The 57671-nt window shown below is 59.4% G+C and carries 52 protein-coding genes and 1 pseudogene (1 of these 53 running past the window's edge); 26 read left to right on the top strand and 27 right to left on the bottom strand.

The features are described from left to right. From KGB06_RS11985 to choX, 3 genes are all read right to left on the bottom strand, one after another. Positions 1-546 carry the 5' portion of an L-carnitine dehydrogenase gene (locus KGB06_RS11985; RefSeq protein WP_223515853.1) on the bottom strand. The gene continues 420 nt to the left of window position 1, outside the view, so the window shows 546 of its 966 coding nt (coding positions 1-546); its start codon is at positions 544-546; the stop codon falls past the left edge of the window. Positions 547-683: 137 nt separating this feature from the next. After that, a complete protein-coding gene (locus KGB06_RS11980) occupies positions 684-1571 on the bottom strand; it encodes a 3-keto-5-aminohexanoate cleavage protein (protein WP_223515850.1) in 888 nt (295 codons plus the stop codon). 101 nt (positions 1572-1672) lie between these two features. Further along, positions 1673-2617, bottom strand: coding sequence for a choline ABC transporter substrate-binding protein (choX, locus tag KGB06_RS11975; RefSeq protein ID WP_223515847.1), 945 nt, complete (start codon positions 2615-2617; stop codon positions 1673-1675). Positions 2618-2841: 224 nt separating this feature from the next. On the opposite strand from choX, the gene KGB06_RS11970 reads away from it, so the two are divergent. After that, positions 2842-3801 carry a GlxA family transcriptional regulator gene (locus tag KGB06_RS11970; RefSeq protein ID WP_223515844.1) on the top strand — a complete coding sequence of 320 codons (960 nt, stop codon included), beginning with the start codon at positions 2842-2844 and terminating at the stop codon, positions 3799-3801. 138 nt (positions 3802-3939) lie between these two features. Here KGB06_RS11970 and KGB06_RS11965 read toward each other — a convergent pair whose 3' ends face one another. The 3 genes and pseudogenes from KGB06_RS11965 to KGB06_RS11955 all read right to left on the bottom strand — a co-directional run bounded on the left by KGB06_RS11965 (position 3940) and on the right by KGB06_RS11955 (position 5031). Continuing rightward, complete coding sequence (locus KGB06_RS11965; RefSeq protein ID WP_223515841.1) at positions 3940-4356, bottom strand: DUF3010 family protein; 417 nt, start codon at positions 4354-4356, stop codon at positions 3940-3942. A gap of 32 nt (positions 4357-4388) precedes the next feature. Next, positions 4389-4622, bottom strand: a pseudogene (locus KGB06_RS11960) (helix-turn-helix domain-containing protein); the annotation flags it as partial. A gap of 7 nt (positions 4623-4629) precedes the next feature. Further along, on the bottom strand, positions 4630-5031 hold the full coding sequence (locus KGB06_RS11955) for a lysozyme inhibitor LprI family protein (protein ID WP_223515839.1): 402 nt from the start codon (positions 5029-5031) through the stop codon (positions 4630-4632). Positions 5032-5265: 234 nt separating this feature from the next. Here KGB06_RS11955 and KGB06_RS11950 point away from each other — a divergent pair, with 234 nt between their 5' ends. The 8 genes from KGB06_RS11950 to KGB06_RS11915 all read left to right on the top strand — a co-directional run bounded on the left by KGB06_RS11950 (position 5266) and on the right by KGB06_RS11915 (position 15035). Beyond that, the gene (locus KGB06_RS11950) at positions 5266-6243 is read left to right on the top strand and encodes a dipeptidase (RefSeq protein ID WP_223515836.1); all 978 of its coding nucleotides are present in this window, start codon (positions 5266-5268) and stop codon (positions 6241-6243) included. 169 nt (positions 6244-6412) lie between these two features. Beyond that, positions 6413-6943 carry a DUF5943 domain-containing protein gene (locus tag KGB06_RS11945; protein WP_007947752.1) on the top strand — a complete coding sequence of 177 codons (531 nt, stop codon included), beginning with the start codon at positions 6413-6415 and terminating at the stop codon, positions 6941-6943. Positions 6944-6958: 15 nt separating this feature from the next. After that, positions 6959-9019, top strand: coding sequence for a dimethylglycine demethylation protein DgcA (gene dgcA / locus KGB06_RS11940; RefSeq protein ID WP_046052432.1), 2061 nt, complete (start codon positions 6959-6961; stop codon positions 9017-9019). 175 nt (positions 9020-9194) lie between these two features. Beyond that, on the top strand, positions 9195-11144 hold the full coding sequence (dgcB, locus tag KGB06_RS11935; RefSeq protein ID WP_223515833.1) for a dimethylglycine demethylation protein DgcB: 1950 nt from the start codon (positions 9195-9197) through the stop codon (positions 11142-11144). Then, a complete protein-coding gene (locus KGB06_RS11930) occupies positions 11144-12364 on the top strand; it encodes an electron transfer flavoprotein subunit alpha/FixB family protein (RefSeq protein WP_223515830.1) in 1221 nt (406 codons plus the stop codon). Before dgcB ends, KGB06_RS11930 begins: the two co-directional genes overlap by 1 nt. 15 nt (positions 12365-12379) lie before the next feature. Then, entirely contained in the window at positions 12380-13150 is a 771-nt protein-coding gene (locus KGB06_RS11925) for an electron transfer flavoprotein subunit beta (RefSeq protein ID WP_149416464.1), read from the top strand. 21 nt (positions 13151-13171) lie between these two features. Continuing rightward, a complete protein-coding gene (locus KGB06_RS11920) occupies positions 13172-13738 on the top strand; it encodes a GNAT family N-acetyltransferase (RefSeq protein ID WP_223515827.1) in 567 nt (188 codons plus the stop codon). 130 nt (positions 13739-13868) lie between these two features. After that, positions 13869-15035, top strand: coding sequence for a retropepsin-like aspartic protease (locus tag KGB06_RS11915; protein ID WP_223515824.1), 1167 nt, complete (start codon positions 13869-13871; stop codon positions 15033-15035). Between the two features lie 778 nt (positions 15036-15813). Here KGB06_RS11915 and gbcA read toward each other — a convergent pair. Continuing rightward, on the bottom strand, positions 15814-17109 hold the full coding sequence (gene gbcA / locus KGB06_RS11910; protein WP_223515821.1) for a glycine-betaine demethylase subunit GbcA: 1296 nt from the start codon (positions 17107-17109) through the stop codon (positions 15814-15816). A gap of 281 nt (positions 17110-17390) precedes the next feature. Here gbcA and gbcB point away from each other — a divergent pair, with 281 nt between their 5' ends. Continuing rightward, positions 17391-18491 carry a glycine-betaine demethylase subunit GbcB gene (gene gbcB / locus KGB06_RS11905; RefSeq protein WP_223515818.1) on the top strand — a complete coding sequence of 367 codons (1101 nt, stop codon included), beginning with the start codon at positions 17391-17393 and terminating at the stop codon, positions 18489-18491. 517 nt (positions 18492-19008) lie between these two features. Here gbcB and KGB06_RS11900 read toward each other — a convergent pair. The 6 genes from KGB06_RS11900 to KGB06_RS11875 all read right to left on the bottom strand — a co-directional run bounded on the left by KGB06_RS11900 (position 19009) and on the right by KGB06_RS11875 (position 24291). After that, entirely contained in the window at positions 19009-19395 is a 387-nt protein-coding gene (locus tag KGB06_RS11900; protein ID WP_223515801.1) for a hypothetical protein, read from the bottom strand. Further along, positions 19392-20861: a hypothetical protein gene (locus tag KGB06_RS11895; protein ID WP_223515798.1), complete on the bottom strand. Its 1470-nt coding sequence runs from the start codon at positions 20859-20861 to the stop codon at positions 19392-19394. Before KGB06_RS11895 ends, KGB06_RS11900 begins: the two co-directional genes overlap by 4 nt. After that, complete coding sequence (locus KGB06_RS11890; protein WP_223515795.1) at positions 20858-21343, bottom strand: Hcp family type VI secretion system effector; 486 nt, start codon at positions 21341-21343, stop codon at positions 20858-20860. The genes KGB06_RS11895 and KGB06_RS11890 overlap by 4 nt, the downstream gene beginning before the upstream one ends. 170 nt (positions 21344-21513) lie before the next feature. Beyond that, positions 21514-22338, bottom strand: coding sequence for an SDR family oxidoreductase (locus tag KGB06_RS11885; RefSeq protein ID WP_223515792.1), 825 nt, complete (start codon positions 22336-22338; stop codon positions 21514-21516). Between the two features lie 129 nt (positions 22339-22467). Continuing rightward, positions 22468-23001: an REP-associated tyrosine transposase gene (locus KGB06_RS11880; protein ID WP_223515788.1), complete on the bottom strand. Its 534-nt coding sequence runs from the start codon at positions 22999-23001 to the stop codon at positions 22468-22470. A gap of 249 nt (positions 23002-23250) precedes the next feature. Next, positions 23251-24291: a low specificity L-threonine aldolase gene (locus tag KGB06_RS11875; protein ID WP_223515786.1), complete on the bottom strand. Its 1041-nt coding sequence runs from the start codon at positions 24289-24291 to the stop codon at positions 23251-23253. 133 nt (positions 24292-24424) lie between these two features. Here KGB06_RS11875 and KGB06_RS11870 point away from each other — a divergent pair, with 133 nt between their 5' ends. From KGB06_RS11870 to fdhA, 8 genes are all read left to right on the top strand, one after another. Further along, positions 24425-25135 (top strand): TraX family protein, encoded by a 711-nt coding sequence (locus KGB06_RS11870; RefSeq protein ID WP_223515784.1) that lies wholly within the window; start codon positions 24425-24427, stop codon positions 25133-25135. Between the two features lie 282 nt (positions 25136-25417). Next, positions 25418-26671, top strand: coding sequence for a serine hydroxymethyltransferase (gene glyA, locus KGB06_RS11865; protein ID WP_223515781.1), 1254 nt, complete (start codon positions 25418-25420; stop codon positions 26669-26671). 23 nt (positions 26672-26694) lie between these two features. Next, positions 26695-27945, top strand: a complete 1251-nt coding sequence (locus KGB06_RS11860) for a sarcosine oxidase subunit beta (RefSeq protein ID WP_007947735.1) — start codon at positions 26695-26697, stop codon at positions 27943-27945. A 14-nt stretch (positions 27946-27959) separates the two neighbouring features. Beyond that, positions 27960-28289: a sarcosine oxidase subunit delta gene (locus KGB06_RS11855; protein WP_007947734.1), complete on the top strand. Its 330-nt coding sequence runs from the start codon at positions 27960-27962 to the stop codon at positions 28287-28289. Further along, positions 28286-31303, top strand: coding sequence for a sarcosine oxidase subunit alpha (locus KGB06_RS11850; protein WP_223515777.1), 3018 nt, complete (start codon positions 28286-28288; stop codon positions 31301-31303). The genes KGB06_RS11855 and KGB06_RS11850 overlap by 4 nt, the downstream gene beginning before the upstream one ends. Before the next feature lie 150 nt (positions 31304-31453). Continuing rightward, on the top strand, positions 31454-32086 hold the full coding sequence (locus KGB06_RS11845; RefSeq protein ID WP_223515774.1) for a sarcosine oxidase subunit gamma: 633 nt from the start codon (positions 31454-31456) through the stop codon (positions 32084-32086). Positions 32087-32181: 95 nt separating this feature from the next. Then, complete coding sequence (gene purU / locus KGB06_RS11840) at positions 32182-33039, top strand: formyltetrahydrofolate deformylase (RefSeq protein ID WP_007947730.1); 858 nt, start codon at positions 32182-32184, stop codon at positions 33037-33039. A 147-nt stretch (positions 33040-33186) separates the two neighbouring features. Continuing rightward, positions 33187-34386 carry a formaldehyde dehydrogenase, glutathione-independent gene (gene fdhA / locus KGB06_RS11835; protein ID WP_007947729.1) on the top strand — a complete coding sequence of 400 codons (1200 nt, stop codon included), beginning with the start codon at positions 33187-33189 and terminating at the stop codon, positions 34384-34386. 108 nt (positions 34387-34494) lie between these two features. Here the strand turns inward: fdhA and KGB06_RS11830 are convergent, their stop codons facing one another. The 3 genes from KGB06_RS11830 to KGB06_RS11820 are packed head-to-tail and all read right to left on the bottom strand — an operon-like array spanning position 34495 to position 36457. Then, entirely contained in the window at positions 34495-35169 is a 675-nt protein-coding gene (locus tag KGB06_RS11830; RefSeq protein WP_223515771.1) for an anti-sigma factor domain-containing protein, read from the bottom strand. Continuing rightward, complete coding sequence (locus KGB06_RS11825; protein ID WP_223515768.1) at positions 35166-35810, bottom strand: sigma-70 family RNA polymerase sigma factor; 645 nt, start codon at positions 35808-35810, stop codon at positions 35166-35168. The genes KGB06_RS11830 and KGB06_RS11825 overlap by 4 nt, the downstream gene beginning before the upstream one ends. Positions 35811-35866: 56 nt before the next feature. After that, entirely contained in the window at positions 35867-36457 is a 591-nt protein-coding gene (locus KGB06_RS11820) for a fasciclin domain-containing protein (RefSeq protein ID WP_223515765.1), read from the bottom strand. Between the two features lie 215 nt (positions 36458-36672). Between KGB06_RS11820 and KGB06_RS11815 the strand changes: the two genes are divergently transcribed. Beyond that, complete coding sequence (locus tag KGB06_RS11815; protein ID WP_223515762.1) at positions 36673-37227, top strand: DUF2780 domain-containing protein; 555 nt, start codon at positions 36673-36675, stop codon at positions 37225-37227. A 7-nt stretch (positions 37228-37234) separates the two neighbouring features. Here KGB06_RS11815 and KGB06_RS11810 read toward each other — a convergent pair whose 3' ends face one another. After that, positions 37235-38116: an acyltransferase gene (locus KGB06_RS11810; RefSeq protein ID WP_223515759.1), complete on the bottom strand. Its 882-nt coding sequence runs from the start codon at positions 38114-38116 to the stop codon at positions 37235-37237. A gap of 311 nt (positions 38117-38427) precedes the next feature. Between KGB06_RS11810 and KGB06_RS11805 the strand changes: the two genes are divergently transcribed. The 4 genes from KGB06_RS11805 to creD all read left to right on the top strand — a co-directional run bounded on the left by KGB06_RS11805 (position 38428) and on the right by creD (position 42612). Further along, on the top strand, positions 38428-38934 hold the full coding sequence (locus KGB06_RS11805) for an ATP-dependent zinc protease (RefSeq protein ID WP_223515756.1): 507 nt from the start codon (positions 38428-38430) through the stop codon (positions 38932-38934). Between the two features lie 59 nt (positions 38935-38993). Beyond that, complete coding sequence (gene creB / locus KGB06_RS11800) at positions 38994-39674, top strand: two-component system response regulator CreB (protein ID WP_223515754.1); 681 nt, start codon at positions 38994-38996, stop codon at positions 39672-39674. Beyond that, positions 39674-41092, top strand: coding sequence for a two-component system sensor histidine kinase CreC (gene creC / locus KGB06_RS11795; RefSeq protein WP_223515751.1), 1419 nt, complete (start codon positions 39674-39676; stop codon positions 41090-41092). The genes creB and creC overlap by 1 nt, the downstream gene beginning before the upstream one ends. Positions 41093-41241: 149 nt before the next feature. Next, positions 41242-42612 carry a cell envelope integrity protein CreD gene (creD, locus tag KGB06_RS11790; protein ID WP_223515748.1) on the top strand — a complete coding sequence of 457 codons (1371 nt, stop codon included), beginning with the start codon at positions 41242-41244 and terminating at the stop codon, positions 42610-42612. A 211-nt stretch (positions 42613-42823) separates the two neighbouring features. Here creD and KGB06_RS11785 read toward each other — a convergent pair whose 3' ends face one another. The 8 genes from KGB06_RS11785 to KGB06_RS11750 form a co-directional block, all read right to left on the bottom strand. Then, positions 42824-43453, bottom strand: coding sequence for a glutathione S-transferase (locus tag KGB06_RS11785; protein ID WP_223515745.1), 630 nt, complete (start codon positions 43451-43453; stop codon positions 42824-42826). Positions 43454-43621: 168 nt separating this feature from the next. Beyond that, positions 43622-43801: a hypothetical protein gene (locus KGB06_RS11780; RefSeq protein ID WP_007947719.1), complete on the bottom strand. Its 180-nt coding sequence runs from the start codon at positions 43799-43801 to the stop codon at positions 43622-43624. Next, on the bottom strand, positions 43798-44928 hold the full coding sequence (locus tag KGB06_RS11775) for a PepSY-associated TM helix domain-containing protein (RefSeq protein ID WP_223515743.1): 1131 nt from the start codon (positions 44926-44928) through the stop codon (positions 43798-43800). The genes KGB06_RS11780 and KGB06_RS11775 overlap by 4 nt, the downstream gene beginning before the upstream one ends. A 73-nt stretch (positions 44929-45001) precedes the next feature. Continuing rightward, complete coding sequence (locus tag KGB06_RS11770) at positions 45002-47428, bottom strand: TonB-dependent siderophore receptor (protein ID WP_223515740.1); 2427 nt, start codon at positions 47426-47428, stop codon at positions 45002-45004. A gap of 237 nt (positions 47429-47665) precedes the next feature. Further along, positions 47666-48637, bottom strand: coding sequence for a FecR domain-containing protein (locus tag KGB06_RS11765; protein ID WP_223515737.1), 972 nt, complete (start codon positions 48635-48637; stop codon positions 47666-47668). Further along, positions 48634-49152, bottom strand: coding sequence for an RNA polymerase sigma factor (locus KGB06_RS11760; protein ID WP_223515734.1), 519 nt, complete (start codon positions 49150-49152; stop codon positions 48634-48636). Before KGB06_RS11760 ends, KGB06_RS11765 begins: the two co-directional genes overlap by 4 nt. A 213-nt stretch (positions 49153-49365) precedes the next feature. Beyond that, positions 49366-50073, bottom strand: a complete 708-nt coding sequence (locus KGB06_RS11755) for a PolC-type DNA polymerase III (protein WP_223515731.1) — start codon at positions 50071-50073, stop codon at positions 49366-49368. Next, positions 50070-52010: a DUF294 nucleotidyltransferase-like domain-containing protein gene (locus KGB06_RS11750; protein ID WP_223515729.1), complete on the bottom strand. Its 1941-nt coding sequence runs from the start codon at positions 52008-52010 to the stop codon at positions 50070-50072. The genes KGB06_RS11755 and KGB06_RS11750 overlap by 4 nt, the downstream gene beginning before the upstream one ends. Positions 52011-52261: 251 nt before the next feature. Here KGB06_RS11750 and KGB06_RS11745 point away from each other — a divergent pair, with 251 nt between their 5' ends. After that, on the top strand, positions 52262-52723 hold the full coding sequence (locus tag KGB06_RS11745; protein WP_223515725.1) for a response regulator: 462 nt from the start codon (positions 52262-52264) through the stop codon (positions 52721-52723). 193 nt (positions 52724-52916) lie between these two features. On the opposite strand, the gene KGB06_RS11740 is transcribed toward KGB06_RS11745, so the two are convergent. Further along, positions 52917-55094: a malate synthase G gene (locus tag KGB06_RS11740; RefSeq protein ID WP_223515722.1), complete on the bottom strand. Its 2178-nt coding sequence runs from the start codon at positions 55092-55094 to the stop codon at positions 52917-52919. A gap of 537 nt (positions 55095-55631) precedes the next feature. Between KGB06_RS11740 and KGB06_RS11735 the strand changes: the two genes are divergently transcribed. Continuing rightward, entirely contained in the window at positions 55632-56150 is a 519-nt protein-coding gene (locus KGB06_RS11735; protein WP_027926687.1) for a glycine cleavage system protein R, read from the top strand. 215 nt (positions 56151-56365) lie between these two features. Here the strand turns inward: KGB06_RS11735 and rarD are convergent, their stop codons facing one another. Then, entirely contained in the window at positions 56366-57253 is an 888-nt protein-coding gene (gene rarD, locus KGB06_RS11730) for an EamA family transporter RarD (protein WP_223515718.1), read from the bottom strand. A 218-nt stretch (positions 57254-57471) separates the two neighbouring features. On the opposite strand from rarD, the gene KGB06_RS11725 reads away from it, so the two are divergent. After that, positions 57472-57671, top strand: a 200-nt coding sequence (locus KGB06_RS11725) for a transposase (RefSeq protein WP_317849395.1), incomplete at its 3' end; no start/stop codon positions are given.

Genomic DNA, 57671 nt, shown 5'->3' with positions numbered 1-57671 from the left:
CACATGCAGCGGACGCATGCCCAAGGATTCATACACTTTCATTGCTGCTTGAACGGCTTCAGGCGCGGTGTTTTTGCCGCCGACCACTTCCACCAGCGGCAGCAAATAAACCGGGTTGAACGGGTGGCCGACCACGCAGCGTTCCGGGTGCGTTGCACTCTCGTAGAACTCGCTCGGCAACAGGCCCGAGGTGCTGGAACCGATCAACGCATTCGGCTTGGCCGCTGCGCTGATTTTGCTGTGCAATTCCAGTTTCAGCTCCAGGCGTTCCGGGGCGCTTTCCTGAATAAAATCCGCATCGCGTACGCACTCTTCAATCGTCGCGACAAAGCGCAGGCGATCCTGAGAGGCGCCAGGCGCCAAGCCTTGTTTCTCCAATGCGCCCCACGCATTGGCGACACGTTTGCGCAGGGCAGCTTCGGCACCGGGTGCCGGGTCCCAGGCCACGACGTCGAGGCCGTGAGCGAGGGCGCGGGACACCCAACCGCTGCCGATGACACCGCTGCCCAGGGCTGCGAAGGTTTTGATTTCGGTGATAAAGCTCATGGCGACATCCTAAAGAGTTCGGTGATCCCCTGTAGGAGCCGGCCTGGCGAAGGCGATTTCAGCACCGCAGAAAATGCGGCGGATGTACCGGCCTCTTCGCCGGCAAGCCGGCTCCTACAGGGGTTGGGGATAACGGTTTAACCGCGCTTGGTCAGGCCCATTTTTTTGCGACCTTCAGCCGGGGTCAGCACCCGGGCGCCGAGGCGGCTGAGGATTTCGCTGGCACGCTCGACCAGTTGGCCGTTGGTCGCCAGCACACCTTTGTCCAGCCAGATGTTGTCCTCCAGACCGACCCGCACGTTGCCGCCGAGAAGCACCGCTTGCGCGGCCATCGGCATCTGCATGCGACCGATACCAAAGCCTGCCCACACCGCGTTGGCCGGCAGGTTGTCGACCATGGCTTTCATGGTGGTGGTGTCGGCCGGCGCGCCCCACGGGATACCCAGGCACAGCTGGAACAGCGGGTCGTCGAGCAGGCCTTCCTTGATCAACTGCTTGGCGAACCACAGGTGACCGGTGTCGAAAATTTCCAGCTCGGCTTTCACGCCCAGCTCTTGAATTCGCTTCGCGCCCGCTCGAAGTTGCGCCGGGGTGGACACGTAAATGGTGTCGCCATCGCCGAAGTTCAGGGTGCCGCAATCGAGTGTGCAGATTTCCGGCAGCAGTTCTTCGACGTGGGCCAGACGGGTCAGTGGGCCGACCAGGTCAGTGTTCGGGCCGAACTCCATCGGGTTCTCGCCGGCGCCGATTTCCAGATCGCCGCCCATCCCGGCGGTGAGGTTGACGATGATGTCGACATCGGCCTCGCGGATGCGCTCCATCACTTCACGGTACAGCGCTACGTCGCGGCTGAACTTGCCGGTTTCGGGGTTGCGTACGTGGCAGTGAACCACGGTGGCGCCGGCCTTGGCGGCTTCCACGGCGGCGGCGGCGATTTGTTTCGGGGTGACCGGCACGTGTGGACTCTTGCTGGTCGTGTCGCCAGCACCGGTGAGTGCGCAGGTGATGATGACGTCGTGGTTCATTGGGCGGTTCCTTACAGGCAAGTGCTTTTTAGGAGAAAGGCTAGGCGTAATAATCCCGTTCGCAGCCCGGTCGGGCTGCGAGTCGGTGGTTCGGTTCGGGTCTATTTACTGGTCAGTTTCAGGTTTTCAGCCGCGGGTTTACCATCGAAGGTGGTCACACCTTCGAGCCAGCGCTGCTGGTCTTTCGGGTGATCTTTCAGCCATTGCCTGGCCGATTCGAAGGCGTCCTTGTGATCCAGCAGCGGCTGCATCATCCGGCTCTCGTCTTCGGCGGTGTAGGTCAGGTTGCTCAGCAAGCGACCGATGTTCGGGCACTGCTCGGCGTATTTCGGTGCGGTGACGGTCCAGACTGTGGCCATGCCTTCGTTCGGGCCGAGGGCGTCGTCACTGCCGGTGAGGTAGGTCATCTTCACGTTGACGTTCATCGGGTGCGGCGCCCAGCCAAAGAACACCACGGCCTCATTGCGGCGCACGGCGCGATCCACCGCCGCGAGCATGCCGGCTTCGCTGGACTCGACCAGTTGGAACTTGCCGAGGCCGAACTGGTTCTTGGCGATCATCGCCTTGATCTGGGTATTGGCGCCTGAGCCTGGCTCGATGCCGTAAATCTTGCCGCCCAGCTCTTTCTCGAACTTGGCGATGTCGGCGAAGGTTTTCAGGCCCTTGTCGGCGAGGTAGGTCGGTACGGCGAGGGTGGCGCGGGCGTCTTTCAGGCTGGGGGCTTGCAGCACTTTGACCTGGTTGCCATCGACGAACGGAGTGATGGTCTGGGTCATCAGCGGGTTCCAGTAACCCAGGAACAGGTCCAGGCGCTGGTCGCGGATCCCGGCGAAGATGATTTGCTGGGAGGCGCTGGTTTGTTTGGTGTTGTAGCCGAGGCCATCGAGCAGGACCTGGGTCATGGCGCTGGTAGCGATTACGTCAGTCCAGTTCACTACGCCCATGCGTACGTTCTGGCACGACGCGGGTTCGGCGGCCATGACACTGGCGCTCAGCAAAGCGGTACCGCTGAGTGCAAGAACACAGCTGCTGATCAGTCGTTTCATCTCAGGTTCCTCGGCAGTTCGTTATTGTGGGTCCGGTCATCTATGTGCGCCGGTGATGCCAAGTTACGCAGCTCAAGGCCTATGAAAGCGCACTACGGCGACCAGCTCTTGCACTGCAGCGACCTGTGCTCTTGAATGCCGCTTGCAAGTGGCGTATCAACGTCCCTACGCTGCCCGCCCTCTCGTTACCTGGCCTCTTGTTACCTGCTAAGCGAGTGCGCTCCATGTCCCAGGATTTCTACTTCTTGTTGATGCCGGGTTTCTCGGCCATTGGATTTATCTCGGCCATCGAACCGCTGCGGGTCGCCAATCGGTTTCGCGGCGAGCTGTATCGCTGGCACGTATTGAGTGCCGATGGTGGGGCGGTATTGGCCAGCAACGGCATGTCGGTTAACGCCGACGCGGCGCTGGAGCCATTGAAGAAAGGTGCGATCCTGCTAGTCGTCGCGGGTTTCGAGCCGCTGAAATTTGCCACCCCGGCGCTGGAGCACTGGCTGCGCCGGCTGGACATCGAAGGCGTGACTTTGGGCGGCATCGACACCGGCAGTTTTATCCTCGCCGACGCCGGCCTGCTCGACGGCCACCGCCTGACCTTGCACTGGGAAGCCATCGACGCGTTCAAGGAATCTTATCCACAGCTCAGCGTCACCCAGGAGCTGTTTGAGATCGACCGCCGACGCATCACCTCGGCTGGCGGCACCGCCTCCATCGACCTGATGCTCGACCTCATCGCCCAGGCCCACGGCCCGGAACTGGCGATCCAGGTCAGCGAACAATTCGTACTCGGCCGTATCCGTCCGCGCAAAGACCACCAGCGCATGGAAGTCGCCACGCGGTATGGCATCAACAACAAGAAGCTTGTCCACGTTATCGGCGAGATGGAACAGCACAGCGAACCGCCGCTGAGCACGCTGGAACTGGCGGAATCGATCAAAGTGACGCGGCGGCAGCTGGAACGATTGTTTCGCCTGCACCTGAATGACACACCGAGCAATTTCTACCTGCGTTTACGGTTGGAAAAGGCGCGGCAGTTGTTGCGGCAGACTGATATGAGTGTGTTGGAGGTGAGTATTGCGTGCGGGTTTGAATCGCCGTCGTATTTCACGCGTAGCTATCGGGCGAAGTTTGAGCGGTGTCCACGCGAGGACCGCCGACGGCTGGGGGATGGGCGGGAGCTGGTCTGAACACAGATTTCGACAACACCATAGACCCCTGTGGGAGCGAGCCTGCTCGCGATGGCGGTCTGTCATACAACTTGATGTCGACTGATCCACCGCTATCGCGAGCAGGCTCGCTCCCACAGTGTTGATCTGCTGTGGCTCCTACTTCTTCATTAGCGCCGAGCAAGCCGCTTTAAACGCTTCATGCTGATACTTGTTCAGCGTCGCCGGCAGCTCAAAATCAAACTTCTTGTTCTGTGCGTTAATCGTCTGCGGCGACAGCAGCGTCACCTCGCAATTCTCCAGCAACTGGAAAACACCTTCGATCTTGAACGTGGTCGGCCCACCCGCGAATTCGCCTTTCTTGCTGCGCTTCTTTATCGCGATCCGGTCGATGGAGTTCTCACGCACGAACGACGCGACCTGAGCGGCAAAGACTTTGACGTTCGCCGCGTCCTCGTCATCGTCGAGGGCGATTTTCTTGGTGGCCAGCGCAACGTGGCTCAGCACTTGGTCGTCGAGGGAGGCCACGGCGATGATTGCTTCGCTGCCTTTGATTTCGATGCCGCAGACTTTCATTTGAATTCCTTAACTGGCTGATGGTGTGCAGCTTACAGCTCAAGTTGATCGGCATTGATGCCAAAAGCTGCGGCAATTTTCTCGCGAGTTGCCTTGCGGGGTTTGGCGACCGTCTCCTGTTGGGCGAAGGCCGGTTGGGAGATGCCCATGCGTTTGGCAACTTCATCCTGAGTAAGGTTCAGATGTTCGCGCCAAGCCCTGACGGGTAGGGCGCCGTCAACAATGCGGCTGACAACTTCGTGTGGGATCAAATGATTCTCCATTCTTATAAGTTTATTCCTGCCCAATCGACTCCAAAAACTCCGACCGCTCATCACTCATCCGCGCCACGCAGTCATTCTGCGCAATGGTGAACGCCTTGCTACCGCTGGTCGCCGGAAACGCCTCGACCGCGCAATCCGCATCCCGGGTCTTCAGCCATTGCTGCTGGGCGGTCTTGAGTTTGGCGGTGATGTCGGCCAGTTGTGCCGGGTTCTTGCCGTAGGCTGTTTGCATGCGCTCGGCCAGGCTCTGGTAGTTGTCCTTGAGCAAGTTTTCGGCGGTGGTTCTGCTGTAGACCGAGCATTCCAGGGTCTGGATGTCGTTTTCGACTTTGTCGCAGGGGGTGTCTTCGGACTCTTCAGCCGCGTGTACGCCAGTCGCTATCAGTGCCAAAGCCAGGAAGATCGATTTCATTGCGCCGCCGCCCCAATCCAATAGTGCATTCAGTAATGCCGGGAATTCTGGCCCATGCGCAGGCCCTTGAACAGGTGGCCCATGACGTCCGTTGGCGACCCTTTGTCGCAGATTGACGCTTTCGGCAAACCCCCTGTCGTTTTTGCACCCGGCTGCCCCCTCCCTCAGGCATATGCTGGCCCCAAAGCGCCGGCACACGATTCGGCGCATGAATTACTAATAGGGGACAGCCTGATGAGCCCAGCCGAATTGCACGCCGACAGCATCGTTATCGACGGTTTGATTATTGCCAAGTGGAACCGTGAGCTGTTCGAAGACATGCGCAAGGGCGGTCTGACCGCGGCCAACTGCACCGTGTCGGTGTGGGAGGGCTTCCAGGCCACCGTCAACAACATTGCTGCGAGCCAGAAGTTGATCCGCGAGAACAGCGACCTGGTGATTCCGGTGCGCACCACCGCCGACATCCGCAAGGCCAAAGAGCAAGGCAAGACCGGCATCCTTTTTGGCTTCCAGAATGCTCACGCGTTCGAAGACCAGATTGGCTACGTCGAGGTGTTCAAGCAGCTCGGCGTCGGCATTGTGCAGATGTGCTACAACACCCAGAACCTGGTGGGCACTGGCTGCTACGAGCGCGATGGCGGCCTGTCGGGTTTCGGTCGTGAAATTGTCGCCGAGATGAACCGCGTTGGCGTCATGTGCGACCTGTCTCATGTGGGCTCCAAGACTTCTGAAGAAGTCATCCTCGAATCTAAGAAACCGGTGTGCTACTCCCACTGCCTGCCATCGGGTCTGAAAGTTCACCCGCGCAACAAGTCTGATGAAGAACTGAAGTTCATCGCCGATCACGGCGGTTTCGTCGGCGTGACCATGTTCGCGCCGTTCCTCGCCAAGGGCATCGATTCGACCATCGACGATTACGCCGAAGCCATCGAGTACGTGATGAATATCGTCGGCGAAGACGCCATCGGTATCGGCACCGACTTCACCCAGGGCCATGGCCAGGACTTCTTCGAATACCTGACCCACGACAAAGGCTACGCCCGCCGTCTCACCAGCTTCGGCAAGATCATCAACCCGCTGGGCATCCGCACCGTCGGCGAGTTCCCGAACCTGACCGAAACCTTGCTCAAGCGCGGCCATTCCGAGCGCGTGGTGCGCAAGATCATGGGCGAGAACTGGGTGAACGTCCTCAAGGACGTCTGGGGCGAATAACGCCACTTTTTAAACAACGATCTTTGTAGCAGCTGCCGAGGCACGAGGCTGCGTTGCGGTCCGAAGGACCGCCCTCGGGGGCCGCTTCGCAGCCCAACGCAGCCTCGCAGGCTCGACAGCTGCTACGGCTAGCTATCGCCTCAACACATTGAATTCTGGAGCTTTACCCATGGCTAAAATCGCCCCGCAATTGCCAATCGAAGTCGACAGCGAAACCGGTGTCTGGACCTCCGACGCCCTGCCAATGCTGTACGTGCCACGTCACTTCTTCGTAAATAACCACATGGGCATCGAGGAAGTGCTGGGCGCCGAAGCCTACGCTGAAATCCTCTACAAGGCCGGCTACAAGTCCGCCTGGCACTGGTGTGAAAAAGAAGCTGAATGCCACGGCCTGGAAGGCGTTGCGGTATTCGAGCACTACATGAAGCGCCTGTCGCAACGTGGCTGGGGTCTGTTCAAGATCCAGGATATCGACCTCGACAAGGGCACTGCCAGCGTCAAGCTCGAACACTCGGCGTTCGTCTACGTGTACGGCAAGGTCGGGCGCAAGGTCGACTACATGTTCACCGGCTGGTTTGCCGGTGCCATGGACCAGATTCTGCAAGCCCGTGGCAGCAAGATCCGTACAGTTGCCGAGCAAGTCTACGGTGGCTCCGAAGAAGGCCACGACGACGGCCTGTTCACCGTCAAGCCGTTGTAAGTCGAGGAACCCGCCATGGCTTTCGAAGCAATGTTTCAGCCGATCCAGATCGGCAAACTGACCATCCGTAACCGCGTGCTCAGCACCGCGCATGCCGAGGTGTATGCCACCGATGGCGGCATGACCACCGACCGGTACGTCAAGTATTACGAAGAGAAAGCCAAGGGCGGGATCGGCTTGGCGATTTGCGGCGGTTCTTCCAGCGTGGCCATCGACAGCCCGCAAGGCTGGTGGAAGTCGGTCAACCTGGCCGACGACCGGATCATTCCGCACTTCCAGAACCTGGCCGATGCCATGCACAAGCATGGCGCCAAGATCATGATCCAGATTACCCACATGGGCCGTCGTTCCCGCTGGGACGGCGAGCACTGGCCAACCCTGCTGTCGCCGTCGGGCATCCGCGAGCCGGTGCACCGCGCGACCTGCAAAACCATCGAGCCGGAAGAAATCTGGCGGGTGATAGGCAACTACGCCAGCGCAGCAGCTCGCGCCAAGGCCGGTGGCCTGGACGGCGTCGAACTGTCGGCGGTGCACCAGCACATGATCGACCAGTTCTGGAGCCCACGGGTCAACAAACGTACCGACGAATGGGGCGGTAGCTTCGAGAACCGCATGCGTTTCGGCCTGGAAGTGATCAAGGCTGTGCGGGCGGAAGTCGGCCCCGATTTCTGCGTCGGCATCCGTCTGTGCGGTGATGAATTCCACCCGGACGGCTTGTCCCACGAGGACATGAAGCAGATCGCCAAGTATTACGACGACACCGGCATGATCGACTTCATCGGCGTGGTGGGTTCGGGTTGCGACACCCACAACACCCTGGCCAACGTGATTCCGAACATGAGTTATCCACCGGAGCCGTTTTTGCACTTGGCGGCCGGTATCAAGGAAGTGGTCAAGGCCCCGGTACTGCATGCGCAGAACATCAAGGACCCGAACCAGGCGACCCGTATTCTGGAAGGCGGCTATGTGGACATGGTCGGCATGACCCGCGCCCACATCGCCGACCCGCACCTGATCGCCAAGATCAAAATGGGCCAGGTCGACCAGATCAAACAATGCGTCGGCGCCAACTATTGCATCGACCGTCAGTATCAAGGCCTGGACGTGCTGTGCATCCAGAACGCCGCGACCTCCCGTGAGTACATGGGCGTGCCGCACATCATCGAGAAATCGACCGGTGTGAAGCGCAAGGTTGTGGTGGTCGGTGCCGGTCCTGCCGGGATGGAAGCGGCGCGTGTGTCGGCCGAACGTGGCCACGACGTGACCCTGTTCGAGAAGAAAGAATTCATCGGCGGCCAGATCACGACGGCCTCGAAAGCCCCGCAACGGGACCAGATTGCCGGTATCACCCGTTGGTTCCAGCTGGAACTGGCGCGTTTGAAAGTCGACCTGCGCCTGGGCGTGGCGGCCGATGCAGCGACTATTCTCGATCTGCGTCCGGATGTGGTGGTGCTCGCCGTTGGCGGTCATCCGTTCCTGGAGCAGAACGAACACTGGGGCGCGGCTGAAGGCCTGGTAGTCAGCAGCTGGGACATCCTCGACGGCAAGGTTGCGCCGGGCAAGAACGTGCTGGTCTACGACACCATTTGCGAGTTCACCGGGATGTCGACCGCCGACTTCCTCGCCGACAAAGGCAGCCAGGTCGAGATCGTCACTGACGACATCAAGCCGGGCGTGGCGATTGGCGGCACGTCGTTCCCGACGTACTACCGCAGCATGTACCCGAAAGAAGTGATCATGACCGGGGACATGATGCTGGAGAAGGTCTACCGCGAAGGCGACAAGCTGGTGGCGGTGCTGGAAAACGAATACACCGGCGCCAAAGAGGAGCGGGTGGTGGACCAGGTCGTCGTCGAAAACGGCGTGCGTCCGGACGAAGAAATCTACTACGCCCTGAAGGAAGGCTCGCGCAACAAAGGCCAGATGGACATCGAAGCCCTGTTCGCGATCAAGCCGCAACCTTCACTGAGCCAGGCGGGCGACGGCTACTTGCTGTTCCGCATCGGCGACTGCGTGGCGCAGCGCAACACCCACGCGGCGATCTATGACGCCCTGCGGTTGTGCAAGGATTTCTAAGAGCTTGTGGATAACCTGTAGGAGCAAGGCTTGCCCGCGATAGCGTTGGAACTTCCGATGCATCTTTGGCGGTAGAAATACCGCCATCGCGAGCAAGCTCTGCTCCTACAGGGATTCGGGCAAGGCATCCAGGTAGTTTGGCCTGCAAGACCCTGCGGTCTTTGGGAGCTCCACCATGTTGAACACCCTTCTTCCAATCCTGTTGTTCGCTGCCCTGGGCCTTGCTGTCCTCGGCGCATTGCGGCGGGTGGCTATGTGGCGCCGGGGCCGGGCTTCGAAAGTCGACCTGATCGGCGGCCTGTTCGCCATGCCCAAGCGCTACATGGTCGATTTGCACCATGTCGTCGCGCGGGACAAATATATCGCCAACACCCACGTCGCCACGGCCGGTGGTGCGGTGGCGTCCATCGTGCTGGCGATTCTGGTTCACGGTTTCGGCCTGCATAACCGCATCCTTGGTTATGCATTGCTGTTGATGACGGCAGTGATGTTCGTCGGTGCGATCTTCGTCTACCTGCGTCGGCGCAACCCTCCGGCCCGTTTGTCCAAAGGCCCGTGGATGCGCCTGCCGAAAAGCCTGTTGGCGTTCTCGGCATCGTTCTTCCTGTTGACCCTGCCGGTCGCCGGCATCCTTCCGGAAAACTTCGGTGGTTGGCTGGTAGCTGCGATCCTTGGCGTCGGCGTGTTGTGGGGCGTTTCGGAACTGTTCTTCGGCATGACCTGGGGCGGGCCGATGAAGCACGCCTTCGCCGGTGCGCTGCACCTGGCCTGGCACCGTCGCGCCGAGCGTTTTAATGGCGGCCGTTCCACCGGTTTGAAGCCGCTGGACCTCAACGACCCGACCGCGCCGCTGGGCGTGGAAAAACCCAAGGATTTCACCTGGAACCAACTGCTCGGCTTCGACGCCTGTGTGCAGTGCGGTAAATGCGAAGCCGCGTGCCCGGCCTACGCCGCCGGCCAGCCGCTGAACCCGAAAAAACTGATTCAGGACATGGTGGTCGGTCTGGCTGGTGGCACCGATGCCAAGTTCGCCGGTAGCCCGTATCCAGGCAAAGCCATCGGTGAACACGCAGGCAACCCGCATCAACCGATCGTCAACGGTCTGGTGGACGCTGAAACCCTGTGGTCCTGCACCACTTGCCGCGCCTGCGTCGAGGAATGCCCGATGATGATCGAGCACGTCGACGCCATCGTCGACATGCGCCGCCATCTGACCCTGGAAAAAGGTGCCACGCCAAACAAAGGCGCCGAAGTCCTCGAAAACCTGATTGCCACCGACAACCCTGGCGGCTTTGCACCGGGCGGGCGGATGAACTGGGCGGCGGACCTGAACCTCACGCTGATGAGCGAGAAGAAATCCGTCGACGTGCTGTTCTGGGTCGGCGACGGTGCTTTCGACATGCGCAACCAGCGCACCCTGCGTGCCTTCGTCAAAGTGCTGAAAGCGGCCAAGGTCGACTTCGCGGTACTCGGTCTGGAAGAGCGCGACAGCGGTGACGTGGCCCGACGCCTGGGCGACGAAGCAACGTTCCAGCTGTTGGCCAAGCGCAATATCCAGACCCTGGCCAAGTACAGCTTCAACCGCATCGTCACCTGCGACCCGCACAGCTTCCACGTGCTGAAAAACGAGTACGGCGCCTTCGACGGCAACTACCTCGTGCAGCACCACAGCACCTACATGGCGGAAATCATCGACGCTGGCGCCCTGAACCTCGGTCAACACAAAGGCAGCAGCGTGACCTATCACGACCCGTGCTACCTCGGTCGCTACAACGGTGAATACGAGGCGCCGCGCGAAGTGCTGCGCGCCCTTGGGATTGAAGTGAAAGAGATGCAACGCTCCGGATTCCGCTCGCGCTGCTGCGGCGGTGGTGGCGGTGCGCCGATCACCGACATTCCGGGCAAGCAACGGATCCCTGACATGCGCATGGAAGACATCCGCGAAACCGGCGCCGAACTGGTGGCCGTGGGTTGTCCGCAATGCACCGCGATGCTTGAAGGCGTGGTCGAACCGCGTCCGCTGATCAAGGACATCGCCGAACTGGTCGCCGATGCATTGCTCGAAGATGCCGCACCGAGCAAACCGGCTGCACCGGCCCAACGTGAACCCGCGGAGGCCCACTGATGAGCGATATTATCCGCCGCGACCCCCGCGCCGAATGGATTGCCCGCAACCGCCTGCACCCGCTGCACGCGGCCATGCAACCGGCGCAACACAGCTGGATGGGGCCGAACGGCGTCATCCGCAAGAATCTGCATGGCATCGGTTTTATCGGCCCCAACGGCATCAAGCGCATTGACCGCAGCGGCGCTCAGCAGGGCGGGGCGACTAAACGCACTGCCGCTGTTGAAGTGCAATTGCCGCTGCATCAGGTGCCTGCACCTGCGTTTTACATCAGTGTCGTGCCGGACATGGTCGGTGGCCGTTTGAGCAGCCACGACCGCGATTTGTTGGGCCTGGCTCATCAATTGGCCGGCAAGGACGGCGCGGTATTGGCTGTGGTCTTTGGCGAGCACAAAGAGAATGCCTTTGCCACCGCAGGCGTTGACCGCTTGCTGGTATTGGAGGGCGACGAATTCAGCGGTTATGCACCGGAACAACGTGTCCAGGGTCTGCGGGCTGTGGATAACCAGTTCAGCCCGCGTCACTGGTTACTGCCGGACAGTCGCAGCGGCGGTGGTGAGCTCGGCCGGCGCTTTGCCGCCGCACTGGGTGAACGCCCGGCCACGCGGGTCTGGCAGGTCAAGGATCAGGAATGTATCGGCCGCGCTGGTGCCGGTCTGCAAGACCTCGCGCGTCCGGTTGCCCGGTTGATTCTGGCGGCTGCCGAATGCGCCGAACCAGTCAGCGAAACCCGTCACGAAGCCTTGCCAGTGGAGTTATCCACAGCCGTGGCGCGCAGTTTGTCGCGTATCGAGGACTTGGGTGCGGTGGCGGTGGATCCGGCGGCGATTCCGATGGCCGAAGCCGAGTTCATCTTCTCTGGCGGCAACGGGGTCAAGGACTGGGGACTTTTCCACAGGACCGCCGAAGCGTTGGGCGCCACCGAAGGCGCGTCCCGTGTGGCGGTGGACGATGGCTTTATGGCCCGTGACCGTCAGGTTGGCGCATCCGGCACCTGGGTGACCGCGCGGGTTTACGTGGCCGTGGGGATTTCCGGGGCGATCCAGCACCTGCAAGGCATCGGTGCCTGCGACAAGGTGGTGGCAATCAACCTCGATCCTGGCTGCGACATGATCAAACGGGCCGACCTGTCGGTGATCGGCGAGAGCGCCGAGATTCTTCAAGCCTTGATCGACGCGGTAGAGGCTTACCGCAACGACGCCAAGCGCGATGCGGCTTAAGGGAAGGAAAGGGTTATGAGCACGAAAATCATCAGCCTGGTGTCCATCGGCGCCCATCCGACCTCCGGCCGGCCACGTCGCGCGGAGCAGGATGCGCGGGCGGTGGAGCTGGGCTTGCAACTGGCTGGGGATAACCTGCAAGTGCTGCATGCCGGCGATGTCGCTGAACCTGCACTGCGCGCCTACCTGGGCATGGGGCTGGAACAATTGCATGTGCTTGAGCAGCCTTCAGGTGCCGATGCACTGCCAGCGTTGACCGCCTATTTGCGCGATGCGGGGGCACAAGTCGTGCTGACCGGCAGTCAGGCCGAAACCGGTGAAGGCTCGGGCATGTTGCCGTTTTTGTTGGCGGAAAGCCTCGGCTGGCCATTGGTGGTCGGTTTGGCTCAAGTGGAGTCCATCGATGGCAGTTCTGCGTTGGTGCTTCAGGCTTTGCCCCGTGGCCAGCGCCGTCGATTGAAAGTGCGCCTGCCGTTTCTCGCCACTGTGGATAACGCTGCGCCGAAGCCTCGGCAGAGCGCCTACGGTCCGGCTCGACGTGGCGTGCTGCAAGCCGATGAAGTCGAAGTGATCGACGATGAACTGCTGGCGGTCGCCACGTTGCAACCGGCCAAACCCCGGCCAAAACGCCTCAAGGTGATCAAGGCCAAGAGCGGCGCGGACCGGATGAAAGCAGCCACGGCCAAGGCCAGTGGCGGCGGCGGGCAGGTGCTTAAAGGCGTGACGGCGCAAGCGGGGGCTGAAGCCATTCTCAAATTGCTGATTGAAGAAGGTGTGGTCCGCTAGCGGTCCGTTGGGGGGAAGTAAATGGCTGTTGAGTTTCGTTCGGCCCGGCGCTGCGATGCGCGGGAGATTGCGCGGTTGTTCCAGATTTCTTCAGAGGGCGCTTCGGATTATATCTGGAGCCAGATAGCAGAGCCCGGCCAGGATCTGCTGGACGTCGGCGCCACCCGCTATGCCCGCGACGATGTGGACTTTTCCTATCAAAATTGCCTGATCGCCGAGGCAAACGGGGAAGTCGTCGGCATGATGCACAGCTATGTTATGCGCCACGATCCGCTGGCGGCTCCGGTGACTGATCCTGTGTTGGCGCCCTATGCCACGATGGAAATCCCCGACACCCTGTATATCTCCAGCCTCGCGCTACATGAGGGCTGGCGGAACCAGGGCCTGGGCAAGCAATTCCTCGCATTCGCCTACGACCGGGCAAACCAGTTGGGGCTCAATGGCCTGAGCCTGATCGACTATGCCGCCAACACCGGCGCCCGGCGGTTTTACGAGCGACATGGCTTTCGTATCGTCGACACCTGCCAGATCACGCCCCACCCGATGATTCGGGTCACGGGGGAAGCCTATCTGATGTACCGGCCTTAAGGGCTGCCACTCGCCGCCGCTCGGTGAGCTACAGTTTTGCTGTGCGCTGGTTAAGGGTGCAGCACGGTTCACGGAGCTTTCAAACGTTCAGCGCTGAGTCATAAAACCCGTTTTTATGCGTGGGTTGAACATGAAGGCGTTGCGTAAGCGTGCTACCTGGTTGCTCTGTGCGGTGATGTGCGTGCCTGCGGGGTTGATGGCGGCTGCCAACACTGAGTCCAATCAGGACTTTTACACGTGGCTAGAGTCGGAGCCAGGGCAAACAGCGTCCTTGGCCCAACTGCGCAAGCAATGCGACAAGGTCGTGGACGCCGCAAATCACCTCGATTGCTCAGTGACCGTTTTCGCCCGCATGTTTGAAGCCAAAGCCGCCAACCAGCTGCCTGATTACTACCTGACGATCAAGCGCCGCCATGCTCAGGCCATCGCAAGTGACCCCGAGCTCAACGTCTTGTTTTCCATGTTCGGCCGCTTGTCGATCGCCACCCTGCGCGCGGTCGGCGATTTTTCGGTGACCAGCTCCCGGCGACAAGAGGTGCTGACGATTTATCCACATCCCAGTGAGGGTTACGTCACGGACGAAGTGCTGCCCTACATCGACGTCAAAGCGGCCAATGGTGTCTCGACACGCTTTATCGTGGATACCGGCGCCCCGCAAACCCGGGTCAACGACGAAACCGCGAAGCGGATGGGCATCACGTTATTAACCGACTCCCATTACGGCTACAGCACCTTTTATGGGGAACATGGTCTGCCTGCAAAACTCGGGATCTTCGAGTCTTTGAAGATCGGCGGGAGCGAGTTCAGGAATGTCCTGGTGTTTGTCAGTGACCGGGATAACTTGTTGGGGCTTGATCTGATCGGAAAGCTGGGACGTTTGAAGCTCACGAAAAAGACCCTCGAACTCAACGCGAAACCTCCCAAGCGGTGCGATTCGCCCATTACCTATTCGCGTGCGGACATCAATCAAAGACTGACCATTTCCGCACGGCTGGATCGTCGGGCGACGCTGGCGATTCTTGATACCGGGAATGTGGATTACCTGACATCGGCCTCGCCTGGTGACTCGCCCATTCACGTCGCCGAACACTCGCATCACCAGACCTTCAAGGGCGAGTTGGATTTGTCCGGGAACATCAGGGTAGTGACCTACAAATACTACCCGGGCTTCACCATCCCGCCGTCGTTGTTGGACGGGCAGTACGTGCCTTCGATTCTGCTTGGGTGGCGGGCATTCAATGACTATGAATTGAACCTGGACACTGAATCGGGTCGCTTATGCCTGAATAAAATCTGATTTACCCACAAACCCTGTGAGCGCTTCTGTGGATAACGTGTTTGTCCCTCGCTACACCCCATACAAATCAAGCCATGCAAGTCTTCGTACAAAAAGTAACCAGCCTAACTGGCGGTTTTTACAGGCTTTTTGCGGTGGATAAGGTTTCCCGTGCTCCAATACTTGCCCCCAATCTCTGTTGGCGCTTCTGTGGATAAGATGTTCGCTAACCGCTACAGGCCATATAAACCGGCACTTCAGGTGATTGATCGAAAAACGATCAAATCGTCGATCTGGACCGGTAAACGTCGCGCAACCCCCCGATTTATCGCGGCTTTCAGCGGTTTTCCACAGAAGGACGGAAGTTGCCCCCAAAGTCTGTTGGCGCTTCTGTGGATAAGGTGTTTGCCATCCTCTGCAAGCCACGTAGAACGTGCCCTGTAAGGTTTTGGTCAAAAAACAACCAGCCGCTGTTCAAAACCCTGCTTCTGGATAAGTCACGGATTTTCTTCGGTTTCTGTGGAGAAAGTTTTCGGTAAAGCCACACTTGTCCCCAATAGCTGTGGGTGGAGGTGTGGATAACTTGTTTGTGGAAGGCTGAGAGGTGCGGGCGGTATAGCGCTGAACGGAATAGGTCATATTTCGTACAGTTCTAAGATTGCGGTGAGTCAGAAGGGGGTGCGTGACGCGGATGGCGCTATCGCGAGCAAGCTTGCTCCTACAAAGGATCTGAGGTGTATACACATTCTGTGAACGACCCAGACCTGTAGGAGCAAGCTTGCTCGCGAAGCTTTTGCTCTTAACCTTGTACAGGAACCCCTTTGAGGTACGGCGCCGGCTCGGCCCCGAGGTTGTTCAGCAAACGCTCGCTGTACCAGTCCACAAAGTTCACTACGCCAAACTCATAGGTCTTGGAGTAAGGCCCTGGCTGGTACGCGGTGGAGTTGATGCCGCGCTGGTTCTCTTCGGCCAGGCGACGGTCCTGGTCGTTGGTGGCGTCCCAGACCTTGCGCATGTGTTCAACGTCGTAGTCCACACCTTCGACCGCGTCTTTATGGACGATCCACTTGGTGGTGACCATGGTTTCCTGAGCACTGATCGGCCACACGGTGAAGACGATGATGTGATCGCCCATGCAGTGGTTCCACGAGTGCGGCAGGTGCAGGATGCGCATCGAGCCCAGGTCCGGGTTTTTGATGCGGCCCATGAGTTTGGCGCAGCCCTGTTTGCCGTCCATGGTCATCGACACGGTGCCTTTGAGCAGCGGCATGCGCACGATGCGGTTGCGCAGGCCGAAGCTGGCGTGGGCGTAAGGGATCTTTTCGGCTTCCCAGGCGGCGGCAGAGGCGGCGACGTGGTCCTTGAAGGCCTGGTCGGCACGCGGGTCGGTGACGTCGTCCCATTCCAGCAGGGTTTTCAGCAGTTCCGGGTGCGACGCGTTGCAGTGGTAGCACTCGCGATTGTTTTCCAGCACCAGTTTCCAGTTGGCCTTTTCCATCAAGGTGGTGGTAATCGCCACCTTGGTGTTCTCCATGTCGTACGGTTCCATGTAATGGTTCAGCGTCGACAGGAAGTCATCAATGGCCGGCGGGTTCTCCGACAGGCTGATGAAAATGTAGCCGCCAGCGGTTTTCACGTTCACCGGCTTGAGGCCGTACTGGTTCATGTCGAAGTCGGCGCCCATTTCGGTGCCGGCGAACAGCAGGCGACCGTCCAGCTCATACGTCCACTGGTGGTAGTGGCAGACCAGTTTGGCGACTTTGCCTTTTTCACTGGTGCACAGACGCGAACCACGGTGGCGGCAGACGTTGTGGAACGCATGCACCACGCCTTCAGCGCCGCGAATCACGATGATCGGGTTCTTGCCGACCTGCAGGGTCAGGTAGTTGCCCTTGGTCGGGATCTCGCAGGTCATGCCGGCGATCAACCACTCTTTCTGGAAGATTTCCTGCATGTCGATATCAAACAGCCGCTCGTCAGAGTAAAACGGCTGCGGCAGCGAGAAAGTACGCTCGCGCTCTTGCAGCATCTGCGCGGTGGCCTTGCGTGCGGGTTCCAGTGGATCGCCGAGGCTCAGGGTAGTGGTGACGTCCATCGTGTTTTTCCTCAAGGCCATCTGCGTGGCCGCGAAAGTGGCTGATCAGGTTTGCTACGCAAGGTGTAAAGGATGTGTCTTGGTATGGGGCGAGTGTGGGGCCGACGCCGGCCAGAACCTTATCCACGAGCGACATGGCCCACTCTGTTCCCGACGCGCAACCCCCGGTAGCTGCTGGCTGGTCGCGATAAGTATGTGAATGTCGCAGATAGGTAAATGGGTGGTTCGCACGTTACGCAGAATCGCCAACATAAGGCCGAGCATCGGCGGTGGAGAACAGCATGTCCAACAGCTTCCTGAATCCGGTAACGACCCAGACCTGGGCCAATGGTCGACACATCGTCCGTTGCGTCAAAGTCATCCAGGAAACCTGGGATGTGCGCACCTTCTGCTTTATGGCTGACCAGCCGATCCTGTTCTTCTTTAAACCGGGGCAGTTTGTCACCCTGGAGCTGGAAATCGAAGGGGTGCCGATCATGCGCTCCTACACCATTTCCAGCTCGCCATCGGTGCCTTACAGCTTTTCGGTGACGATCAAGCGCGTGCCGGGCGGCAAAGTCTCCAACTGGCTGCACGACACCCTGCACGAAGGCCAGGAGCTGGCGGTGCACGGGCCGGTCGGGCTGTTCAACGCCATGGACTTCACCGCACCGAAAGTGCTCTACCTCAGCGGCGGTGTCGGCATCACCCCGGTGATGTCCATGGCGCGCTGGTTCTACGACACCAACGGCAATGTCGACATGGTGTTTATCCACAGCGCACGTTCGCCTAAAGACATCATTTACCACCGCGAGCTGGAGCACATGGCATCGCGGATCGAGAACTTCAGCCTGCACCTGATTTGCGAGAAGCATGGCATGGGTGAGCCCTGGGCTGGTTATCGCGGTTACCTGAACCACAGAATGCTTGAATTGATGGCGCCGGACTTCCTTGAGCGCGAAGTGTTCTGCTGCGGCCCGACGCCGTATATGAGCGCGGTCAAGCGCTTGCTGGAAGCCGCTGGCTTCGACATGTCGCGTTACCACGAAGAATCCTTCGGCGCGACCCCGCCAGAGGCGCGCGCCGATGCCGTGGAACACGCTGAACAAGCGGCCGACGCCCCGGAAATCGATGCGGCGGATCTGCATCAGGTGGAGTTCACGGCGTCTGGCAAGAGTATTCGTGTGGCACCGGGGGAAACCGTTCACGCTGCGGCGGCCAAGTTGGGCCTGTTGATTCCGAAGGCGTGCGGGATGGGGATTTGCGGGACATGCAAGGTGATGAAGCTCGGTGGTGAAGTCGACATGGAACACAACGGCGGGATCACCGAGGAAGACGAGGCGGAAGGGTTTATTTTGTCTTGCTGCAGTGTGCCGAAGGGGGATGTGCGGATTGAGTTTTGAGAGACATGTGAAATAGCCGATCTGCCGTGTGGGAGGTCGGTTGTTAATCATCGTGATGTATGGTTATTTCAGGCTAACGCCGAAAAAAAGAGATACCTGATGCAGGAAAACTCCTGTGATAAAACTGTAAAAGCAGATCTTTCTATATAGGGATGAATCGTATTTGATGTTGTACCTTGCGGTGAGCACCGCGAGTGATATCAGGCATGCCGCGAATAAAAGAAGAATAGATACCGGGAAAAACAAACTTAGCCCTGTAAATTCGTGCCAAGGTACGTGTCGGCCCAGGTAAGGGATGGCGATTTTTTGATTATGAATAGCTCGTATCGCAATCCCGATAAAGATTATTGCGATTGTGTTAAATATCAACACAAATCTAATTTGTGCTTTTGGTGTCATTTTGTCTTTAGATGCGTAATTTTTATTTATGTATTCTTTGTTCTTGTGGGGCTTTTTTACTGGCATGTCAGAATTGTTTTTATTCATATGATGTTGTCTGCTGTAAGTTTAAATAATTTTAGACGAGGCCAAGTTCAGCGATCAGCCATAAGCACACCATTGCCGCTCCAAAATAAATCATGAGTTTACGTGTCAGCAGCAACTGGCGTTTAAGTTTTGGCGGGAAGTTTTCAATGTCCTGTGGGTCTAGCAAGCCGCTTTGAATGTGGTATTTGGGCCTCCACAGAATGCCGCAAACTTCCCCAACCATACGTATTCGCCCCCCCGGGCCTCCGTGCCATAGTGTTATAAGGGTTATGGAGAAAGGGCTGTTCTGAAGGCTGCTCAAGATGATATCTATTTTGGTTTTTGCTATGTAGAGCATGAAGCCGAGAAGGGTGAAAATTCCGACGACAACTATAATGCCCGCAACCATGAAAATATTTTCTGCAACACTAAGGCTCATTTTGTGTTCTCGTAGATAGACTCGGCCACGTATTCAGTCAATTTTTCGCCGGCGTATCCGCCAGCGAAGGAGCCAGCTCCCGCGACAAAAATTCCGCATAGAAGAATTCCGACGCCAGCTGTTGAGACACCAACGCCAACGCAAATTGCCGTAGTTGCGGTCGAAGTCAAAATACCGCTGGCAAGGGCACCGCCACCCACCCCGCCAATGAAGCTTCCAGCCTCCGTGAACTTCACTTTTTGACACGCCTCGGTACTTCCATTTCTGCAAACATCCTGAACCTTCATGGCTGATGCGCTACCTCCCACAGCTGTGCCAATCCAACCGCCATATTTGATGTATTGCGATGCTTTGGTGACGGCCTGAATATGAGTGGCATAGCCGGGAGCCTGGCCGATGCCGCCGGCTTTTCTCCAGCGGTGCACCAGGTGTGGGTTGTCGATGCCAAGTGCGGTTTTGAGATTTGGATAATCAGGGAGGCCGATGGTTTTCTTCGTCAACTTGGTGAGTTGGCCGTCCAGATTTTTGAGCAGGCGGGCACGCTGTTTTTTGAATTTCTTTGAATTCAGGCTGCCATTTGCCTCGAGCGTATTGGTATGTAGGTTCTCAATGTCTTTCAGAATGGTTTTTATGCCATCCAGATGATTGGACGCCATGGCTGTGGTGACGCCAATCACTTTCGATTCATCCGAGAGCGCGGTCTGAATAACGCCATAGTGCTGCGCCATAAAATCCGCCTCCTCCACCGTCAACGGCTCCAGCGCAGTGCTGACGATTTGAGCGGTTTGCATCAGCAGAGATTCTTCATACGTACATTGCTGATGGTCCGGGTCGCTCAGGACAATCATCGATCCGGCTTTCACCAGATCCAGGTTCGGATTCAAAGTTCTGAATTTAGCGATGACGCTCGGGTTGGGAGACGGGAACAGTTGGGTCTCAAGTTTCTCGGCTGAAATGCTTTTGGGCACGATGTAAAACCCCGGCTCCTCTGGTGCTGGAACCTCCGCCGGCCAGCGTTCCTGAGGGAAAAAACCGGGAACGCGGGACGCTGGACGAGGGGCGTGAGTGGTGTTTTTGGCTCTCGTGTTTAGAGCTTTGAGATTCTGTGCATGCACCGCCCGTAACAGGCGCTCCGGGTCGGGTTGCGGCGCCGTTAGCGTGAGCATCGACAGCGGCGTCTGCTTGACCGCTTCGGGGATCGCACCGTGTTTCTTCAACATCAAGAGTCGGGACTGCTTCAAGAGGTTGTGCTGTTCCTGAACCAGCGCCCGTATCCCTTGTTCCGGGCTCTTCCGACCTGAGGTGACTTCATCGGCGATGCGCTTGGCGTAATCGGCGACCTGCTGGTTGAAACGCACGCGGGCCGTGCCGAAAGCCAGGTGACGGGCGCTGATCGAGTGGGCATGCCCGATCAGCTTGGCGGCGGCGCTTTGGACGTCCCAGAGGTCGTGGCGCTCGAGCGTCACCCCTCTTCGCCCCACGAGGCGTACCCGGTGGTGCCGGCCGTGTGGTGAACCCAGCTGATGCCCCGATATCGCAACGCCAGCAACTCCTGAGGCTCCGCGTCGTTTTGCAGAATCACATGGGGTACATCCTGCGTCAGATTGGCGACAACGGCCCCGTCGAGGGAGACGGTGAAATACTTTTCCTGCTGCCCCATGGCGGATGTGCGATAGAAACTGATCGTGCAGTCGAGCTCTTCTCTGTTTGCGAGTGCCTGGGTCAGCAGCGGCGAGGATTTGTCGACATTTTTGGTGACGATGACCGGAAAGTGGGTGGGCTTGCCGAGGTTGCCATCGTTGGTCAGGTTGTGGCTGTAGGCTAGCACCATGATTTCATCGGTGTGCGCCGCCTGATACTTGTTGCCAACCGACTCCGGAGTCGAGCAACCCGCTGAAATCAGGCCTTGAGCTTTGCCTGTGATCGTCATGTAGCCGGGATTCGCCATCGCTGCCATTCCTTGTTTGAAATAGGATTCGGCAGTCTAGGACGAGGACTTCCCGGGTTTATGTAGTCTCTGGAGTAGTCCGTTTCTGAAAAGCAGCGATTGAAACAATTTGAGAACATCTGCGCCGACCCCGTCCGTAGGACAGGATCGACGTCTTCGCGGGGACAGCGTCAGTCGATAAACAGATCCGGCATCAGCGTCTCGGTTGAATCAGGCGCGAACCGATAGTGCTCAAATTCCGTTACCCCGTGTTCTCTCAAGATTTCCTCATCAATCAGCAATCGCCCGGTGATGCTGCGCCCGCTGCTGTCCAGAATGACGTGGGCGGCATCCGCCATGATCACCGGCGTGCGCGCATGCTTGAAGGATTCCCGCGAGCCGAGTTGAAACTCAATGGCGGCGGTGGCGATCATGGTCTGTGGCCACAGCGAATTGACGCTGATGCCGTAATTTTTGAATTCCTCGCTCATGCCCAGCGTCAGCATGCTCATGCCGTATTTGGTCACGGTGTAGGGGCTGTATTGCGCGAACCACTTGGTCGCCAGATTCAACGGCGGCGACAGGTTGAGAATGTGCCCGCCGGTTTTTTTCAGATAGGGCAGGGCGGCCTGGCTGCACAGCAATACGGCGCGGGTATTGATCTGGTGCATCAGGTCGAAACGCTTGAGCTCGATGTGTTGAACCCCGGTCAACTTGATGGCGCCGGCATTGTTGATCAGCGCATCGATGCCGCCGAAATGTTCGTTGGCCTGGGCCAGCGCTTTTCGCACCGCGTCTTCGTCACGCACATCCACTTGCAAGGCCAACGCCTGGCCACCCGCCGCTTCGACTTCCTGCGCCACACTGAAAATCGTGCCCGGCAACTTGGGGTGTGGCTCGGCGCTTTTGGCCGCAATCACAATGTTGGCCCCGTCACGCGCCGCGCGCAGCGCGATCTCACGGCCAATCCCGCGACTGGCGCCGGTGATGAACAGGGTTTTGCCTTTCAATGACATGCGTGCGCTCCTGATTATTGTTATGAGAGCGGATCAAAACCGCTCGCAGACAATGTAGACCAGGTCAGCAGGGCGCAGCTATTGATCGTTCCCACGCGGAGCGTGGGAACGATCACCGCGATCGCCGTCTCAGTACCACCGTTTAATTGCTATCAGGCCCTCTTTCCCTGCGTAGTCTCGGGCGCTTGAATATCGCCAGTGTTCTGGCAAATCTACATACCCACGCTTCACCGGGTTGTAGTGGATGTAATCCAGCTTCTGGCGCATCACCGTTTCGCTGTACACCATTTCTGCGTGTGAGCCTTCCTGCCACAGTTGGTAAACCCGGTCTTGCTTGTGCGCGCGTTTACTAAAGCGCAGGCGCTGCAATGCGCGCTCGGCACCTTTGTTCTGCAGGTCATCGATGATTTGCCGGGCGGTGAATGATTTGAACTGGCTGAGGCATTTGTTGAGGTCTGGAGCCTCTGCGACAAAGTGCAGATGGTTCTCCAGAATGACATAGCCATACAGCTTCAGATCTTTATGGGACTGCTGATAACGCCAGCAATTGAGTAGGTGGTCGACGATGTACGGACGGATGAACAGCGGCAACCATTCCATGATCGTGCAGGTCAGGAAATGTGGTTTGTCGGGTTCAGTGATGGTGTAGCGGCTTCGGCCCATGGGTGCATTCCTTTGCGAGGGAATGGCTAGGGTGAGCGTGGTTGTGTGGCTGTGCTAGAGGAGGATGCTGTGCAACCAGTGGGAAATTACGACGCGCTACCAGTGATCGTTCCCACGCTCCGCGTGGGAATGCAGCCCTTGACGCTCCGCGTCGCAACGATGTCCGACTTTGCACCGGTCGTGATACAGGAACGCGGAGCGTCCCGAGAGGCATTCCCACGCGGAGCGTGGGAACGATCATGCGTAACGTCAGCGGGACATGACTTCGCGAATGTCTGCGGCCAACTCCCGTACGCGCTCTTCTTCGGTGTCCCACGAGCACATGAAGCGTGCGCCGCCGTTGCCGATGAAGGTGTAGAAGCGCCAGCCCTTGGCGGTCAGTGCGGCGATGGCCGGTTCCGAGAGTTGCAGGAATACGCCGTTGGCCTGCACCGGGAACATCAATTCCACGCCGGGAATGTCGCTGACCAGTTCGGCCAGCAACTGCGCGCAGTGGTTGGCGTGGTGGGCGTATTTGAGCCAGGCGTCGTTTTCCAGAATCCCGACCCACGGCGCCGAGAGGAAGCGCATCTTGGATGCCAGCTGCCCGGCCTGCTTGCAGCGATAGTCGAAGTCTTCAGCCAGTTTTTGGTTGAAGAACAAAATTGCCTCACCGACTGCCATGCCGTTTTTGGTACCACCGAAGCACAGCACGTCAACACCGGCCTTCCAGGTCAGGTCTGCCGGGGAGCAACCGAGGAACGCGCACGCATTGGAGAACCGCGCGCCGTCCATGTGCAGGTTCAGGCCCAGCTCTTTGCAGGTGGCGCTGATGGCGCGGATTTCTTCCGGGGTGTAGACGCTGCCGACTTCGGTCGCCTGGGTCAGGGTCACGACGCGCGGTTTCGGGTAGTGGATGTCCTGGCGCTTGAGGGCGACTTCGCGGATCGATTCCGGGGTCAGCTTGCCGTTTTCAGTGCGGGCGATCAGCAGTTTGGAGCCGTTCGAGAAGAATTCCGGTGCGCCGCATTCGTCGGTTTCGACGTGGGCGGTTTCCGAGCAGATCACGCTGTGGTAACTCTGGCACAGCGACGACAGGGCCAACGAGTTGGCAGCGGTGCCGTTGAAGGCGAAGAACACTTCGCAGTCGGTTTCGAACAGTTTGCGGAAGTCGTCGGACGCGCGAGCGGTCCATTCGTCGTCGCCGTAAGCGCGCTGGTGGCCGTGGTTGGCCTGTTCCATCGCCGCCCAGGCTTCAGGGCAGATACCGGAATAGTTGTCGCTGGCGAATTGTTGGCTCTTATCGGTCATGGCCCTGCTTTCCGTGGTCGAGACGCTTATGGTGAAGCGACTCGTGGTCAATGATGGTGCGCACTTTACCGAAGATCATCCGGGGAGCACACGCGATGCGTCTGACAGAAAAACACAAAGACGACGGGCAATTATGCACATGACTCAACGGGATGGGGCACTGGATCTGCTCAAGTGGCTGGCGCTATTGAGCATGGTGCTCGATCACCTGCGATATGTCGGTTATTCCGTCGATCTGCTGTATGTCCCGGGACGACTGGCCTTTCCGTGGTTTTGTCTGGCAATGGCGGTGAATGTTTTCCGTGCACAGGAAGTTAAGCATCAATGGCGGTATTTGGGCTGGTTGCTGCTGTTCAGTGCTATCAGCGAGATCCCTTACAGGCTGTACATTCCTGATCCCGCCACCTTGAATGTGATGCCCACGCTGGCGCTCGGTCTGTTGGTTACGCGTGGCTGGCAACACCCGACACTGCCATCGCGACTGCTGGCGGTCGGCGCTCTGGCTCTGGCGGCGGTGTTCTCGGAACATGTGATGTTTGGTTTCTTCGGGGTGCTGTTGCCGTTGGCGATGTTGCTGGTGATCAATCGGCCCTGGTACTTCAGCCTGTTGCCGGGTGTGATCTGCTTGGCGGCCAATGAATGGCACGTGCTGTATTACGCCGCGAAGCTGGGCAACAGTGCTGCCGTTCCCGGCATCGTCGCTTGTCTGATCGCGCCATTGCTTGGAATGTTGCTATTGCGACATGCCAAAGGCGTCCACCCACCGCCAATGCGGCGTTGGGCCTATGCCCTCTATCCCGCGCATTTCCTGCTGTTGCTCGCATTACGACAGGCCATCGCATAACCCTGTAGGAGCTGGCTTGCCAGCGATTGCGGTGGGTCTGCCGATATCAATGCCGGATGTGCTGCCCCATCGCTGGCAAGCCAGCTCCTACAGGGATCTGTGCTGAATCGAAGGTTGTGTTGAGCCTGCCATTTTCCGCCATGTCGTAAACGCACCTTTGCGTGGCGTCCATAGGCATTTGACCTGCCTGCGCCGGTCATACCATCGCATTCAAAGGGCACAGCCGAAAGGCACATGCCTCACCGAGACGAATGGCGCACCACCGCCGCTGGGAGAGACGCGATGTTCAGCAAGCAAGACCAGATCCAGGGTTACGACGATGCACTGCTGGCGGCGATGAATGCCGAGGAGCAACGCCAGGAAGATCACATCGAGCTGATCGCGTCAGAGAACTACACCAGCAAACGCGTCATGGAAGCGCAAGGCAGTGGCCTGACCAACAAATACGCCGAAGGCTATCCGGGCAAGCGCTACTACGGCGGCTGCGAGCACGTCGACAAGGTTGAAGCCCTGGCCATCGAACGCGCCAAGCAACTGTTCGGTGCCGACTACGCCAACGTGCAGCCGCACTCCGGTTCCTCGGCCAACAGCGCCGTCTATCTGGCACTGCTGCAAGCCGGCGACACCATTCTCGGCATGAGCCTGGCCCACGGCGGTCACCTGACCCACGGCGCAAAAGTGTCGTCCTCGGGCAAGCTGTACAACGCCGTGCAGTACGGCATCGACACCAAAACCGGGCTGATCGACTACGACGAAGTCGAACGTCTGGCCGTTGAATGCCAACCGAAGATGATCGTTGCCGGCTTCTCGGCCTACTCCAAGACCCTCGACTTCCCGCGCTTCCGTCAGATCGCCGACAAAGTCGGTGCCCTGCTGTTCGTCGACATGGCGCACGTCGCCGGTCTGGTCGCCGCCGGTTTGTATCCGAACCCGCTGCCGTACGCTGATGTGGTGACCACCACCACTCACAAGACCCTGCGCGGTCCGCGTGGCGGCCTGATCCTGGCCAAGTCCAACGAAGAAATCGAGAAGAAGCTCAACGCTGCGGTATTCCCCGGTGCCCAGGGCGGCCCGTTGATGCACGTGATCGCTGGTAAAGCAGTGTGCTTCAAGGAAGCGCTGGAGCCTGGTTTCAAGGTCTATCAACAACAAGTGATCGACAACGCCCAGGCCATGGCCGGCGTATTTATCAAACGCGGCTACGATGTAGTGTCCGGCGGTACCGATAACCACCTGTTCCTGGTCAGCCTGATTCGTCAGGGCCTCACCGGCAAAGAGGCGGATGCAGCACTCGGTCGCGCCCACATCACCGTGAATAAGAACGCTGTCCCGAACGATCCACAGTCGCCGTTCGTGACCTCCGGCCTGCGTATCGGCACCCCGGCGGTGACCACGCGCGGCTTCAAGGTGACCCAGTGCGTCACGCTGGCCGGCTGGATCTGCGACATCCTCGACAACCTCGGCGATGCCGATGTCGAGGCCAATGTCGCCGAGCAGGTTTCTGCCCTGTGCGCGGACTTCCCGGTTTATCGCTGAGCGCGGTTTTGGAGTAAATGACTATGCAACGCTACTCGGGCTTCGGCCTCTTCAAACACTCCCTCAGCCATCACGAAAACTGGCAGAAAATGTGGCGCACGCCGACCCCTAAAAAGGTCTATGACGTGGTCATCGTCGGCGGTGGCGGGCATGGTCTGGCGACCGCCTACTACCTGGCCAAGGAACACGGCATCACCAACGTGGCTGTGGTCGAAAAAGGCTGGCTGGGCGGCGGTAACACCGCGCGCAACACCACCATCGTTCGCTCCAACTACCTGTGGGACGAGTCGGCGCACCTGTACGAACACGCGATGAAACTGTGGGAAGGTCTGTCCCAGGACCTGAACTACAACGTGATGTTTTCCCAGCGCGGCGTTTACAACCTGTGCCACACCCTGCAGGACATTCGTGATTCCGAGCGTCGGGTCAGCGCCAACCGCCTCAACGGCGTGGACGGCGAACTGCTCGATGCCAAGCAAGTGGCCGACGAGATTCCGTACCTCGACTGCTCGAAAAACACTCGCTACCCGGTGATGGGCGCCACCGTCCAGCGTCGCGGCGGCGTGGCCCGTCACGATGCCGTGGCCTGGGGCTTTGCCCGTGCCGCTGACGCATTGGGTGTGGACCTGATTCAACAGACCGAAGTGATCGGCTTCCGCAAGGAAAACGGTGTGTGCATCGGCGTTGAAACCAACAAGGGCTTCATCGGCGCCAAGCGCGTCGGTGTAGTGACCGCCGGTAACTCCGGGCACATGGCCAAACTCGCCGGTTTCCGCCTGCCGATCGAATCCCACCCGCTGCAAGCGCTGGTGTCCGAGCCGATCAAGCCGATTATCGACAGCGTGATCATGTCCAACGCCGTGCACGGCTACATCAGCCAGTCCGACAAGGGCGACCTGGTGATCGGCGCCGGTATCGACGGCTACAACGGCTACGGCCAGCGTGGTTCGTACCCGGTGATCGAGCACACCATCCAGGCCATCGTCGAGATGTTCCCGGTGCTGTCCCGCGTACGCATGAACCGGCAGTGGGGCGGCATCGTCGACACCACCCCGGATGCGTGCCCGATCATTTCGAAAACCCCGGTGCCGAACATGTTCTTCAACTGCGGTTGGGGCACCGGCGGCTTCAAGGCGACACCTGGCTCGGGCAACGTATTTGCCGCAAGCCTGGCCAAGGGTGAAATGCACCCATTGGCCGCACCTTTCTCCATCGACCGTTTCCACAACGGTGCGTTGATCGATGAACACGGCGCTGCTGCGGTTGCCCACTAACAGGAGAAATCCCCATGTTGCATATCTTCTGTCCTCACTGCGGCGAACTGCGCTCCGAAGAGGAATTCCATGCATCCGGCCAGGCGCACATCCCGCGTCCACTGGATCCGACCACTTGCACCGACGAGGAGTGGGGCGACTACATGTTCTTCCGCGATAACCCTCGCGGCCTGCACCACGAGCTTTGGGATCACGTCGCCGGTTGCCGTCAGTACTTCAACGTCACCCGCGACACCGTGACTTACGAGATTCTCGAAACCTACAAGATCGGCACCAAGCCGCAGTTCACCGACAAGACTGAAAGTCCGAAAGCGGCCGCGCAGGCTCTGGGAGCGAAGGTATGAGCCAGATCAATCGCCTGTCCAACGGTGGTCGGATCGACCGCAACAAAGTGCTGAACTTCACCTTCAACGGCCAGAGCTACAAAGGCTTTGAAGGCGACTCGCTGGCCGCTGCCCTACTGGCCAACGGCGTCGACATCATCGGTCGCAGCTTCAAGTATTCCCGTCCGCGCGGCATCTTCGCTGCTGGCGCCGAAGAGCCGAACGCCGTGCTGCAAATCGGCGCGACAGAAGCCACACAGATTCCGAACGTACGCGCCACGCAACAAGCGCTGTACCAAGGCCTGGTCGCCACCAGCACCAACGGCTGGCCAAGCGTGAACAACGACATGATGGGGATTCTCGGCAAGGTCGGCGGCAAGCTGATGCCGCCGGGCTTCTACTACAAAACCTTCATGTACCCGCAATCGTTCTGGATGACTTACGAGAAGTACATTCGTAAAGCCGCCGGTCTTGGCCGCTCGCCGACCGAGAACGATCCGGACACTTACGACTACATGAACCAGCACTGCGATGTGCTGATCGTTGGCGCTGGCCCTGCTGGCCTGGCCGCTGCACTGGCCGCTGCGCGCAGCGGTGCCCGTGTGATCCTCGCTGATGAACAGGAAGAGTTCGGCGGCAGCCTGCTCGACTCCCGCGAAAGCCTCGACGGCAAGCCTGCTGCCGAATGGATCGCCAGCGTCATCGCCGAGCTCAAAGACACCCCGGACGTGCTGCTGTTGCCGCGCGCCACGGTCAACGGCTACCACGACCATAACTTCCTGACCATTCACGAGCGCCTGACCGATCACCTCGGCGACCGCGCGCCAATTGGCCAGGTGCGTCAGCGCATCCACCGTGTTCGCGCCAAGCGTGTTGTTCTCGCGACCGGCGCTCACGAGCGTCCGCTGGTTTACGGCAACAACGACGTGCCGGGCAACATGCTCGCCGGCGCTGTGTCGACTTACGTGCGTCGTTATGGCGTGGCACCGGGCAAAAAACTGGTGCTGTCGACCAACAACGATCACGCCTATCGCGTGGCGCTGGACTGGCTCGACGCCAGCCTGCAAGTGGTGGCCATCGCCGACGCCCGCAGCAATCCGCGTGGTGCCCTGGTTGAAGAAGCACGTGCCAAAGGCATTCGCATTCTGACCGGCAGCGCCGTGATCGAGGCCCGTGGCAGCAAGCACGTGACCGCTGCTCGCGTCGCCGCGATCGATGTAAAAGCACACGCCGTGACCAGCCCTGGTGAATGGCTCGAATGCGATCTGGTTGCCAGCTCCGGTGGTTACAGCCCGGTGGTTCACCTGGCTTCGCACCTGGGCGGCAAGCCGATCTGGCGTGAAGACATCCTCGGTTTCGTACCGGGCGAAGCGCCGCAAAAACGCGTGTGCGTCGGTGGCATCAACGGCGTCTATGGCCTCGGCGATTCCCTCGCCGATGGTTTTGAAGGGGGCGCTCGCGCCGCTGCCGAAGCCGGTTTCCAAACAGTCGAAGGCGTACTGCCAAAAGCCTTGAGCCGTCTGGAAGAGCCAACGTTGGCGCTGTTCCAGGTGCCACACGAAAAAGCTACCGCACGGGCGCCGAAGCAGTTCGTCGACCTGCAAAACGATGTCACCGCCGCCGCCATCGAACTGGCGACCCGCGAAGGCTTCGAGTCGGTCGAGCACGTCAAACGCTACACCGCACTGGGTTTCGGTACGGACCAGGGCAAGCTCGGCAACGTCAACGGCCTGGCCATCGCCGCCCGTTCGCTGAACGTGACCATCCCGCAGATGGGCACCACCATGTTCCGCCCGAACTACACGCCGGTCACCTTCGGCGCTGTGGCCGGTCGTCACTGTGGGCACATCTTCGAGCCGGTGCGTCACACTGCACTGCATCACTGGCACGTGAAAAACGGTGCCGAGTTTGAAGACGTCGGTCAGTGGAAACGTCCGTGGTACTTCCCGAAAACCGGTGAAGACATTCATGCCGCCGTGAAACGCGAATGCAAAGCCGTGCGCGACAGCGTCGGCCTGCTGGATGCGTCGACCTTGGGCAAGATCGATATCCAGGGCCCGGATTGCCGTGAGTTCCTCAATCGCATCTACACCAACGCCTGGACCAAGCTCGATGTGGGCAAGGCGCGCTACGGCCTGATGTGTAAAGAAGACGGCATGGTCTTCGACGACGGCGTAACTGCCTGCCTCGCCGACAACCATTTCGTGATGACCACCACCACGGGCGGCGCTGCACGCGTGCTGCAATGGCTGGAAATCTACCACCAGACCGAATGGCCGGACCTGAAGGTGTACTTCACTTCCGTGACGGATCACTGGGCAACCATGACCCTGTCCGGGCCGAACAGCCGCAAGCTGCTCAGCCACGTCACCGACATCGACCTGAGCAACGAAGCCTTCCCGTTCATGACCTGGAAAGAAGGTCTGGTCGGCGGTGTGCCAGCACGGGTATTCCGGATTTCGTTTACCGGTGAACTGTCGTACGAAGTCAACGTGCAAGCCGACTACGCCATGGGCGTGCTCGAGAAAATCGTCGAGGCCGGCAAGCAATACAACCTGACGCCGTACGGCACCGAGACCATGCACATCCTGCGGGCCGAGAAGGGCTTCATCATCGTCGGTCAGGACACTGACAGCTCGATGACACCGGACGACTTGAACATGGGCTGGTGTGTCGGTCGCACTAAACCTTTTTCATGGATCGGTCAGCGTGGCATGAACCGCGAAGACTGCGTGCGTGATCAACGTAAGCAACTGGTGGGCCTGAAGCCGATCGATCCGACCAAGTGGCTGCCGGAAGGTGCGCAATTGGTGTTCAACACCAAGCAAGCGATCCCGATGACCATGGTCGGCCACGTTACCTCCAGCTACCTGCATAACTCCCTCGGCTATTCGTTTGCCATGGGCGTGGTGAAAGGCGGGTTGAAGCGCATCGGTGAGCGAGTGTTCGCACCGCTGGCAGATGGCAGCGTGATCGAGGCGGAAATTGTTTCTTCGGTGTTCTTCGATCCGAAGGGTGATCGCCAGAACGTGTAACGACCTCGGGCCCTGTGGTGACTGTGCCGCCGATATCGCGAGCAGGCTCGCTCCCACAGGGGAACGCGGTTGAATGTGGGAGCTAGCCCTGCTGGCGATGACGGCAGTGCAGCCACCACAAGAACCAACAGAATTCAGGAAAGGTGCTTTATGACCGCAGCCAATGTTTACCAACAACGCCCAACCACCGGGGCCAAGGCCGAGTCGTCGCTGCATCATGCCGACCTCGCCAGCCTGGCGGGCAAGGGCCGCAAAAATGCCGGCGTGACCGTGCGTGAGAAAAAACTCCTCGGCCACCTGACCATTCGTGGCGATGGCCACGATGCTGCATTTGCCGCCGGTGTGCACAAAGCGCTCGGCATCGAATTGCCGGGTGCGCTGACCGTCGTCATCAAAGGCGAAACCAGCCTGCAATGGATGGGGCCGGATGAATGGCTGCTGATCGTGCCGACCGGTGAAGAATTCGCCGCCGAGCAAAAGCTGCGCAAAGCGCTGGGCGATTTGCACATTGCAATCACCAACGTCAGCGGCGGCCAGCAGATCCTCGAACTCAGCGGCCCGAAAGTGCGTCAGGTGCTGATGAAGTCCACCAGCTACGACGTGCACCCCAACAGCTTCCCGGTGGGCAAGGCGGTTGGCACGGTGTTCGCCAAGTCGCAACTGGTGATCCGTCATACCGCTGAAGACACCTGGGAACTGCTGATCCGTCGCAGCTTCTCGGATTACTGGTGGTTGTGGTTGCAGGATGCGTCGGCTGAGTACGGGCTTAGCGTTCAGGCTTGAGATTGCTTTCGCTGGCAAGCCAGCTCCTGTAGGAGCTGGCTTGCCAGCGATCAACCGCGCAGCGGTTGCCCATAACGAACAGGAGTCACCGCACTATGAGCCGCGCCCCAGACACATGGATTCTGACCGCCGACTGCCCCAGCGTCCTCGGCACCGTGGACGCGGTGACCCGCTTTTTGTTCGAGCAGGGCTGCTACGTCACTGAGCACCATTCCTTCGATGACCGGCTCTCGGGCCGTTTTTTCATTCGCGTGGAATTCCGTCAGCCCGACGGCTTCGACGAGCAAGCCTTCCGCGCCGGTCTCGAAGAACGTGGTGCCAATTTCGGCATGATCTTCGAACTGACCGCGCCGAACTACCGGCCAAAAGTGGTGATCATGGTCTCCAAGGCCGATCACTGCCTCAACGATTTGCTTTACCGCCAGCGCATCGGCCAATTGTCGATGGACGTGGCCGCCGTGGTTTCCAATCACCCGGACCTCAAGCCGCTGGCCGACTGGCACCAGATTCCGTATTACCACTTCCCGCTGGACCCCAACGACAAGCCGTCGCAGGAGCGTCAAGTGTGGCAGGTGATCGAAGAGTCCGGCGCCGAACTGGTGATCCTTGCGCGATATATGCAAGTGCTGTCGCCCGAGCTGTGCCGCAAACTCGACGGCAAGGCGATCAATATTCATCACTCCCTGCTGCCCGGTTTCAAGGGTGCCAAGCCGTATCACCAGGCCTACAACAAGGGCGTGAAACTGGTTGGCGCCACGGCGCATTACATCAACAACGACCTGGACGAAGGGCCGATCATTGCCCAAGGCGTTGAGGCGGTGGACCACAGTCATTACCCGGAAGATCTGATCGCCAAGGGTCGGGATATTGAAGGGCTGACGTTGGCGCGGGCGGTTGGTTATCACATTGAAAGACGGGTTTTTTTGAACGCCAACAGAACCGTCGTTCTTTAGTTCGCGTTTCCCCTGTAGGAGCTGGCTTGCCAGCGAAGAGGCCCTCCCAAACAACGCAAAAAGACACAGGCAATAACCCGAGCAATCAACGCGCCGCCGATCCATGGCGACGCGACCGCTACATAAAAACAACAGCGAGGTGAAAGCATGTCTGGCAATCGTGGTGTGGTGTATCTCGGCAATGGCAAAGTCGAAATACAGAAAATCGACTATCCAAAAATGCAGGACCCGCGCGGCAGGAAGATTAACCACGCTGTCATCCTGCGTGTGGTTTCCACCAACATCTGTGGTTCCGACCAGCACATGGTGCGCGGCCGTACCACCGCTCAGACCGGTCTGGTGCTGGGCCACGAAATCACTGGCGAAGTCATCGAGAAGGGCAGCGACGTCGAAAACCTGCAAATCGGCGATCTGGTGTCCGTACCGTTCAACGTGGCTTGCGGGCGCTGCCGTTCCTGCAAGGAAATGCACACTGGCGTTTGCCTGAGCGTTAACCCGGCACGTCCGGGCGGTGCCTACGGTTATGTCGACATGGGCGACTGGACCGGCGGCCAGGCCGAATACGCGATGGTGCCGTACGCCGACTTCAACCTGCTGAAACTGCCGGACCGCGATCGCGCGATGGAGAAAATCCGCGACCTGACCTGCCTCTCCGACATCCTGCCAACCGGTTACCACGGCGCAGTGACTGCCGGCGTCGGCCCAGGCAGCACCGTGTACATCGCCGGCGCTGGCCCGGTTGGCCTGGCCGCAGCTGCTTCCGCTCGCCTGTTGGGCGCGGCAGTGGTGATCATCGGTGACGTCAATACCGTCCGCCTGGCCCACGCCAAGGCTCAAGGTTTCGAAATCGCCGACCTGTCCCTGGACACCCCTCTGCACGAACAAATCGCTGCATTGCTGGGCGAACCGGAAGTGGATTGCGCCGTCGACGCCGTAGGCTTCGAAGCACGCGGCCACGGCCATGACGGCGTGAAACACGAGGCTCCGGCCACCGTGCTCAACTCGTTGATGGGCGTGGTTCGTGTGGCCGGCAAAATCGGTATTCCTGGCCTGTACGTGACGGAAGACCCGGGTGCGGTGGACGCCGCCGCGAAAATGGGCAGCCTGAGCATTCGCTTCGGTCTGGGCTGGGCCAAATCCCACAGCTTCCACACCGGCCAGACACCTGTGATGAAGTACAACCGCCAGCTGATGCAGGCGATCATGTGGGACCGCATCCACATTGCCGACATCGTCGGCGTGGAAGTCATCAGCCTGGATGACGCGCCACGTGGGTATGGCGAGTTCGATGCGGGCGTGCCGAAGAAGTTTGTGATTGATCCGCACAAACTGTTCAGCGCTGCGTAAGGCTTCAAGCAACGCATAACGGCGACCTTCGGGTCGCCGTTTTTTTTGGTGTGTTGATCGTTCCCACGCTGCTGATCGTTTCCACGTAAAGCGTGGGAACGATCACACTTAGAGGGCTGCCAACGCACCTTGGTACAGAACTGGCCCGGTCGGTTGCCCGGTCGGCGAGCCGCCCTTCGGTTCAAGACTCACCGCCAGCGCTATCGGTTTGCCAATCAACGCTTTCTGCGCGTCGTTCAACTCAACCTTGCCTTTGCCGCCCGCCGGGAGCAGGCCAAGAGATATCGGTTTGCCATCTGCCGCAATGGCCCACAACTCCAGGCTTTGCCCCGGATCAATCACCGCAAGGGTCAACGGTTCGACGTTCAGGTAATCCTCGTGCGCTTCGACCTTCAGCGCTGGCTGCGCGTTGGCGGTCATCAATGTGGCGCTGTAACGCGCATTGTCACGGTTGTAAATCACACCCAGGGTCACGGCGATCACCAGCGAACACACCGCTGCCGTTACTCGCAACCAGTTCCAGAATTGCCGTTTTTCCGGAACATGCAGCACTTGCGGCTCGATCCGTGCGGTAATCCCGTGCCACACCCGCTCCGGCACCGGTTGCTCCGGCAGGGCTTCTGTCAGGCTGGCCAAACTTTCCTGCCACTGCGCCAGTTCTGCACGCAACGCCGCGTCTTCCAGCAATAACTGCTCAAAACGCCGGCGCGCGGCAGAAGACATCAGGCCTATGGCGTAATCGGCAGCAAGCGCACGGCGCAGGGACGGGGTTTGATAGTTCATGATTCAAGGCACCTGCGCAGGCGTTCCATGCCACGGCGGATCCACGATTTGACCGAGCCCAGCGGCGCGGCCAGGTGCTGGGCCAGTTCCGAGCAGGACAAACCTTGAAAGTAAGCCACGGTGATCGACTGGCGTTGCATGCCTTCGAGCGTTTCCAGGCAACGGTTCAAGGCGTTGGCTTCGCGGGCGCTGGTCAATTGTTCGTGGGCCGAGGGGCTTTCATCCACCAGCGCCTGCTCTTGCAGGTCAGTCAGCGGCCGATCGCGGTGCTTGCGTAACTGGTCGATGGCCTGGTGTCGCGTGATGTTGATCATCCACGTCAGCGGTGCCGACAGGTGCGCGTCATAGCGCGAGGCGTTGTTCCAGATGCGCACAAAGCTTTCCTGCAGCACTTCTTCAGCCAGATCCGGACGCCCCATGAAGCGCAGGGCCACACCGTGCAAGCGTGGGCCGACGCTGCGGTAAAGCGTCTCGAAAGCGCGGCGGTCACCCAGTGAACACTGGGCCAACAGCTGCCTGAGTTGATCGATGTCGGCGGTGGAAATAGCGGTTCTCCAGACAATCGAGGGACCGGCGGCGGGCTGCGTGCGGGACCGGTTGCAGGCAGAGGTTAGTTCACTGCGCTCGGTTGTTCCATTCACGGCCGGACACCTCGAAAAAAACCGCCGACCCCGATGGGCGGGGCCGGCGGTACGACTCAGCTTTTCGGCATCAGCACTTTGTCGATGACCTGAATCACCCCGTTGGACTGGTATACGTCATAGGTGGTGATGTCGGCGACGTCACCTTTTTCATCCTTGATGGTGATGTTGTGCGGGCCGTTCATCGTCGCCCAGAGCTTGCCGCCGGCAACGGTGGTGAGCTCGGTTTTGCCGCCACCGGCCTTGATCTTCTCGGCCAGGGTCATCATGTCGAGCTTGCCGGCGACCACGTGGTAGCTCAGGAGCTTGCTCAATGCTGCTTTGTTTTCAGGTTTGAGCAACGTATCGACCGTCCCGGCGGGCAGGGCCGTGAAGGCCGAGTTGACTGGGGCGAACACGGTAAACGGGCCTTTGCCCTTTAGGGTGTCCACTAAGCCTGCGGCTTTCACGGCGGCGACCAGGGTGGTGTGGTCGGCGGAGTTCACCGCGTTATCGATGATGTCCTTGCTCGGCATCATGCTTTGGCCGCCGACGATGACAGCGTGGCTCGTGTCTGCCGCTTGCACGGTGTTCAGGACGAGTCCGCCACCAAGGGCAAGGGTCAGCAGGCTGGCAATCAACGGCGTTTTGATCGATGTGCGTTTCATGGTGATGATCCTCGTGAAGGGAATCGGCCAGGATTGTCTGTCCGTGCTTGATATACGCGGGCGGGGCCAGACTGGATGCAGCGCCGGTACATTCTTTTTCGACTGTTCGTCAGGGGCTCGCCAAGGCTTGGAACAATCCCCTGGGATGCCAGTCCAACACATAGTTTTTCGCCGCCCATAGCCGGGCGGTTTTCATGGCACATGAGGATGTCTGGATGAAGATTTCACGCGGTTTTGCACTGGCTTCGCTGATGTGTCTGGCGGCCAGTCCGGTCTTTGCTCAGTTCAGCCTGTTCGATGCGGCCAATGCCATCTCCGGCATGCAGGGCGATAACGCAGCCACCGCGGACGCGCCGACCCCGCAGACGGCCGACCTGCTGAGTGCGCTGACCCAATTGAACGTGACGCCACAACAAGCCGTTGGCGGCGCCGGGGCGATGCTCGGGTTGGCCAAAAATCAATTGAGTTCGACCGATTACTCGGAGTTGGCCAAAAGCGTACCGGGAATCGACATTTTGTCGGGCGGTGGTGAGCTGGGCGCCCTCGCCGGTTTGCTCGGTTCGTCCGGCAAAGCCGCCGGTCTGGACAACGCCCTGGGCAATGTGAAGAACACCAACGACCTGAGCAACGCATTCAGCGCATTGGGAATGGACAGTGGAATGATCGGCCTGTTTACCCCGGTGCTTCTGCAATTCCTCGGTCAGCAAGGCGTTGGCGGTTCGTTGCTGGAAAGCCTGGGCGGAATCTGGGGCGCCGGCACCGGTATTTGATTCAACGTCACTCGGCGCGCAATGCGTCGATCTGTCGATCCTTTTCGATCCAGAGCTGGTTGACCCAGTTCTGGATTTTTTCGCGAAACAGCGGATCGTTTTCATAATCGCCCTGCCACAGCGCGGGGTCGAGTTCGCGGGTCTTGATGTCGATGATGACCTTCGGCACGTTGCCGCTGATCAAGTCCCAGAACCCCGGAATCGTCTGCTGCGGATACACCACCGTCACATCGAGCACGGCGTCCAGCTGTTCGCCCATCGCCGCCAGCACGAACGCCACACCGCCGGCCTTGGGCCGAAGCAGGTGAGTGAAGGGTGATTGCTGCTGGGCGCTTTTCGCGGCGGTGTAGCGTGTGCCTTCCAGGTAATTGACCACCGTCACTGGCTGACGCTTGTACAACTCGCACGCCGCTTTGGTGATCTCCAGATCCTTGCCTGCCAGCTCCGGATGCTTGGCCAGGAAGGCCTTGGTGTAGCGCTTCATGAACGGGTAATCCAGCGCCCACCATGCCAGCCCAAGGAACGGCACCCAGATCAGCTCTTTCTTGAGGAAGAACTTGAAAAACGGCGTCCGGCGATTCAAGGCCTGGATCAACGCCGGGATATCAACCCAGGATTGATGGTTGCTGATCACCAGATACGACGTATCGACGCGCAGGCCATCGCCGCCACGGATGTCCCACCGGGTCGGAATGCACAACCGGAAGATCAGCTTGTCAATCTCGGCCCAGGTCTCGGCGACCCACATCACCGCCGATGAGGCGTCATCGCGAAAGCGACCGGGCAGGACCAGTTTGAGCAGGGCAAACACCATCAGCGGCCCGATCAGGATCAGGGTGTTGAGCAACAGCAGCAGGGTAACGAAACAGCCGGTGAGCAGGCGGCGCATAAGTAACTCTTGGGATCATTTGGGCGCGCCATGATAAGTAGCTTGGGGTGGGAGGCCAAATCGGGGGTGACGAATGTTTCACCTTTGGACCGATATGCTTGAGTGAAATTGGACTGGTCAAGCTGTTGTGGTGATTGATCTGGCCTCTTCGCGGGCAAGCCCGCTCCTACAGGGTTTGTGTCGTTCACAAACTTTGTGTACTCCCAATCCACCGTGGGAGCGAGCCTGCTCGCGATGCGATCTCAGGAACGAACGAATTGCTCGCTAGCGGTCTAAAATCCCGCTGCCCACTCCTTATGGATGCCCATTACGTGAAATCGATCCTCGCACTGCTTTCCCTGGTGGCCCTGCCGGTCCTGGCCGCCGAGCCGACCCTGTATGGGCGTTACGAATACATCGCGCTGCCGGAAATCGGCGGCGAAGTCCTCAAGGCCAAGATGGACACCGGTGCCCTGACCGCGTCGCTGTCGGCCAAGGACATCGAAACCTTCACCCGCAACGGCGAAGAATGGGTGCGTTTCCGCCTTGCCACCAAGGGCGCCAGCAACAAGGTCTACGAACACAAGGTCGCGCGGATCAGCAAGATCAAGACCCGCTCCGAAGAAGATGAGGATGACGCGGACGTGGTCGCACCCACCAAACGCCCGGTGGTTGACCTGGAACTGTGCCTGGGCAACGTCAAGCGCACCGTCGAGGTCAACCTGACCGACCGCAGCAGCTTCAACTACCCTTTGTTGATCGGCGCCAAAGCCTTGCGTGAATTCGGCGCGGCGGTGAACCCGGCGCGACGTTTCACGGCAGACAAACCCGACTGCTGATTGACGGCGAATCAGCCTTGGGGCACCGTTCGCCCACTTAACTGCCGGGCCAGGACGCCATGTCTCATATCTTGATTGTCGAAGACGAAGCGGCGATTGCCGACACTCTGATTTTCGCGTTGCAGGGTGAAGGCTTCACCACGACCTGGCTGAGCCTTGGCGCGGCAGCGCTGGACCATCAGCGCGCCACGCCGGCCGATTTGATCATTCTCGACATTGGTCTACCGGATATCAGCGGTTTTGAAACCTGCAAACAATTGCGCCGTTTCAGCGAAGTGCCGGTGATTTTCCTCAGTGCCCGCGATGCTGAAATCGATCGTGTGGTGGGCCTGGAAATCGGCGCCGACGATTACGTGGTCAAGCCGTTCAGCCCACGGGAAGTGGCCGCCCGGGTCCGGGCCATTCTCAAACGCATGGCGCCAAGGACTGTCGCCGAATCCTCATCGGGGTTGTTTCGGATCGACAGTGATCGGGTGCAAATCAACTATCGCGGTCAAGCGCTGAGCCTGACCCGTCACGAGTTCCGCCTGTTGCAATGCCTGCTGGAACAACCCGAGCGGGTGTTCAGCCGCGAGCAGTTGCTGGATGCGCTGGGCATCGCCGCCGATGCCGGTTACGAGCGCAGTATCGACAGCCACATCAAGAGCGTGCGCGCCAAATTGCGTCTGGTGCGGGCGGACGCCGAGCCGATCCAGACCCATCGCGGCCTCGGTTACAGCTACAGCCCGGGGCACAGCTGATGCCGCTGGGGATCCGAATTTTCCTGGTCTACGTGCTGTTCATCGGCCTGACCGGTTACTTCGTGCTCAACACCGTGATGGAAGAAATCCGCCCGGGCGTTCGCCAGTCCACCGAAGAAACCCTGGTCGACACTGCCAACCTGATGGCCGAGGTCCTGCGCGACGACTTCAAGGCCGGCACCCTCAATCAGAATCGCTGGCCGCAATTGCTCAAAGCCTACGGCGAGCGACAACCCAAGGCGAGCATCTGGGGGTTGCCGAAGAATCAGATCAATCACCGCATCTACGTCACCGACGCCAAAGGCCTCGTGGTGCTGGATTCCAGCGGCGTGGCGGTGGGGCAGGATTACTCGCGCTGGAACGATGTCTACCTGACCCTGCGCGGCGAATACGGCGCACGCTCAACGCGCAGCGATCCGAACGATACAAACTCCTCGGTGATGCACGTCGGCGCGCCGATCCGCGACAACGGTCAGATCATCGGCGTGGTCACCGTGGCCAAGCCCAACAGCTCGTTGCAGCCTTACGTCGATCGCACCGAGCGCCGATTGCTGGCTTATGGCGCCGGGCTGATTGGTCTCGGCCTGTTGTTCGGCGCGTTGTTGTCGTGGTGGCTGAGCGCGGCGCTACGACGGTTGACTGCTTATGCACAAGCGGTGAGTGCAGGCCAACGGGTTGAAGTTCCGCACTATCGCGGCGGTGAACTGGAGCAACTGGCGACAGCGGTCGAGCAGATGCGCACGCAGCTCGAAGGCAAAGCCTACGTCGAGCGCTATGTGCACACGCTGACCCATGAGCTGAAGAGCCCGTTGGCGGCGATTCGCGGGGCGGCGGAATTGCTGCAAGGCGAGATGCCGTTGGCGCAGCAGCAGCGGTTCGTCAGCAATATCGACAGCGAAAGTGTGCGCATGCAGCAGTTGATCGAGCGGCTGCTGAATCTGGCTCAAGTCGAACAACGTCAAGGTCTGGAGGAGCGCGTGGCGGTGCCGTTGACCGGGTTGGTGGATGAATTGTTGAAGGCTCAGGCGGCGCGAATTGAAGGCAAGCAGTTGCGCGTGGAGCAACGGATTCCAGCGGATCTGGCGATAACCGGGGAGCCGTTTCTGTTGCGTCAGGCGCTGGGGAATTTGTTGGAGAATGCGCTGGATTTCACCCCGTTCCAGGGTGTGCTGCGTTTTAGCGCCGAGCGAATGGGGGAGCAGATTGAGTTCAAACTGTTCAACCAGGCCGAGGCGATTCCCGACTATGCACTGCCGCGCTTGAGCGAACGTTTTTACTCGCTGCCGCGCCCCGACAATGGCCGCAAAAGCACCGGGTTGGGGCTTAATTTTGTGGAGGAAGTGGTCAAGCTGCATGGCGGTTCGTTGAGCATTGGCAATGTCGAAGGCGGTGTTGAAGTGAGGTTGTGCCTGGCTTAGGACCGAGTCGCGGCTATCGCGAGCAGGTCGAATCGTCGCACCGTCGCTCCCACAGGGGCCGGCCCAGTCTCCACATAATCTCCATATTCCCCCCATAAATTCCCCACACAGCCATTCCAGACTCTCTCTATCCAAACAGGGAGAGTCCCATGAACCGCAGCCTGACCCTAAAACTCGGGGCCATAGCCCTTCTGATTCTGTTGTTACTGATCCCGCTGTTGATGATCAACGGCATCATCCAGGAGCGTCAGCAACTGCGCGACGGTGTGCTGGAAGACATCGCCCGCAGTTCCAGTTTCAGCCAGCAACTGAGCGGACCGCTGATGGTGGTGCCGTATCGCAAAGTGGTGCGCACCTGGAAGCTCAACCAGAAAACCAACGAGCGCTACCAGGACATCGGTGAAGAACGCGGTCGCTTGTACTTCCTGCCAGAGCGCTTCGAACTCGATGGTCAGATCCAGACAGAACTGCGCTCGCGCGGCATTTACGAGGCACGCCTGTTCCACGCGGAAAACCACATCAGCGGGCATTTCTCGGTGCCGGCGCAACTGGGCATCAAGGAAGACTTCGCTGATTACCAGTTCGATCAGCCGTTTTTAGCAGTTGGCATCAGCGACATTCGCGGCATTGAAAACGCATTAAAGCTGGACCTGAACGGCCAGATTCTGGACTTCGTTCCGGGCAGTCAGGTGGGCTGGCTGGGTGAAGGTGTACACGTGACGCTGCCAGCGCTGGACGCAAAAAAAACCACGGAACTGGCCTTCGGTTTTGACCTGCGTTTGCAGGGCACCGGTCAGTTGCAGATTCTGCCGGTGGGCAAAACCAGCAAGGTGTCGTTGATCGCCAACTGGCCTCATCCAAGCTTCATCGGCAATTACCTGCCGGCCCAGCGTGAAGTTAACGATCAAGGTTTCACCGCCAATTGGCAGACCTCGTTCTTCTCCACCAACCTTCAAGAGGCGCTGAGCAGTTGCGTGTCCGGCGATGGTTGCGAGGCGTACAACGGGCGCAGCTTCGGCGTGAGCTTCATCGACCCGGTTGACCAGTACCTCAAGAGTGATCGTGCGATCAAATATGCCTTGCTGTTCATCGTCCTGACGTTCGCAGGCTTCTTCCTCTTCGAAGTGCTGAAAAGCCTGGCGGTGCACCCGGTGCAGTACGCGTTGGTCGGCGTGGCCTTGGCGTTTTTCTATCTATTGCTGCTGTCGCTGTCCGAACACATCGGTTTTGCCCTGGCGTATTTGTTGTCGTCCGCTGGCTGCGTGTTGTTGATCGGGTTCTATGTCTGCCATGTGCTGCACAGCGTGCGGCATGGCTTGAGTTTTTCGGCGGGGTTGGCGGCCTTGTACGGCTTGCTCTACGGCTTGCTGAGTGCCGAGGATTACGCACTGCTGATGGGCTCGTTGTTGCTGTTCGGCTTGCTCGGGGTGTTTATGGTGCTGACCCGTAAGCTGGACTGGTACGGGATCGGGCAGAAGAGCGCCAAGCCGATGGAGTTTGATCTGGGGGCAGTGGAATGAGCCGGTCGTTGGGGTTGAGGGAGGATCAGCGGGAAGGGGAGGTTTTGGCGACGCTGATTTTTGAGCTGTTTCTATTAGATCAGGTGTGGTCCATTCGCGAGCAGGCTCGCTCCCACAGGGGATCTCCAGTGAGCACAAAATCTGTGCACACCAACGATCAAACTGTGGGAGCGAGCCTGCTCGCGATGAGGCCGGGACAGTCAGCGAAAATCTAAACCTTGGGCATCGTCGCCAACATCGAAGGCCGCTGACTCACCTCGAAATACCACGTCGCCAATTGCGGATTCGCCTCGCGCCACTCCAGATCCGGATGGCGCAAGTCGATGTAACCCAACGCACAGGCAACGCTGATCGCCGCGACATCGAAATGGCTGGTCAGCTCGGCAATCGCGTCTTTTTCCAGCAGCGCCAACCCACGACGAATCTTGTCGCGCTGGGCGTCCAGCCATTCGTCCCAATGCTTCTGCGGGTCGCGCAGGACCATTTCATAACGAACCATCACCGAAGCGTCCATGATCCCGTCGGCCAGCGAGGCCAAGGTCAGGCGCCGCCAGCGGGCCGAACCTTCGCGCGGGATCAGCGGGTTGCCGACGTGCTGGTGGTCGAGGTAATCGAGGATCACTCGGCTGTCATGGATGACGTTGCCGTCGGCCAGGCGCAGGGCGGGGATTTTGCCCAGCGGGTTGTCTTCGTTGAGCGACTGATCGGGGCTGACCGGCGTGAGCACACAGTCTTGCAGCGCCACGCGGCCGGTCTGACCGGTCTCGTGCAGCAACACCATGACTTTACGAACGAAGGGCGATAAAGCGTTGTGGTACAGGGTCATGCTGGGGGCGGACATGGCAACGTCTCGGTCGGTGGCAGTGTCGGGCAGCATAGCGCGTTGACCCGATAGCTCAAGGTCGAACCCTGTAGGAGTGAGACCGGCTTGCCGGCGATAGCGGTGAAACAGGCAACAACAATGTTGACTGTGACGGCCTCATCGCGAGCAGGCTCGCTCCTACACAGTTCAGCGGCGTTGCAGCAGGCCGCGCAGGGCGAAGAAGGCGGGAACGCCTAGACCAAGCCAGCTCAAGGCGTCCCACACGCCATCACCCAGCAGCGCCGCGAATAACCCGGCGGCGCTGAGCAAGGCGATAACCGTGGGCGTGCCGAAGACCTTCCAGAAGTTCGATTGCCTTGGCTTCATGCTTGAGCCTCGGCGTGCTCGAGCACAGGTTTTGCCGCTTTGCGCCGCACCACCCACAGGTAAATCCCACTGCCGAGCACGATGATGGTCAACACATCGAGGGCCCCCCAGAGAATCTTCATTGGCATGCCGCCATAATCGCCGAAGTGCAGTGGCTGCGACATGCCCATGGCGTCCATGTACCACGGCCGTTCCGCCACGGCGGTGACTTGCAGGGTGCTGGCGTCGATCAGCACCGGAGTCAGCAAGTGCGAAGTCAGGTGGGTGCTGCCTTTCATGAACACTGCGTAATGGTGCTCGCTGGAAAACCGCGTGCCGGGGAAGGCGATGAAGTCAGGCGTCATGTCCGGCGCAACCTCCCTGGCGATGTCGAGCAGGCGGGTCGTCGGTGCGATGTGCGTCAGCGGTGGCGCGTCGCGGTACGGCGCGACCATCGCGTTCAGGCTGTCGTTGCGCCAGGCAGCAATCAGCAGGTCGGCGCAGGCGCTGATGACGCCTGTCACACCGACGACCAGGGCCCAGGTCAGTGTGACCACACCGATCAGGTTGTGCAGATCAAGCCAGCGCAGGCGGGTGGATTTGTCTTGGCGTACCGTGGCGAACTTCAAGCGGCGCATGAACGGCAAATACAGCACCGCCCCGGAAATGATGGCGACCACAAACATCAGCCCCATGAACGCCAGCAGCAATTTGCCCGGCAGACCGGCAAACATGTCCACATGCAGGCGCAGCATGACCATCATGAAACCGCCATTGGCCGATGGCATTTCCACGGCTTCGCCGGTGCGGGCGTCGAGCATGAAGGTGTGCGACGAGTTTGGTTCGGTGCCGGCGGTAGCCGCCATGATTGTTACGGCACCATTGGGCTCATCGTCTTCAAAACCAAAATACTGCATGACCTCACCGGGACGATGCTTTTCAGCCGCCAGCACCAGCTGCTGCAAATCGAGCATTGGCGTGTCCGCCGGCATTTGCTTCAACTCGGCGGCATCGCCCAGCAGGTGGTCGATCTCGTGGTGGAAGATCAACGGCAACCCGGTCAGTGCCAGCATCAGCAGGAAAACCGTGCAGATCAGGCTGGTCCAGGTGTGGACAAAGGACCAGCGGCGAATTGTTTTACTTTTCATTTCCAGGCCTTCAGAAATACCAAAGCCGCCCGGAATAGGGCGGCCTGGTTTTGGGGCATGTCAGGTCAGACGATTACCACTTGTAGCTTGCACTGGCGACGACGCTGCGCAGGTCGCCGTAGTAGCAGTAGAAACCGTCACAAGTGGAGATGTAGTCCTTGTTGAGCAGGTTGGTGGCGTTCAAAGCCAGGGATGCGCCTTTCAGGCTGTTGTCCAGACGACCGAGGTCGTAATGAACAGCGGCGTCGAACACGGTGTAGGCATCTGCCTTGCCCAGCTCGGTGTTGGCCTGATCGCCGTAGGTATTGCCGGTGTAGCGAGCGCCGGCACCTACGCCGAAGCCGTCCAGTACGCCGTTGTGCCAGGTGTAGTCAGCCCACAGCGACGCCTGTTGGTTAGGCATCAGTTGCAGGCGATTGCCCTTGAATTCGCCATCTTGTACTTCGGATTTGGCCAGGGTGTACGCCGCGATGAGCTTGAGGTTTTCGTTGACGTCGGAAACGGCTTCCAGCTCCAGGCCTTTGACTTTGACTTCGCCGGTCTGGCTGGTGATCGACGTGCCGCCAACGTTGGTGGTGACCGAAACGTTTTTCTGGGTCAGGTCGTAGATTGCGGCAGTCAGCAGGGTGTTGCTGCCGGGTGGTTGGTATTTGATGCCCAGCTCCCACTGATTGCCTTTGGTGGGTTTGAACGATTCGGTGGCCGAGGCCGAAGCGCCGGTCGTGGGCTGGAAGGACTCGGCGTACGACAGGTACGGCACAAAGCCCGAGTCGAACACATAGCTGATCGCCGCGTTGCCGCTGAAGTTCTTGTCACGTTGGGTGTTGGTGGCATCGTCTTTGTTGAAGAACTTGGTGCCGGTGTGGACCCAGTCCTCACGTCCGCCGAGTGTCACGAGCCAATGGTCGAGGACCATCTGATCCTGCGCGTACAGGCCGGTCTGGTAGGTCTTCTGGTCGTAATCGTAGAACGCGGTGGAACGGTCCGGACGCTCGATTGGCAAACCGTAGATCGGGTTATTGACGTTGATCGGCGGTGCGGTGCCGAAGATGGAGAGGTAGTTGGTATTGCTGCGCTGGTGGTCGAGACCCAGCAGCACGGTGTGACGCACGTCGCCTGTCGCGAAGTCGGCCTGGAAGTTGTTATCCACGGCGAACTGGCTGATGTCTTCTTCGACGCTGGTGGTGGTGCGGCCAACGTTGCCAGCGTCATCAACCTGGGTGAACGGATACGCGCCGACGGTGATGGCCTGGAATGACAGGTCCGACTTGGTGTAACGCAGGTTCTGCTTGAACTGCCAGACGTCGTTCAGGCGATGTTCGAACGCATAGCCCAGCGCGTAATAGGTGCGGTCGTAGTATTCCCAGTCCGGATCGCCAAGGTTCTTGTTATGGGAAATGTCGCCGAACGGCATGTCGATTTTGGTGCCTTGCACCGGCAGGAACTGGCTGGTGATACCGGTATCGTCGCGGGTGAATTGCGTCAGCAAGGTGAACTGGGTGTCCGGGTCGATGTTCCAGGTCAGGCTGGGTGCGATGTTGTAGCGCTTGTTGTCGACGTGGTCGATCTGCGTGCCGCTGTCGCGCACCACACCGCTCAGGCTGTAAAGAAACTGGCCTTCGTCATCAATCTTGCCGGTGTTGGCGAAGTTGATCTGACGATAATTGTCGCTGCCGTATTGCAGATCGATCTCGTTGCTCTCTATAGCTGTTGGACGCCTGCTGACCATGTCCAGCAGGCCGCCCGGCGGGGTCTGGCCGTAAACCGAGGAGGCCGGGCCGCGCAGCACGGACAGGCGATCGAGGTTCCAGGTTTCTTGTTTCGGGTTGGCATACACGCCTTTAGGCAGTGGCAGGCCGTCGAGGAACTGGGTCGGTTCAAAACCGCGAACGCGCAGCCAGTCGGCGCGGGTGTCGCTGCCGTAGCTGCTGGCGGTGATACCGGGCATGTAGCGCACGGCGTCATCGAGGTTTTGCACATTGCGGTCGTCCATTTGGTCGCGGGTGACGACCGAAATCGAGCGCGGCACGTCGACCAGCGCTGTATCGGTCTTGGTGCCGGCGGCGGTGCGAGTGGCCAGGTAGCCTTCTACCGGGCCCCAGGCGGTTTCGGTATTGTCCACGCCGATGACGGCGGTTTCCGGCAGGGCCAGTGTGCCCTCGGGAATGGCGACCAGGCTGTAGGTGCCGGCGCTGCTTTGCTCCAGTTGCAGACCCGTGCCGCGCAAGGCTTCACGCAAGGCGCCAGCAGCGTCGAACTGACCCTGCACCGGTGCCGAGGACTTGCCTGCGGCCAGCGATGGATTCAACGACAGCGCCAGACCGGCCTGACTCGCAATCTGGTTCAGGGTGCTGGCCAACGGTGCCGCCGGCAGATTGTAGGCGCGAACGCTGGATGCTTGTTCAGCGGCGATCAGTTGGCTACTGGCCAAAGGCGTGCAAAAGGCAATGGCGACAGCCAGCAAGCTGGGGCGCAACAAGTTGTAGAGCGAACGGGGCATACAGCGGCTCCTAAATGGAAATATTTCTCAATTGCTTAGGTGCCGTACGAGAATCAAAAAGTGATAGGGCTGGATGAAAATAATTTAGATTCAGAAAATTGATGAGGCTGATGGCCTCATCGCGAGCAGGCTCGCTCCCACAGGGGTTCTCCTGCGGGCTCAAATTCTGTGTACACCTAAGATCAAACTGTGGGAGCGAGCCTGCTCGCGAAGGCGGCCGATCAGACACCGCATGACTTAAGGTTTTAGGTCAGCTTTCGCCACCGTCACCCACCACGGTGTGTACTGTTCAATCTGCACCGGCAGGGTCGGCAACAGGGTGCTCAGTGCCTTGTCGGTGTCGTGCAGCGGAAAACTGCCGGTAATGCGCAGGTCGGCAATCTCCGGTGCTACGCCTAAATACCCGCGACGATACCGAGCGAGCTCATGTACCAGATCTTCCAGGCGAGCGTTGTCGACCACCAGCATGCCGCGGGTCCAGGCGTCGGCGCCGAGGTTGAGGGCGACAACCGGCCCCAGGCCATTGCTGCGTATCAGCACTTGCTGACCTTCGTGCAGAATCTGTTCCTCGGAACTCGATTGCGGATGCGCCGCCACCGCGGACTTCAACACGCTCAGGCGCGTGCCTTGTTCCTCGCGCTTGACCAGGAAGAGCGTCCCTAGCGCTTGCATGCTGCCTTCGCGGGTTTCGACGATAAACGGCCGGGCATCGCCGTGACCGGTCTCGACGAGGATTTCGCCTTCTTGAAGGATGATCCGCCGCTGCTTCTCATCAAAACGGATGTCCACGGCGCTGTGGGTATTGAGGTTGATCAGCGTGCCATCCGCCAGGCGCAGGGCGCGCTGCTCGCCGGTGGCGGTGCGCTGGTCGGCCAGCCAGTAGTCGAGGGGCAGATAACGATCACCGGCAAACAGGGCCAGCCCGATCACCGCGACAACGCTGGCCACGCCGCTGCCCAGTTTGCGCACACGGCGGCGAATGCTTTCACGCGATTGCAGCAAAGCCGTACGGGCCGGGCCGTTGGCAACGCTGAAGCGCTGGTCGAGCATGCCCAACTGGCGCCAGGCTCGGGCATGTTCCTCGTGGGCCGCGTGCCATTGACTGAACGCTTCGCGCTCCACCGGATTGCCTGAGTCCAGGGACAATTGCCAGGCAATCGCCGCATCCAGCACCTTGGCCGATACCGGTTTGGAGCTGACCGGGTTCATACCGGCTCACCATACAACGCGATGTAGCACTGACGAATGCCCTGGGCCAGGTATTGCCGAACACGCGGCACCGAGACGCCCAGTCGCTGGGCGATTTCGGCATGACCTAGACCGTCGAGGCGGTTATAGAGAAACGCGGCCCGGGCCTTGCTCGACAGCTGACCCAGCAGGCGGTCGATGGCTTTGAGGTCCTCGAGGATCATCTGCTGCTCCTCGACCGACGGTTGTTCGCCTTCGGGGATCAGCATCAGTTCGGCGAGGTAGGCCTGTTCCAGCGCGGCGCGGCGGAAATAGTCGAACAGCAGGCCTTTGGCAATCGCCACCAGAAACGCGCGCGGCTCGCGAGGCTCTTTCAGTTCGTCCCGACCCAGCAACCGCACAAAAGTGTCCTGACTCAGGTCTTCTGCACGTTGCGGGCAAGCCACGTTGCGTCGCAGCCAGGCCAATAGCCAACTGCGATGGTCGCGATATAACGCACCAACGAGCTCACGGTGGGGGCTTTGGATTGACGACACGCAACATCACCGATTGGGAAGTATTAACTAACGAGAATTGTTCGCGATTGTCGCAGAGGCGGGGACGGTACGCAATTGGCGCTGGTCGGGTGAGTGGGGGCGGTGTGCATTCAGTTCGACCTGTCATCGTTCATCGCGGGCACGCCATGCTCCTACAGGGGTATCCGGTCATCTGTAGGAGCATGGCTTGCCCGCGATGGGGCCAGAACATATTTAGAAGGAGGGGGCCTGCTGCCGGCGTTTCCACTGACTCAGCCGCTGTTGCAGGTTCAGCGGGCTATGAATCTGCTGCTGCCGCGCCCGGCTGAACAGGATCAATGCCAATTCGGCCGTCGCCAAGGCGTCGGCACTGGCGTTATGTCGTTCGAACACTTGCAGTTTGAACCAGTCGATCCACTCATCCAGCCCGGCGTCTCGAATGTGAGCCTGTGGACACAGCAGCGGGGCGATGTCTGCCACATCCAGAAACGGATGGGCCAACTTGTAGCCCAAGTGGTCTTTCAGTGCCCGGCCAAGCATGTGCTGATCGAAGGGTGCATGAAACGCCAGCACCGGGCTGTCGCCGACGAATTCCATGAATTCAAGCAAGGCTTGCGCCGGGTCGCTGCCGGCCGCAATGGCACTTGGCCCCAACCCATGAATCAGCACGCTGGGTGCGAGCTTCATGTCGGCACATCGTAGCGTGCGTTCGAACTGCTGGCTGAAGTCGATGGCACCGTCCTCAATCACCACGGCGCCGATGGACAACACCCGGTCCTTGTTCAGGTTCAGCCCGGTGGTTTCCAGGTCGAGCACCACCCAGCGCTGTTCGCGCAGGCTGCATTCACCCAGGTCGGCCACTGCTGGCAAGCGCTTGAGTCGTTGTTGCAACTCTTCCGTCAGGAGTGGGGTGACCGGGCGCAGCCACGAAAACAGGCTCATAGTTGGTACCGCAGGGTCAGGCTGCTTTGCAGGCGTTGCGCCTGGCGCAGGGATTCACGCAGGATCCGTCGGTCTAGATGATTGAGGATGTCCGGATCGACCCGGTTGGAATAGGGCAAGTTCTCCCGGGTCTGTAACTGATGCTGCTGCATGCGGGTTTGCTGAATGAAGTGGTATGCCTCTTCATACGCCGCACCGTCCAGCGGCTGAATGATTTCCTTGGCCACCAGTTGGCGAAATCGCTCCAGGGTATTGTTGGTCTCGATGCCGTGAGCCAATGCCAGTAACCGTGCGCCGTCGACGAAAGGCGTCAACCCCTGAACCTTCAAGTCCAGCGTGGCTTTTTCACCGTTTTTGCGCGCCAGTACGAACTCACGAAAACGCCCCACAGGGGGACGATTGCGCAAGGCGTTCTCGGCCAACATCCGCTGGAACAACCGGTTATCGCCGACCTGATCGAGAATCCCGCGGCGCAATTGCTCGCACTCTTGCTCGTCACCCCAGACCACGCGCAAGTCGAAATAGATGCTCGAACCCAGCAGGTTCTCCGGCGTCGCCTCGCGGATAAACGCCGCAAACCGTCGCGCCCATTCGGCACGCGACAAGCACAGCTCCGGGTTGCCCGCCATGATGTTGCCCTTGCACAGCGTGAAACCGCAGAGCGCCAGGCTCTGGTTAATCTGCTGGGCAATCGGCAACAATTTTCCGCGTATCTCAGCCGCATGCGCGGCGTCCCGTGCCTCGAACAAAATGCCGTTGTCCTGATCGGTGTGCAGTGTCTGTTCGCGACGGCCCTCACTGCCGAAGCACAGCCAACTGAACGGCACACCGGGGTCACCTTTTTCGGCGAGGGTCAACTCGATCACCCGGCACACGGTGTGGTCGTTGAGCAGGGTGATGATGTGAGTGATCTGTGTCGACGACGCGCCGTGCGCCAGCATGCGTTCGACCAGTTGGCCGATCTCGCCGCGCATCAACACCAGGTTTTCCACACGCTGGGCACTGCGAATCGTCCGTGCCAGGTGCACCAGATCAACCCGCTGCAGGGAAAACAGGTCACGCTCCGAGACCACGCCGCACAGGCGGTGATCTTTCACCAGGCAGACGTGGGCGATGTGCCGCTCGGTCATGGCGATGGCCGCGTCGAAAGCGCTGTGGTCCGGCGACAGGAAAAACGGCGCCTGGGTCATGTGCCGCTCGATGGCTTCGTTGAAGTCGTTGTTACCCTCGGCCACGACATGGCGCAGGTCGCGCAGGGTAAAAATCCCCAGCGGGGCTTTGTGCTCATCGACCACGACGATGCTACCGACCTGTTGCTCGTGCATCAGCTTCACCGCTTCACGTAGCGGCGTCGCCGGGCTGCAAGTCACCGGGTGGCGCATGGCCAACTCGCCCAGGCGCGTGTTCAACGAATACTGAGTGCCGAGGGTCTCCACGGCTTTTTGCTGGACTTGCTGGTTGATCTGATCCAGCAAGCTACTGACGCCACGCAGGGCAAAGTCGCGAAAGGTGCTGGAAAGCGCGAACAGTTTGATGAACGCCAGCTTGTTCAGCTGAAGGCAAAAGGTGTCTTCGGCGGCGAGGTGTTCAGTGCGGGTCGCACGCTCACCCAGCAGCGCAGCGAGGGGGAAGCACTCGCCGGTGGTGATTTCGAAGGTGGTTTCGGTGCCGCCCTTGGCGGTGTGCGGGCGCTCACCGACGACGCGGCCCTGTTTGACGATGTAGAAATGCTCAACCGGGCCATCGGCGGGTTTGATAATGCTCTCGCCGGGGGCATAAAAACGCAGCTGACATTGCTCAACCAGATACGCCAGGTGAGCGTGTTCCATCTGATTGAAGGGCGGAAAACGTTGAAGAAATTGCAAAGTGCCCTGGATGTTCTGCAACACCGCGGTTTTCCCTGCCTGTGTGAAGGCGTCCGCTTTACTCATAACCATTACCGCAGCCGTTGGAGTTATCGTTGTCGGATGACCCAGCCATGGTCGGCCCCTGCGCGCAGGGTGCCCATTGGACGTAAGTCTAGGTAGGCAATGCAGGTGTCGGAAGTTAGGAAATGTTTGACACGACTGTGAGAAAAAACACCTACATTGACTATAGGAAAATTTTCCGACGAAGTGCACATTGAAGGTCTGCTTAGCGATATCTGACGGATGTGCTAAGGAATTGAAATGAAAACGTAGAGAACGCCATGTCCGACCACGATATTTTGAGTGATGCCGAGCGCGAAGCGCTGAGTGCCGTCATGCTCGAACCCGATTTGCCGCTGCAACGGGTGCTGATCGTCGATGACGATAAAGACGCGCGCGAGTTGTTGACGCAAATTCTTGGATTGGACGGTATTCGCTGCATCACCGCTGCCAGCGGTGAAAGCGCACTCAAGCTGCTGGTTGCTGAAGAAGAAGTGAAAAAGCTTTCAATCGGTCTGGTGATCACCGACTTGCGTATGGGCAATGTCGATGGCCTGGACCTTATCCGTCAGGTACGTGAGTCGGTTCGGGCGGCCTTGCCGATCATCATCGTCTCTGGTGACGCTGATGTAAAAGACGCCATCGCGGCCATGCATTTGAGCGTTGTGGATTTTCTACTCAAGCCTATAGATCCCGACAAACTGTTGGCGCTGGTCAAACATGAGTTGGGGGCGAAGCCTTAGTTCAGACCTGTCAGGTTTGCACATTCCCCTGTGGGAGCGAGCCTGCTCGCGATGAGGGCGTGTCAGTCGATATGAATGTTTACTGACACACCGTCATCGCGAGCAGGCTCGCTCCCACAAGGGATCACATTCACAAATAAAAAAGCCCTGATCCAAAGATCAGGGCTTTTTCATGTCCGGTGTCAGCGATCAGTTACAGGCCATTGGCAGCCTTGAACTCGCGACGACGACGGTGCAGAACCGACTCGGTATAGCCGTTCGGCTGTTTAGTGCCTTCGACCACCAGTTCGACCGCTGCCAGGAAGGCGATGTTGCTGTCGAAGTTCGGTGCCAGCGGACGGTACAGCGCGTCATTGGCGTTCTGACGGTCAACCACCGGCGCCATGCGCTTGAGGCTTTCCATCACTTGCTCTTCGGTGACGATGCCATGGCGCAGCCAGTTGGCGATGTGCTGGCTGGAAATACGCAGCGTCGCGCGGTCTTCCATCAGGCCGACGTCGTTGATGTCAGGCACTTTCGAGCAACCCACGCCCTGATCGATCCAGCGCACTACATAACCGAGAATGCCCTGGGCGTTGTTGTCCAGTTCGTTCTTGATCTGCTCTGCGGTCCACTGCGGGTTCACCGCCAATGGAATGGTCAGGATGTCGTCCACCGAAGCACGAGCACGTTTGGCCAGTTCAGCCTGACGGGCGAACACGTCAACCTTGTGGTAGTGCAACGCGTGCAGTGCAGCGGCGGTCGGCGATGGAACCCAGGCGGTGTTGGCGCCGGCCAGCGGGTGAGCGATTTTCTGTTCGAGCATCGCGGCCATCAGGTCGGGCATGGCCCACATGCCTTTGCCGATCTGCGCGCGACCTTGCAGGCCAGTGCTCAAACCGATGTCGACGTTCCAGTTTTCGTAGGCACCAATCCACTTCTCGGCCTTCATGTCGGCCTTGCGCACCATTGGGCCGGCTTCCATGGAGGTGTGGATTTCATCGCCCGTGCGGTCGAGGAAACCGGTGTTGATAAACACTACGCGCTCGCTGGTAGCCTTGATGCAGGCCTTGAGGTTGACCGTTGTGCGGCGCTCCTCGTCCATGATCCCGACTTTCAGCGTGTTGCGCGGCAGACCGAGAACTTCTTCGATGCGACCGAACAGCTCGTTGGTGAACGCGGCTTCTTCCGGGCCGTGCATTTTCGGTTTCACGATGTAAACCGAGCCGGTGCGGCTGTTCTTGCGTGAACTGCTGCCGTTGAGGCTGTGGATCGCCGCGAGGCTGGTCACCAGGCCGTCGAGAATGCCTTCCGGCACTTCGTTGCCGTCTTTGTCGACGATGGCGTCGATGGTCATCAGGTGACCGACGTTACGCACGAACAACAGTGAACGACCGTGCAGACTCAGTTCCTTGCCATCGACACCGGTGTAGGTGCGGTCGGCGTTCATGGAGCGGGTAAAGGTCTGACCGCCCTTGGAGACTTCTTCCGACAGGTCGCCCTTCATCAGGCCGAGCCAGTTGCGGTAGATCACCACTTTGTCATCGGCATCGACGGCGGCGACGGAGTCTTCGCAGTCCATGATGGTGGTCAGCGCGGCTTCCATCAGAATGTCTTTGACGCCGGCAGCGTCGGTCTGGCCGACCGGGGTGCTGGCATCGATCTGGATTTCGAAATGCAGGCCGTTGTTCTTCAGCAGGATCGCGGTCGGAGCGCTAGCGTCGCCGTGGAAACCGATCAGCTGAGCGTCGTTGCGCAGGCCGGTGTTGCTACCACCTTTAAGGGCGACCACCAGTCTGCCGTCAACGATTTTGTAGCCGGTGGAATCGACGTGGGAGCCGGCAGCCAATGGCGCGGCTTCGTCGAGGAAAGCACGGGCGAAGGCAATGACCTTGTCGCCGCGAACCTTGTTGTAGCCTTTGCCTTTCTCCGCGCCGTCAGCTTCGCTGATGGCGTCGGTGCCGTAGAGCGCGTCGTACAGCGAACCCCAACGGGCGTTCGAAGCATTAAGCGCGAAACGGGCATTCATCACCGGAACCACAAGTTGCGGACCGGCCATGCGGGCGATTTCGTCATCGACGTTTTGCGTCGTTGCCTGGAAATCGGCTGCTTCTGGCAGCAGATAACCGATGTCTTGCAGGAAGGCTTTATAGGCCACGGCGTCGTGCGCCTGACCGGCACGCTGTTGGTGCCAGCCATCGATACGAGCCTGGAAATCATCGCGTTTGGCGAGTAGGGCTTTGTTCTTCGGGGCCAGGTCATGAATGACCTTGTCGGCACCGGCCCAGAACTTATCGGCGGTGAGGCCGGTACCGGGAATGGCTTCGTTGTTCACGAAGTCGAACAGGACTTTGGCGACCTGCAGGCCACCGACTTGAACGTGTTCAGTCATTGCTTGCCTCACTCTGCTCAGCTATTTCGCTTTTCAGCTCTTCAATTTTGACAATGAAGCCTATGGCCATTTAAACCACAAACCCGTCCGCCAGTACATGCCCTTGCGGGCGGCTGGGTTCGGTCCGATCAACGGCTTGTAGGCCTTGCTGATGGGGCTTTTCAGGGTTGCGAGTGTGCCTGTGGCAGACATCGATCCAACGTTATGTAGTGCGCGCTGCGGCATACTACATGATGAATTGCGCTTGTGAAAATTAGACTAATTACGTCGTTCTGCGACCCCATGACGCATTGCAGTCACGCTGGGGTGTTGGATGTTCTCAAAAAACTATTGGATTGTTCCAGTTAAATATAAAAAGTTGTACACGATTTGTTGTCGGCAGGTTTATCGGCGGCGCTCCAATCGCGAGCAGGCTCGCTCCCACAGGTGCAGCGCAAGACTTGTGGGAGCGAGCCTGCTCGCGAAGGCGTCAGACGATTCATCGCAGGATCAAGCCTTGCCTATACTTCTGTTTCTATAACAAAAGAGGGCTGCGCCATGGACCACCTCGTACTCACAGTATTTGCTCCAGACAAGGCCGGGCAGGTCGAGCGCATCGCCCAGTGCATTGCCGAGCACGGCGGCAACTGGCTGGAAAGCCGTATGTCGCGCATGGCTGGACAGTTCGCCGGGATTCTTCGAGTGGGCGTACCGGCCGAGGCCTACGATGAATTGGTCGATGCCCTGCAAGCGTTGTCCGCCCAAGGCATTCGCGTGCTGATTGCCGAAAGCGGCATCGAACAGTCCTGCACCTGGAAACCCATTGCGATGGAGTTGGTGGGTAATGATCGCCCGGGAATCGTGCGCGACATCACCCGTCTGCTCAGCGAACAAGGTGTGAACCTGGAAAGGTTGGTCACTGAAGTGCGCCCGGCGCCGATGAGCAGCGAGCCACTGTTTCACGCTGAAGCAATCCTTGCGGTGCCGCTGACCTTGTCGCTGGACGTATTGCAGTCGCGCCTGGAAACCCTGGCAGACGATCTGATGGTCGAGTTGGTGCTGCGTAGTGAACCTTGACAGGGTTATCCAAGTTAAACGTGCACCTGCCTGTGGATAACCTGTAGAGACAGCCCGCCAGCCCACGCCGGCCGGGCTTCTTCAGGATCTGATCAAAAAATCATCAGTTTCAACAAGTTGCGCACATACGACGGGGATCACGCTGTGGATAACCTTGGGAAGGATCGATGCAGGCCACGAGGGACGCGGCCTGTAGAGGTTTGTGTGTTTTTTGATCAGCGGCGGCGGCGCAGACTTATCCACGCATCGACGCTGTAAACCGCCAGGCCCGCCCAAATAAAGATGAACGCCACGAGCGTGCTGGACGACAGGTGTTCGCCAAACAGCAGGACGGCTTGCAACAGCACCAGCGTCGGCGCCAGGTACTGAAGGAATCCCAACGTCGTGTAGGGAATATGCCTTGCGGCGGCGTTAAAACAGATCAGCGGTACCAGCGTGATCGGACCGGCGGCGACCAGCCACCAGGCTTCGGAGGTGGTCCAGAACTCGGGTTGCGCGCTGGCCGCCGTCGGGTTGAACAGCAGCCACGCGACTGCAATCGGCACCAGCATCCAGGTTTCCACCACAAGACCGGGCAGCGCTTTGACGGGCGCCTGCTTGCGGATCAATCCGTAGAAACCGAAGGACAACGCCAGTACCAGCGACACCCATGGCAGGCTGCCGACTTGCCACACCTGTTGCGCCACGCCGACTGCCGCCAGACCCACGGCGATCCACTGCATGCGCCGCAATCGTTCGCCGAGGATCAGCATGCCCAGCAGGACGTTCACCAGCGGGTTGATGTAGTAGCCGAGGCTGGCTTCGAGCATCCGCCCGTTGTTCACCGCCCACACGTAAGTCAGCCAGTTGGCCGCGATCAGCGTGCCGCTGAGGGCCAGGATCGCCAGGCGTTTGGGGTTGTCACGCAACTCACGCCACCAGCCTGGATGTTTCCAGACCATCAGTAGCAAGGCGCCGAACAGCGCGGACCAAAGCACGCGATGGATGATGATCTCCACGGCGGGCACGCTGGCGATGGCTTTGAAGTAGAGCGGGAAAAGTCCCCAGATGATGTAGGCACTCAGGCCCAGAATGTACCCGCGACGCGGGTTGGCGGCTTGCATGCAGAATCCTTGCTTAGGCAGCTAACAAAGAGGGGATTGTAAGGAGATTTGTCTTTGAATGTCCTGCCTGAATAGGTTGGGCAATTGTGAACACAATCCCTGTAGGAGTGAGCCTGCTCGCGATGGCGATTTCACATTCAGCACATCAGTGACTGACAGGCCGCTATCGCGAGCAGGCTGATCTGGCCTAATGAAATTGGACACCTCAATAGGGCGCTATGATGGCGCCCAAATCTAAGGTGTGCATGATGATGCGAAAGTCCTATTCCAGCGAGTTCAAGCTCAATGCTGCAAGCATGGTGCTTGATGAAGACCAGCCCATTCTTGAGGTCTGCGCCAACTTCGATATCGGCCCTACTGCGTTGCGCCGCTGGGTCGAGCAGGTCAGGAAAGAACGTGCAGGCTCGACGCTAGCGGG

It is taken from the genome of Pseudomonas sp. GL-B-19 (assembly GCF_019956415.1).
Taxonomy (GTDB): domain Bacteria; phylum Pseudomonadota; class Gammaproteobacteria; order Pseudomonadales; family Pseudomonadaceae; genus Aquipseudomonas.
Note: the sequence above shows the minus strand (reverse complement) of the source record. Positions and strands in the feature narration are given on the sequence as shown.

What these genes read in the sequence shown, in the direction of transcription:
- KGB06_RS11980 (WP_223515850.1), bottom strand. Translation starts at nt 1,571, where the DNA reads ATGAACCACGACGTCATCATCACCTGCGCACTCACCGGTGCTGGCGAC.
- choX (WP_223515847.1), bottom strand. Translation starts at nt 2,617, where the DNA reads ATGAAACGACTGATCAGCAGCTGTGTTCTTGCACTCAGCGGTACCGCT.
- KGB06_RS11970 (WP_223515844.1), top strand. Translation starts at nt 2,842, where the DNA reads ATGTCCCAGGATTTCTACTTCTTGTTGATGCCGGGTTTCTCGGCCATT.
- KGB06_RS11965 (WP_223515841.1), bottom strand. Translation starts at nt 4,356, where the DNA reads ATGAAAGTCTGCGGCATCGAAATCAAAGGCAGCGAAGCAATCATCGCC.
- KGB06_RS11955 (WP_223515839.1), bottom strand. Translation starts at nt 5,031, where the DNA reads ATGAAATCGATCTTCCTGGCTTTGGCACTGATAGCGACTGGCGTACAC.
- KGB06_RS11950 (WP_223515836.1), top strand. Translation starts at nt 5,266, where the DNA reads ATGAGCCCAGCCGAATTGCACGCCGACAGCATCGTTATCGACGGTTTG.
- KGB06_RS11945 (WP_007947752.1), top strand. Translation starts at nt 6,413, where the DNA reads ATGGCTAAAATCGCCCCGCAATTGCCAATCGAAGTCGACAGCGAAACC.
- dgcA (WP_046052432.1), top strand. Translation starts at nt 6,959, where the DNA reads ATGGCTTTCGAAGCAATGTTTCAGCCGATCCAGATCGGCAAACTGACC.
- dgcB (WP_223515833.1), top strand. Translation starts at nt 9,195, where the DNA reads ATGTTGAACACCCTTCTTCCAATCCTGTTGTTCGCTGCCCTGGGCCTT.
- KGB06_RS11930 (WP_223515830.1), top strand. Translation starts at nt 11,144, where the DNA reads ATGAGCGATATTATCCGCCGCGACCCCCGCGCCGAATGGATTGCCCGC.
- KGB06_RS11925 (WP_149416464.1), top strand. Translation starts at nt 12,380, where the DNA reads ATGAGCACGAAAATCATCAGCCTGGTGTCCATCGGCGCCCATCCGACC.
- KGB06_RS11920 (WP_223515827.1), top strand. Translation starts at nt 13,172, where the DNA reads ATGGCTGTTGAGTTTCGTTCGGCCCGGCGCTGCGATGCGCGGGAGATT.
- KGB06_RS11915 (WP_223515824.1), top strand. Translation starts at nt 13,869, where the DNA reads ATGAAGGCGTTGCGTAAGCGTGCTACCTGGTTGCTCTGTGCGGTGATG.
- gbcA (WP_223515821.1), bottom strand. Translation starts at nt 17,109, where the DNA reads ATGGACGTCACCACTACCCTGAGCCTCGGCGATCCACTGGAACCCGCA.
- gbcB (WP_223515818.1), top strand. Translation starts at nt 17,391, where the DNA reads ATGTCCAACAGCTTCCTGAATCCGGTAACGACCCAGACCTGGGCCAAT.
- KGB06_RS11900 (WP_223515801.1), bottom strand. Translation starts at nt 19,395, where the DNA reads ATGAGCCTTAGTGTTGCAGAAAATATTTTCATGGTTGCGGGCATTATA.
- KGB06_RS11890 (WP_223515795.1), bottom strand. Translation starts at nt 21,343, where the DNA reads ATGGCGAATCCCGGCTACATGACGATCACAGGCAAAGCTCAAGGCCTG.
- KGB06_RS11885 (WP_223515792.1), bottom strand. Translation starts at nt 22,338, where the DNA reads ATGTCATTGAAAGGCAAAACCCTGTTCATCACCGGCGCCAGTCGCGGG.
- KGB06_RS11880 (WP_223515788.1), bottom strand. Translation starts at nt 23,001, where the DNA reads ATGGGCCGAAGCCGCTACACCATCACTGAACCCGACAAACCACATTTC.
- KGB06_RS11875 (WP_223515786.1), bottom strand. Translation starts at nt 24,291, where the DNA reads ATGACCGATAAGAGCCAACAATTCGCCAGCGACAACTATTCCGGTATC.
- KGB06_RS11870 (WP_223515784.1), top strand. Translation starts at nt 24,425, where the DNA reads ATGCACATGACTCAACGGGATGGGGCACTGGATCTGCTCAAGTGGCTG.
- glyA (WP_223515781.1), top strand. Translation starts at nt 25,418, where the DNA reads ATGTTCAGCAAGCAAGACCAGATCCAGGGTTACGACGATGCACTGCTG.
- KGB06_RS11860 (WP_007947735.1), top strand. Translation starts at nt 26,695, where the DNA reads ATGCAACGCTACTCGGGCTTCGGCCTCTTCAAACACTCCCTCAGCCAT.
- KGB06_RS11855 (WP_007947734.1), top strand. Translation starts at nt 27,960, where the DNA reads ATGTTGCATATCTTCTGTCCTCACTGCGGCGAACTGCGCTCCGAAGAG.
- KGB06_RS11850 (WP_223515777.1), top strand. Translation starts at nt 28,286, where the DNA reads ATGAGCCAGATCAATCGCCTGTCCAACGGTGGTCGGATCGACCGCAAC.
- KGB06_RS11845 (WP_223515774.1), top strand. Translation starts at nt 31,454, where the DNA reads ATGACCGCAGCCAATGTTTACCAACAACGCCCAACCACCGGGGCCAAG.
- purU (WP_007947730.1), top strand. Translation starts at nt 32,182, where the DNA reads ATGAGCCGCGCCCCAGACACATGGATTCTGACCGCCGACTGCCCCAGC.
- fdhA (WP_007947729.1), top strand. Translation starts at nt 33,187, where the DNA reads ATGTCTGGCAATCGTGGTGTGGTGTATCTCGGCAATGGCAAAGTCGAA.
- KGB06_RS11830 (WP_223515771.1), bottom strand. Translation starts at nt 35,169, where the DNA reads ATGAACTATCAAACCCCGTCCCTGCGCCGTGCGCTTGCTGCCGATTAC.
- KGB06_RS11820 (WP_223515765.1), bottom strand. Translation starts at nt 36,457, where the DNA reads ATGAAACGCACATCGATCAAAACGCCGTTGATTGCCAGCCTGCTGACC.
- KGB06_RS11815 (WP_223515762.1), top strand. Translation starts at nt 36,673, where the DNA reads ATGAAGATTTCACGCGGTTTTGCACTGGCTTCGCTGATGTGTCTGGCG.
- KGB06_RS11810 (WP_223515759.1), bottom strand. Translation starts at nt 38,116, where the DNA reads ATGCGCCGCCTGCTCACCGGCTGTTTCGTTACCCTGCTGCTGTTGCTC.
- creB (WP_223515754.1), top strand. Translation starts at nt 38,994, where the DNA reads ATGTCTCATATCTTGATTGTCGAAGACGAAGCGGCGATTGCCGACACT.
- creC (WP_223515751.1), top strand. Translation starts at nt 39,674, where the DNA reads ATGCCGCTGGGGATCCGAATTTTCCTGGTCTACGTGCTGTTCATCGGC.
- creD (WP_223515748.1), top strand. Translation starts at nt 41,242, where the DNA reads ATGAACCGCAGCCTGACCCTAAAACTCGGGGCCATAGCCCTTCTGATT.
- KGB06_RS11785 (WP_223515745.1), bottom strand. Translation starts at nt 43,453, where the DNA reads ATGTCCGCCCCCAGCATGACCCTGTACCACAACGCTTTATCGCCCTTC.
- KGB06_RS11780 (WP_007947719.1), bottom strand. Translation starts at nt 43,801, where the DNA reads ATGAAGCCAAGGCAATCGAACTTCTGGAAGGTCTTCGGCACGCCCACG.
- KGB06_RS11775 (WP_223515743.1), bottom strand. Translation starts at nt 44,928, where the DNA reads ATGAAAAGTAAAACAATTCGCCGCTGGTCCTTTGTCCACACCTGGACC.
- KGB06_RS11770 (WP_223515740.1), bottom strand. Translation starts at nt 47,428, where the DNA reads ATGCCCCGTTCGCTCTACAACTTGTTGCGCCCCAGCTTGCTGGCTGTC.
- KGB06_RS11765 (WP_223515737.1), bottom strand. Translation starts at nt 48,637, where the DNA reads ATGAACCCGGTCAGCTCCAAACCGGTATCGGCCAAGGTGCTGGATGCG.
- KGB06_RS11755 (WP_223515731.1), bottom strand. Translation starts at nt 50,073, where the DNA reads ATGAGCCTGTTTTCGTGGCTGCGCCCGGTCACCCCACTCCTGACGGAA.
- KGB06_RS11750 (WP_223515729.1), bottom strand. Translation starts at nt 52,010, where the DNA reads ATGGTTATGAGTAAAGCGGACGCCTTCACACAGGCAGGGAAAACCGCG.
- KGB06_RS11745 (WP_223515725.1), top strand. Translation starts at nt 52,262, where the DNA reads ATGTCCGACCACGATATTTTGAGTGATGCCGAGCGCGAAGCGCTGAGT.
- KGB06_RS11740 (WP_223515722.1), bottom strand. Translation starts at nt 55,094, where the DNA reads ATGACTGAACACGTTCAAGTCGGTGGCCTGCAGGTCGCCAAAGTCCTG.
- KGB06_RS11735 (WP_027926687.1), top strand. Translation starts at nt 55,632, where the DNA reads ATGGACCACCTCGTACTCACAGTATTTGCTCCAGACAAGGCCGGGCAG.
- rarD (WP_223515718.1), bottom strand. Translation starts at nt 57,253, where the DNA reads ATGCAAGCCGCCAACCCGCGTCGCGGGTACATTCTGGGCCTGAGTGCC.